Below are 43,222 nucleotides of genomic sequence, written 5' to 3' on the forward strand. Positions count from 1 at the left end.
TGCTACATTGTTGATTGTTTCAGCGCAACTTGCTGCTACATTATCTGTAGGAACATATAATACATCGCTTTCTCCGCATGCTGTCTGAACTACTGTTGCAACGTCTGCTGAGTCAGAGAATGTGTATGCTGTAACATTGTATCCATAGTCCTCAAGATATGTTGTAATCTGATTTGCCTGATATAATGAATTATCCTCGCCAGAGCAGTAGATGATTCCTACTTCTTTTGCATCTGGGAAAAGTTCATTTAACATTTCTGCCTGTCCATCAAGTGGAGCCAAATCAGATGTACCTGTTACGTTGATTCCTGTTGTACCTTCCCAATCTTTAATTCCAAGTGCTGTACCATAATCTGTAATAGATGTAGCTACGATTGGAATAGAATTTGTTGCTGTTGAACTAGCCTGCATTGCAGGTGTTGCATTAGCCATAATCAAATCAACATTATCTGATACAAATGAATTTGCAATTGTGGCACATGTAGCTGTATCACCAGAAGCATTCTGTACGTTGATTTCTACCTGATCCCCAAGCTTCTCTTTTAAAGCATCTGAAAATCCCTCTGTTGCTGTGTCAAGGGCTGGATGCTGCACTAACTGAATTACTCCTACATTGTATGTCTGATTAGCATCTGTAGTAGTTTCTTCTGTTGTTTCGGTTGTTGTGGCTGTTTCTGCTTCCTTTTGAGCAGCTGCATCTGTACCGCAACCAACCATGCTAAGAACCATTACTGACGCCAAAACTGATGCAAGTATTTTCTTCTTCATGTTTTCCCCTCCTGATTATTCTTCTTTGAAGTACTTTAGCACTTTTAATCACTAAAGTCAACAAGAACAAAAATATGGGCCCACCAGGCCCATATTGATTACATACATGTATATCCGCCATCAACTGGAAGAATTACACCGTTAACATATGTACTTGCTGGAGATGCAAGGAAAATTGCTGCTGTGTCTAGCTCGCCCTCTTTACCATATCTGTTAAGAGGAATCATTGTCTTTGCATATTGCTGGAAAAACTCACTATCCAATGTTTCTTTTGTAAGTGGTGTTTCAAAATATCCTGGGCAAATAGCATTGACCGTAATACCCTTATTTCCCCACTCTGATGCAAGCGCTCTTGTGAGATTTACAACACCGCCCTTTGCAGCGTGGTATGCTGCTGCCGGAGCAATATTATTACCTACTAATCCATACATAGAAGCAATATTTATAATACGGCCATATCCGGCAGGAATCATAGCCTTTTTAGCAATGGCTCTGGCCATCTTAAAACTACCTGTCAAATCAATGGCTACTTCTCCTTCAAATTGAGCATCTTCAACATCTTCTGCTGGTGTAGCACCTGAACCTGTACCAGCATTGTTAATTAAAATATCAATTCTGCTAAACTCTTTAAGGACTGTATCTACTGCAGCATTTACTTTCTCAGTATCTGTAATGTCGCAAGGAACTCCAATGGCCTTTACGCCATATGTGTCAGAAATCTCTTTTGCCACCTCTTCGATAAGATTCTGGCGGCGGGCAACTGCTACTATATTACATCCCTGCGCTGCCAACGCCTTGGCCATCTGTACGCCAAGGCCTGATGAGCAACCTGTTATAAGTGCTACTCGTCCCGATAAATCAAAATACTTTTTCTCCATAAAAACTTCCTCCTTTAATTTTATGCCATTGTATCAAAATCTCAGGAAAAATGTAAAAGTATTTTTGCATAATTTTGTATTTATTTTGTATTTTTCAGACAATTCGTTTGTTAATTATCAAACATTAAATGTGGATTACTTTATCTCCTTCATATTTATCAGTTAATTTTTTACAACAATAATAGAATCCAGGCACTAAGAACAGGTCTGCAAAAAGCCATGCTACAGGACTGGCCCATATAGCTCCTCTAAAGCCTATCATAGGTACCAAAGTAAATGCTACTAATATACGAGCTATCATCTCCATTACACCTGCAAATACCGCAAATGTGGAGAATCCCATTCCCTGGATTGCAAATCTAAATATATTAACTCCTGCAAGCAAAGTATAGGTAATACTATTTGCCAATAAGAACATTCTAGCCTGTTTAATAACAATGTCCGTAGATGTAAATAACCTTAAGATTGTACTTCCACTAAAGAACAATACTATAAAGATGAGTATTGCATATATCGTTCCTAACATCTGCGCTGTCCATACACCTTTTCGAACTCTTTGGATATCTTTTGCGCCAACATTTTGACCTGCAAATGTGGCCATAGTGCCTCCAAGTGCATCAAAAGGACATACTACAAACATAGATACTTTAGAGCCTGCTGTCATAGAAGCTACAGCGACAGTACCTAAGCCATTAACAGCGGTCTGTAGAACAACCGAGCCAATTGCTGTTATAGAGTATTGCAAGCCAAATGGAAGACCCATTGATATTAAGACAGCAGTATGGTGTGGACCTAGCTTTAAATCATTTTTTGCCAGCTTAAGAATAGGGAATTTCTTTTTCATATAAATCAGGCAGCTTATACCTGCAATAAACTGAGATATTACAGTTGCAAGTGCTGGTCCATCTACGCTCATGCCCAAAACTATAATAAAAACAATATCTAATACAATATTGATTCCTGCTGCCATAATTAAGAAGTAGGTTGGCGTTTTGCTATCTCCTAGCGAACGCATTATACCAGCGGTAAGATTATACAGAAAAGTAACCGGTATTCCGAAAAATATAATTGAAATATAGGAATACGCTAGCTTGATAATATCATTTGGGGTTTGCATAATCTCCAATATTTGATAACAAAAGATACTTACTACTAATGTTATAGCAAGAGCAAATATGCCAGATATTATTATTGAATTTCCTACAAACTTACGCATCGAATCATAGGATTCTGCTCCAAATCGTTGAGCAACAGGAATTGCAAAACCCGAACAGACTCCTATACAAAAACCATTGATTAAAAAATTAATAGATCCAGTTGAACCTACTGCAGCTAATGCATTATCTCCTAATGTTTGACCAACTATAATAGTATCAACAAGGTTGTACATTTGTTGGAATAAAAGTCCCGCAAGCATAGGAATGGAAAACCCTAATATAAGCTTCATTGGGCTTCCTTCTGTCATTTTCTTTGTGCTATCGGCTGCCATATTTAAGACCTCCCATTAATCTCTTTCTTGCTTTTAGAATACACCACATTTTATTTTTATTATAGTATTTATTTTAGCATTTTATATAATATTATAGATTTTTCACCATAGGCAATATGCATATTGAATCTATTATTTCAATAAAAAAAACCAGGACTAATGTCCTGGTTTAAAAAGCAAATATATATTATACAAGCTCAAGAACTACTTCCATAGCTGCATCGCCCTTACGTGGTCCGATCTTAACGATACGTGTATAACCACCCTTGCGGTCAACATACTTTGGAGCAATCTCATCAAATACAAAGTTAGCCATATCAACCTTGTGTGTCTCGCTCTTCTTAGCACCCTTAGCTGTAGGTGTGTAAAGAACCTGCATCATCTGACGACGAGCGTGAAGTCTTGAAGGAGAATCCTTCTTAATCTTCTTATCAACTGTATCGTATACAGTTACCTTCTTGCCATCAACAACTTCCTTTACTCTCTTACCATCTTTGTCCTTGCGTGCTACCTTAGCCTGAACTGTAACTTCTTCGAAGTTATCCTTTTCCTTAACACCAAGAGTAATGATGTGCTCAGCAATCTTCTTTACTTCCTTAGCCTTAGCTTCAGTTGTAACGATCTTGCCGTGATAAAGAAGCTCTGTTACCTGGTTTCTTAAAAGAGCTTTTCTCTGTGATGATGTTCTGCTTAATTTTCTGTACTTTGCCATTTCTTTTCTCCTTATAACTGGCGTTACAGGTGCTCATCGGTCTTACCCCGTAACTTGATTAATGGAAAGGCATGCGCGACAGTGCTCATCGGTCTTATCCGTCACGTATTATTTCCTGTTACTATATGCTCTCGAACTAGTCCTCTACCATTCTAAGTGAAAGGCCAAGCTCGCTAAGCTTCTGCTCTACTTCTTCCATTGACTTGCGACCAAGGTTACGAACCTTCATCATGTCATCTGGTGACTTGTCGCAAAGCTCTGCTACTGTGTTGATACCAGCTCTCTTTAAGCAGTTGTATGAACGAACTGAAAGCTCAAGCTCATCAATGCTCATTTCAAGAGTCTTACCTGTTGTATCATCAGGCTTATCAGCGATAACGCTAAGATCCTGAGCAGCATCTGAAAGGTTAACAAAAAGATTTAAATGCTCGCTGAGTACCTTTGCAGCCATAGAAACGGCTTCATCTGGACCCATTGTGCCATTTGTATATACATCAAGTGTAAGCTTGTCATAATCTGTAACCTGGCCTACACGAGTGTCCTCAACTGTCATATTTACACGCTCTACTGGTGTGTAAATTGAGTCAACTGCAATCTTACCGATTGGAGTATCTGGAGTTTTGTTCTTATCTGCAGAGATATATCCACGATTCTTTGTAATTGTAAGCTCCATGTAAAGCTTGCAATCATTACCACCATTAAGATGTGCAATAACAAGATCAGGATTGATAATCTCGATATCAGAGTCAACCTGGATATCAGCAGCTGTAACAACTCCCTCTCCCTCGAACTCAATATATGCTGTCTTTGGCTCATCTGAAGAGCTATTATTTCTAATAGCAAGCTCCTTGATGTTCATTACGATTTCAGTAACATCCTCTTTTACACCTGGAATGGCACTGAACTCATGAAGAACGCCTTCAATCTTTATCTGGCTAACTGCAGCTCCTGGCAGAGACGAAAGCATAATTCTGCGAAGTGAATTACCAAGTGTTATACCATAACCTCTCTCAAGGGGTTCAACAACGAATCTGCCGTATTTTTTGTCCTCAGAAATCTCTACGATTTCAATATTTGGGTTTTCAAAATTTAACACTACATTGCCTCCTTATTTCATAAATTATGAAACTTAATGTACTAGACTCTAAAAAAGGAATATTTAATAAATATTCCATCAGATTACTTATTGCCACATAGTAAAATTGTAACAAATCGCACTTATACAAGCAAGCTTGTATAAGTGCTTTTTGTAAACATTTACTAATAATTATTATTTTGAATATAACTCGACGATAAGCATCTCGTCTACTGGTACATCAATCTGCTCTCTATTAGGAAGCTCTTTAACTGTACCCTTAAGGTTCTCAGCATCAACATCAACCCACTCTGGAGTTGTTCTACCAGCTGTAACCTCTGCGATATCCTTAAATCTCTGAAGGCTCTTTGACTTCTCGCGAACTTCGATAACATCGCCTGCCTTTACAAGATATGAAGGAACATTTACTGGCTTGCCGTTTACAAGGAACATCTTGTGATCAACAACCTGACGAGCTTCTTTTCTTGTACGAGCAAATCCCATACGGAATACTACGTTATCAAGACGGCTCTCAAGCATTGTCATAAGGTTTTCACCTGTCATACCCTTCTGACGGTCAGCCTTCTCATAATAATTACGGAAAGGCTTCTCAAGTACGCCATAAATGAACTTAGCCTTCTGCTTCTCCTGAAGCTGAAGAGCGTACTCAGACTTCTTGCCTCTTCCTCTATTCTTCTGTCTACGTGACTTTTTATCATATCCTAAAAATGTAGGATCTAAATCAAGAGATCTACATCTTTTAAGAACTGGTGTCTTATTAACTGCCATTAGATTTCCCTCCTAATTAGACTCTTCTACGCTTTGGTGGACGACATCCGTTATGTGGAACTGGAGTAACATCCTTGATTGTAAGAACCTGAACGCCGTTTGCATCGATTGCTCTGATTGCAGCTTCACGTCCTGAACCTGGTCCCTTTACGAATACATCTACACTCTTTAAACCGTGAACTAAAGCAGCCTTAACTGCTGTCTCTGCTGCCATCTGTGCAGCATAAGGAGTAGATTTCCTTGAACCTCTAAATCCTAGACCACCAGCACTTGCCCATGAAAGAGCGTTACCCTGAGCATCTGTAATAGTAACGATAGTATTATTGAAAGATGCCTGAACATGTACCTGTCCGTGTTCAACGTTTTTCTTTACACGCTTTTTTGTTGTCTTCTTTGCAACTTTAGCCATAATTAAACTAACCTACTTTCTTTCTATGAATATAATTACTTCTTCTTATTTGCTACTGTACGCTTTGGACCCTTACGAGTACGAGCGTTTGTCTTAGTCTTCTGTCCACGAACAGGAAGACCCTTTCTATGACGGATACCTCTGTAGCATCCGATTTCCTGAAGTCTCTTAATATCAAGAGCTACTTCTCTTCTAAGATCACCTTCTACAGTCATAGTTTCGTCAATAACTGTGCTAATCTTCTTAACTTCTTCGTCAGTTAAATCCTTAACACGTGTGCTAGGATCTACACCAGCTGCTTCAAGAATCTTGTTTGAGCTTACTCTACCGATTCCGTAAATGTAAGTTAAACCAATTTCAATTCTCTTGTCTCTTGGTAAATCTACACCTGCAATACGAGCCATGTGTGTTTACACCTCCATAAATTTCTACTATTAATAAGCGATATAAGTAATACAGCTCCGATCACTCGGCCTGAAATGTGTGTACACCCATATCTGGAACAAATTGGCCTCGGTATGATAGGCCTATTTATTATGAACAGCCTAAATTAGATACTCTTTAGACTGCAGCCGCACATAATAAAATGCTACATAAACAAACAGGAATTAACCCTGACGCTGCTTATGCTTTGGGTTCTCGCAGATAATACGAATGCTACCCTTTCTTTTGATGACCTTGCACTTCTCGCACATAGGCTTTACAGAAGATCTTACTTTCACGATTTTCCTCCTTTCCATGCCCTTTTATTCAAAGGTTGTGGTCAATCTATATTTGAACATCTTAAAAACGTCCGTTTAATAGTATACCGGGCGTTTTAATGTATGTCAACAAATTTTTAATTATTTTTACTTATCTCTCCAAATAATTCTTCCCTTAGAAAGATCATATGGACTCATTTCGATTGTAACCTTATCACCTGGTAAGATACGAATGTAATTCTGTCTTAACTTACCACTGATATGAGCAAGAATCTGATGACCGTTTTCAAGCTCTACCTTAAACATAGCGTTAGGAAGTTTTTCAACTACCACTCCCTCAACTTCAATAACATCTGCCTTAGACATCTTTGTTCCTCCTATTATAAACTTTAAGAATTCTTTTTATTGATACATCATCTAATGTTTCAATGTCTTTTACTTCTTCTAAAACATCAGACGGAATATTTTTTATTAGCTGTAAATGAATTTTCTTTTTCTTTTTAGGCTTGGCAACAAGTTTAGTTGTTCCATTTACAAGATAACAATACTCATCATCTTCTTTAAGAACTAAGTATATTTGTTTCTTATCATGACCAGCCTTAGATGTTGCAAGCATTAAATCCATTTATTTCCCTCCGGATTTGCAAGTTCTGTAGGTGTCAGTGTAAGAATTTCAGGAGCGCCGTCTGTAATTACAATTGTATTTTCATAATGAGCAGATAATGACTCATCCATTGTAACTACTGTCCATTCATCATCCATCCAAGCCACATCACAGCTACCAGCGTTTATCATTGGCTCTACAGCAAGTGTCATGCCTTTGATTAGTTTTGGACCTCTTCTAAATCTTCGTCTGAAGTTTGGAATTTCAGGTGCTTCATGAAGCGAAGTACCAATACCATGTCCAACCAAGTCTCTAACTACTCCGTACCCAAAGCTCTCTGCATAATCGCCAATCGCGCCTGATATATCATATAAATGATTACCAGCTGTAGCAAATTTCATACCTTGGAAGAAAGATTGACGTGTTCTTTCAATAAGAAGTCTTGCTTCTTCACTGATTTCTCCAACACCAACTGTACGAGCAGCGTCGCTATGGTATCCTTTGTAAAGAACGCCTGTATCCAAGCTAACAATATCTCCATTAACAAGGATATGGTCGTCAGTAGGAATACCGTGAACAACTTCATCATTTACGGATACACACACACTTGCTGGATATCCATAAAGACCTTTGAAATTTGGCTCACAGCCATAGCTTCTAATTACTTCTTCACCCAATCGATCCACGTCTAATGTAGACATTCCTTCGTGAATTTCTTTAGCTAACGTTTCATGAACCTGTGCTAAAATCTTTCCAGCTTCACGCATCAATTGAATTTCTTCATCAGTTTTAATAGTTATAACTTCTGACATCTTAAGCTCCTAAAATAGCAGTGATATCCTCAAAAACCTTTTCCATAGGCTGAGTTCCATCAACAGACTTCAAAATGTCCTTACCCTTATAGTATTCAATAAGAGGCTGTGTCTGATCATGATAAACATCAAGTCTCTTCTTTACTGTCTCTGGTTTATCATCATCTCTTAATACTAACTGGCTGCCACATGTATCGCATACGCCTTCCTTCTTAGGTGGAATAGAAACGATATGATATGTAGCACCACAATTTAAACAAGCTCTACGACCTGACATTCTATTGATAATATTCTCATCTGGAACATCTACGTCGATAGCATAATCCATTGACTGTCCAATTTTAGTAAGTGCAGCATCAAGTGCTTCTGCCTGAGGAATAGTTCTTGGGAATCCGTCTAATACAAATCCGTTCTTAGCATCATCCTGTGCAATGCGGTCCATTACAAGATCACAAGTAAGTTCATCTGGAACAAGCAAACCCTGATCCATGTATTCCTTCGCCTTTTTTCCAAGTTCAGTACCATTTTTAATGTTGGCACGGAATATATCACCTGTAGAAATGTGAGGAATTGAATACTTAGCAGCAATCTGCTTTGCCTGTGTTCCTTTGCCTGCACCAGGTGCACCTAACATAATAATCTTCATTCAACAAACCCTCCTGCTTAGATGTTTTGTAAAAAATTCTGTAAAAAACACCTTAAGAGATACGCGAAAATCACGTATCTCCCTCAGTGTCAAAATGACAATTAGTCATTTAAAAATCCTTTATAATTACGAACCATCATCTGAGATTCAACCTGCTTTAATGTTTCTACGATAACACCAACAATAATGATGATTGATGTACCACCAAATGAAACACTAGCGCCAACCAAACCGTTAAAGACGATAGGAAGTAATGCTACGATTGAAAGACCAATTGCTCCAATGAAAATAACATGCTTTAAGATTGCTGTTAAATAATCTGAAGTAGGTTTTCCTGGTCGTATACCTGGAATAAATCCACCTGAACGCTTAAGGTTCTCTGCAATTTCCAAAGGATTGAAAGTAATCTCTGTATAGAAATATGCAAAACCAATAATAAGCAATACATAAACAAGTGCTCCAATTGTGTAAATCCAATTTGAAGGATTAAACCAATTAGACTGACTCATTCCACTTAAAATCTTGCCCCAAACACCGCTTGGCTGTTTGTTCAATAACTGAACAATCATAACAGGTGTCTGAAGTAATGACTGAGCGAAGATGACAGGGATAACACCTGCGGTGTTAACTCTCATAGGGATGATTGATGAATTGCCACCAACCTGTCTTCTTCCCTGAATCTTATTTGAATATTGTACTGGAATACGTCTCTCTGCGCTCTGGAGTATAACAACGAATACAACAAGAGCAATAATTATTGCAGCAATAATAACTGCAGCTAACACTGCCTTTGGAATCGTTTTTCCAGCCATAAACTGCTCATAGAGCTTTGTTAAATCAGAAGGAATACGACTAATGATATTAATAGTAAGAACTATTGAAATACCATTACCAATACCCTTTTCTGTAATTCTCTCACCAATCCACATAAGTACTGCAGATCCAGCTGTAAGTGCTACAACAACAAGTACATAGTTGAGGAATGGAACTGAGTATGTTACAAGATAACCACTTCTTCCAAAACCAACTGCCATTGCGATAGACTCACCAAGTGCCAAGGCGATTGTAAGATAACGAGTAATCTGTGTCATCTTCTTTCTACCTTGTTCACCATCACGCTGCATTTCTTCTAACTTAGGAAATGCAATTGTAAGCAACTGCATAATGATAGAAGATGTAATGTATGGAGTGATGTTCAATGCGAAAACTGACATTGATGAGAATGAACCACCAGTGATTGAATCAAAAAAGTTCAATGCACTATCACTATCCGCGAAGAGACTGCTAAAGGCATTGCCATTGATGCCAGGCACTGGAAGCAAGCTTCCAAGCCTAACAACAATAAGCATTAAAAATGTAAAACCAATTCGTCTTCTTAAATCTTTAATTTTAAAAGCATCGCGTAGTGTCTGAAACATTAGATCACCTCTGCAGTTCCGCCCAAGGCTTCAATCTTCTCCTTTGCGCTAGCACTAAATGCGTTTGCCTGAACGTTGAGCTTCTTTGTAAGCTCACCACCGCCAAGAATCTTAACGCCATCGCGAGGGTTCTTGATGATACCGCTCTCAACGAGTGTATCAACTGTTACAGTAGCACCATTATCAAATCTCTCTAAATAAGAAACATTGATACCAACGATTTCCTTTGTATTTCTATTCTTGAAACCACGCTTAGGAAGACGTCTGTATAAAGGCATCTGTCCACCTTCGAATCCAAGTCTAATGCTTCCGCCTGAACGAGCCTTCTGTCCCTTATGACCCTTACCAGCAGTCTTGCCATTACCTGAACCGTGACCACGGCCTCTTCTGAAATTATCACTATGCTTTGAGCCTTCTGCTGGCTGTAAGTTAGATAAATCCATTATGGCACCTCCTTCTATTAAATTTCTTCAACTTTTACTAAGTGATTGACCATTCTAAGCATTCCTCGAACGCTGTCGTTGTCAGGAAGCTCAACAGTCTTGTTGACCTTTCTAAGGCCAAGTGCTTCTACAGTCTTCTTGTTCTTTGGAACAGCACCGATTGTAGACTTTACGAGTGTTACTCTTAACTTCTTCTCTGCCATTTACCTTTCCTCCTTAAGCAAGAATGTCTTCAACTTTCTTGCCACGAGCCTTTGCTACTTCCTCAGGTGACTTAAGAGACTTAAGTCCTTCGATTGTAGCAAGAACAACGTTCTGCTTATTTGATGATCCAAGTGACTTTGTACGGATATTTCCGATACCTGCAAGCTCACATACGGCACGAGCTGGACCACCAGCGATGATACCAGTACCTTCTGGTGCCTTCTTAAGAAGTACAGAAGCGCCTGTGTGCTTACCCTGAATGTCGTGTGTAATACTATGGTTGTCATCAAGCTTAACTGTGATAAGCTTCTTCATAGCATCTTCCTTACCCTTGCGGATAGCTTCTGGAATTTCAGCTGCCTTGCCAAGTCCAGCGCCAACGTGTCCGTTCTTATCGCCTACTACAACAAGAGCTGTGAAACGCATGTTACGTCCACCCTTAACAACCTTTGTTACACGCTTAATTTCTACAACCTGCTCAGTTAACTCTAACTGGCTAGCGTCAATGATTTCACGTTTCATGTGTTCTCCTCCTAGAATTCTAATCCAGCTTCTCTAGCTGCATCTGCTAAAGCTGCAACCTTGCCGGCATAAATGTAACCACCTCTGTCGAATACGACTTCCTTGATTCCCTTTTCCTGTGCCTTCTTAGCAATAACTGTACCAAGCTTTGTAGCTGCTTCTACGTTATTTGTCTTTGCAAGATCTGCCTTAACGTCTGCGTCAAGAGTAGATGCTGAAACAAGTGTATTTCCGCATGTATCATCAATAACCTGAACATACATGTGATTGTTGCTTCTGAACACTGCTAAACGTGGTCTTTCTGCAGTACCGGCTAGAGTGTTACGAAGTCTTCTATGCTTTGTCTGGCGAATTACTGATTTAGATTTCTTACTTACCATTTTACATTCACTCCTTTACTATTTCTTACCGGTCTTACCGACTTTACGTCTAATAACTTCATCAGCGTACTTAATACCCTTACCCTTATATGGCTCAGGTCTTCTCTTATCTCTGATGTTGGCAGCGTACTGACCAACCTTTTCCTTGTCGATACCCTTGATGATAATTTTATTTCCGTCAACTGTTGACTCGATACCCTCTGGATCTTCCATCTCTACTGGGTGTGAGTAACCAAGGTTAAGAGTAAGCTTCTTACCAGCCTTAGATGCTCTGTAACCTACACCGTTAACTTCAAGAGTCTTCTCATAGCCTGTTGTAACACCAACAACCATGTTGTTGATAAGTGTTCTTGTAAGACCATGTAAAGACTTCATCTTCTTTAAATCATTAGGTCTAGTAACAACAACTTCTGCACCCTCAAGCTTAATATCCATCTCAGATGGAAGTGTTCTCTCAAGAGTACCCTTAGGACCTTTTACAGTCACATGATTATTTTCTGCAATCTCAACTGTAACACCAGCTGGAACTGCGATTGGCATTCTTCCTATACGTGACATGCCCGTACCTCCTTAAATTTACTGTATGTCCGGCTTCTGTAACCGGGTTATACTTTAGGTAATTAGTTACTTGTTTGGATATGATTACCAAACATATGCAAGAACTTCGCCACCAACCTGAAGCTTACGAGCTTCCTTATCTGTGATGATGCCCTTGTTTGTTGAAAGGATAGCGATACCAAGTCCACCTAAAACGTATGGGATATCGTCCTTACCAGCATAAATACGAAGACCTGGCTTAGAAATTCTCTTAATACCAGAAATAATCTTCTCGTTCTTGTTTGCACCGTACTTTAATGTAACACGGATATCCTTGAAGTTACCATTATCAACGATGTCGTACTTTGTGATAAATCCTTCATCTACAAGAATGTCTGCAATTGCAACCTTCATCTTTGATGCAGGAACATCTACTGTATCATGTTTTGCAGTATTTGCATTACGGATTCTTGTAAGCATATCTGCTATTGGATCACTCATTGTCATGATGCAATTTCCTCCTAATTATCAATCTGTGCTCGTTATCTTACCATGAAGCTTTCTTTACGCCAGGGATCTGTCCCTTGTAAGCTAACTCACGGAAACATACTCTACAAATACCATACTTTCTAAGGTATGCATGTGGACGACCGCAGATTTTGCAACGACTGTACTCTTGTGTAGAGAACTTTGCTGTGCGCTGCTGCTTTACTTTCATTGACTTCTTTGCCATAACTTTCCTCCTATGCTTCCTTAGCGAAAGGCATATTGAATAAACGAAGTAATTCTCTAGCCTCTTCATCTGTCTTAGCTGTAGTTACGAAGATAATGTCCATACCACGAGTCTTGTCAATCTTATCGTACTCAATCTCAGGGAAGATGATCTGCTCCTTGATACCAAGTGCATAGTTTCCTCTACCATCGAATGAATTAGGATTAACACCTCTGAAGTCACGAACACGTGGGAGTGCAAGATTGATAAGACGATCTGCGAACTCATACATCTTCTCTCCACGAAGTGTAGTCTTACAGCCAATTGCCATACCTTCACGAATCTTGAAGTTAGCAACTGAATTCTTTGCCTTTGTTGTAACAGCTTTCTGGCCTGTAATCATTTCCATATCCTTAACTGCAGACTCAAGAAGCTTAGCATTGTCCTTTGCTTCGCCAACACCCATGTTGACAACGATCTTTTCGATCTTAGGAACTTCCATAATATTCTTGTATCCAAACTTCTCAACCATTGCTGGTACGATTTCATTAAGATACTGATCTTTTAATCTACTCAACGAACTGTTCTCCTTTCTTCAATTAGTCAATAACCTCGCCGGTCTTCTTTGCGAAACGGACTTTTTTATCTCCGTCCATCTTGAAACCAACACGTGTAGGCTGACCGTTATGAAGTAACATAACATTTGAAGCATCGATAGGAGCTTCCTGCTCGATGATACCACCTGCCTGGTTGGCCATGCTAGGCTTAACATGACGCTTTACCATGTTAACACCCTCAACTGTAACGGTGTTATTCTTCTTATCTACTGCGATAACCTTACCTTCGTTGTTTACATCGCCACCTGCGATTACACGAACAGTATCGCCTTTTTTAATTTTCATAGTTGCCATTCTACTCTTCCTCCTACAATACTTCTGGAGCGAGAGAAACAATCTTCATGAACTGCTTCTCACGAAGCTCTCTAGCTACAGGTCCAAAAATACGAGTTCCTCTTGGAGTCTTGTCATCTTTAATGATGACTGCAGCATTTTCATCAAACTTGATATAAGAACCATCTTTACGACGGGCACCTTTAACTGAACGAACAACTACTGCCTTAACAACGTCACCCTTCTTTACAACGCCACCTGGTGTTGCATCTTTAACGGTAGCAGTAATTACGTCGCCGATATTGGCATATCTTCTTGTAGATCCACCCATAACACGGATAACAAGGATTTCCTTTGCTCCTGTATTATCGGCTACCTTTAATCTACTTTCCTGTTGTACCATTATAGTAGCCTCCTTTAATTATTTTGCTCTCTCGATAACTTCAACAAGTCTCCATCTCTTATCTTTAGAAAGTGGTCTTGTCTCCATTACCTTTACTGTATCTCCGATGTGAGCGTCGCCGTTCTCATCGTGAGCCTTAAGCTTATATGTCTTCTTAACGATCTTGTTGTAAAGTGGATGCTTTACATTGTCACGGATTGCAACAACGATTGTCTTATCCATCTTGTCGCTTACAACAACACCTGTACGTGTTTTTCTTAAGTTTCTTTCCACGTTTTTGATCTCCTTTCAAATAATTAAGATTCATGAATTAATTAAGCATTCTTCTCAGCTTCTGTGATAACAGTCTGAATACGAGCGATGTTACGACGAACCTCACGGATTCTTGCTGTATTGTCTAACTGATTTGTAGCATTCTGGAATCTTAAGTTGAAAAGTTCTTTCTTAGCTTCTACGAGCTGAGCATTAAGCTCTGCTACTGAAGTGTTCTTTAAATCTTCTACGTACTTTGTATTCTTCATTATGCTTCACCGCCTTCTAAATCCTCACGGGAAACTATCTTGCACTTGCAAGGAAGTTTATGTGTAGCGAGACGAAGTGCTTCTCTAGCAACTTCCTCAGATACTCCTGAGATCTCGAATAATACACGGCCCGGCTTAACAACAGCTACCCAATATTCAAGTGTTCCCTTACCTGAACCCATTCGAGTTTCAGCAGGTTTTGCAGTAACTGGCTTGTCTGGGAAAATCTTAATCCAAACCTTACCACCACGCTTAATGTAACGTGTCATAGCGATACGAGCTGCTTCGATCTGGTTTGACTTAATCCAAGCTGGCTCTGTTGCAACGATACCATACTCACCGTAAGATATCTTATTTCCTCTTGAAGCTTTTCCAGCCATGTTCCCACGGAACTGCTTTCTATGCTTCGCTCTCTTTGGCATTAACATATTATTGAGCTCCTCCTTCCACATTCTTTCTCTTTGGAAGTACTTCACCCTTATAGATCCAAACCTTTACACCAACCTTACCATAAGTAGTGTCAGCCTCAGCGAATCCATAATCGATATCAGCACGAAGTGTCTGAAGTGGAATAGTACCTTCATTGTAAGACTCTGAACGAGCCATATCAGCACCACCAAGACGTCCTGAACAGCTTGTCTTGATACCCTTGATACCAGTCTTCATAGCGCGACCCATGCAAGACTTCATTGCTCTACGGAATGATACACGGTTCTCAAGCTGGCCAGCGATGTTCTCAGCAACGAGCTGTGCATCACGATCTGGTCTCTTGATTTCCTTGATATCAACAACAAGCTTATCGCTTGTCTGCTTCTGGAGCTCAGTCTTAATCTTGTCGATTTCAGCGCCGCCCTTACCGATAACAACGCCTGGCTTTGCTGTATAAACAGTAACCTTTACTCTACCAGCAGCGCGCTCGATTTCAATCTTAGAAACGCCTGCAGCGTAAAGCTTCTTCTTAAGAAATTTTCTGATATTATAGTCTTCAACTAAGTAGTCTGAGAAGTTCTCGCCCTCAGCGTACCACTTAGAATCCCAGTCCTTAATAACACCGACTCTTAAGCCATGAGGATTAACTTTCTGTCCCATGTTTTGCCTCCTTAATTTTTCTGATCAAGCACGATTGTGATGTGGCTCATTCTCTTTTCGATTCTGTAAGCTCTACCCTGTGCTCTTGGTCTAATTCTCTTCATTGTAGGTCCCTTGTTTGCATAGCACTCAGCTACTACAAGGTCCTTGCGATCTAAGCCGTTATTGTTCTCAGCGTTTGCAATAGCAGACTTAAGTAATTTCTCTATAACACTTGAAGCGTATCTTGGATTGTACATTACGATAGCAAGAGCTGTATCAACATCCTTACCACGAATGGCATCAAGTACGAAACAAGCCTTCTGAACTGACATTCTAGCATAAGATAACTTTGCTGAAGGTCTTGTATCCTTTACATCGTTTCTCTCACGTTTAATTTGAGATCTATGTCCCTTAGCCATGATAAAAACTCCTTTCTGTTAATTAGCGTACCTTTGACTTCTTTTCGTCTTTGCCATGACCTCTGTAGGTTCTAGTAGCAACGAATTCACCAAGCTTGTGTCCAACCATGTCTTCTGTAACATATACTGGAACATGCTTTCTACCGTCATGTACTGCAATTGTATGTCCAACCATCTGTGGGAAGATTGTAGAACGACGTGACCATGTCTTGATAACTGACTTGTCGCCGCTTGCGTTCATAGCATCAACCTTCTTTAATAAGCTTGCATCAGCAAATGGTCCTTTTTTTAATGAACGTGCCATGTGTATCCTCCTTACTTGATTGCTCTACCATCGCGTCTTCTTACGATGAGCTTGTTAGACTGCTTGTGCTTCTTTCTTGTCTTGAGACCAAGAGCTGGCTTGCCCCAAGGTGTGCATGGACCTGGACGTCCGATAGGAGCGCGGCCCTCACCACCACCATGTGGATGGTCATTAGGGTTCATAACAGAACCACGAACTGTAGGTCTGATACCCATGTGTCTCTTACGACCAGCTTTACCGATCTTAACAAGGTTGTGATCACCGTTACCGATTACACCGATTGATGCACGGCAGTTAAGAGGTACCATTCTCATTTCGCCTGAAGGAAGACGAAGTGTAGCGTACTTACCTTCTTTAGCCATGAGCTGAGCTGAGTTACCAGCTGAACGAACAAGCTGTCCGCCACGTCCTGGATAAAGCTCGATATTGTGAATAAGTGTACCAACTGGAATCTTCTCGAGTGGTAAGCAGTTACCAACTCTAACTTCAGCGTCAGCACCGTTCATAACTGTCATGCCGTCTGTAAGACCAGCTGGAGCAAGGATGTAAGCCTTCTCGCCGTCTGCGTAGCAGATAAGAGCGATGTTAGCTGTTCTGTTTGGATCGTACTCGATACCAATAACCTTTGCAGGAATTCCATCCTTATTTCTCTTGAAATCAATAAGTCTATATTTCTGTCTGTTACCGCCACCGTGATGTCTAACGGTAATCTTACCCTGATTGTTACGACCAGCGTGCTTCTTTAATGAAACAACAAGTGACTTCTCTGGAGATGTCTTTGTGATCTCAGCGAAATCTGAACCAGTCATATTTCTTCTAGAAGGTGTATATGGGTTATATGTCTTAATTCCCATTTTGTTTCTCCTTTCGTTTACTCGTTTATTATCGCGCTCGACTGCGCATAAAATTAATTAACTCTCGCTTTAAGCTATATCTTAAAGACCTGAGAAAATCTCGATATCTTTGCTATCAGCTGTAAGCTGAACGATAGCTTTCTTTGTCTTTGCTGTCTTACCGAATGTCATTCCACGTCTCTTTGTCTTGCCATCAGCGTTCATTGTGTTAACTGAAGCAACCTTTACTCCGTCGAACATCTTCTCAACAGCTTCCTTAATCATTGTCTTGTTTGCTTCTGGATGAACTAAGAATGTGTACTTCTTCTCAGCCATAGCGTTCATTGACTTTTCTGTGATTACAGGTTTAAGGATTACGTCATAATACTGTACATTTGCCATTATGCATATACCTCCTGAATCTGATCTACAGCAGCCTTTGTTACAACTACTGTGTTGTACTTAAGGATGTCATAAACGTTGATTGTGTTTGTAAGAGCTGTCTTAACTGTAGGAATGTTCTTTGCAGACATAACTACGTTCTTGTCATTTGTATCAAGAACAACAAGTGCCTTCTCAACGTTAAGGTTTGTTAATACCTTTGCAAAATCCTTTGTCTTAATAGCGTCAAACTTAAGCTCGTCAACAACGATGAACTTGTTCTCGTTAACTGCAGAAGTGAGTACAGACTTAAGAGCTGCTCTCTTCTCCTTCTTGTTGAGCTTAAATGAATAATCTCTTGGTGTTGGAGCGAATACTACGCCACCACCTGTCCACTGTGGAGATCTTGTAGAACCCTGTCTTGCATGACCTGTTCCCTTCTGTCTCCAAGGTTTTCTACCACCACCAGAAACCTCAGAACGAGTCTTAGCCTTCTGTGTTCCCTGACGGTTATTTGCAAGCTGCTGGACAACTGCCATGTGAACTAAGTGCTCATTAATCTCAACTGCGAAGATGCTGTCGTTAAGATCCATGGTGCCAACTTCTTTGCCTTCCATATTATATACGGATACTTTAGCCATCGCTAAGTTCCTCCTTTCCTATCGTAAGATTACTTTCCTGCTTTAACTGACTCTTTAATTGTTACAAGAGACTTCTTAGGTCCTGGAACAGCACCCTTTACTAAAAGCAGATTATTTTCAACATCAACACGTACAATCTCAAGGTTCTGGATTGTTACTTTGTTTCCGCCCATCTGACCTGGCATACCCTTGCCCTTGAATACACGGCTAGGTGAAGAACAAGCACCATTTGAACCCTGGTGTCTGTGGAACTTAGAACCGTGAGCCATAGGACCTCTGTGCTGGCCTAATCTCTTGATAGCGCCCTGGAATCCCTTACCCTTTGAAGTAGCTGTTGCATCAACCTTGTCGCCAGCTTCAAAGATATCAGCCTTGATTTCCTGAGCAAGTGCATAATCTGCACAATTATCAAATCTGAACTCTCTAACAAATCTCTTTGGCTCAACACCAGCCTTATCGAAGTGACCCTTCTCTGGCTTGTTTACGCCATTGCGATGAATAATTTCTTTGCGTCCGTTTGCATCCTTATTAACAAGCTTTACTTTCTTGTCAACAAAGCCAACCTGAACAGCATCGTAACCATCATTTTCTACTGTCTTAATCTGTGTAACAACACATGGACCTGCAGAAAGTACAGTTACAGGAATAAGCTCGCCGCCTTCATTGAAGACCTGAGTCATTCCGACCTTTGTAGCTAAAATAGCTTTCTTCATGTTTTCTTACCTCCATTTTCTACAGCGGAACGCTTCTTGCCCAAAACTATGGGGTAGCGGAACCGTTCATCCTAGAACAGTGTCATATAAGTGGAATAAGATAAGAACTTATTGCTTCTATATAAAACCATCTTGGATGTTTTCTTAATTAAATGAACTCAATTACTTGTTCTTGATGCTGATCTCAACACCTGCAGGCATCTCTAACTTTGAAAGAGCCTCAACAGTCTTCTGTGTTGGGTCGATGACATCAATCAATCTCTTATGAGTTCTCTGCTCGAACTGCTCACGAGAGTCTTTGTACTTATGTACAGCTCTAAGAATTGTAACAACTTCCTTCTTTGTTGGAAGAGGTACTGGACCACTAACCTGTGCTCCGTTCTTCTTAACAGTCTCGATGATTTTCTTGGCAGATGAATCTACTAACTCATGATCATAAGCCTTGAGTGTGATTCTCATAACTTGATTTGCCATAAAAAAAGTCTCCTCCTTTTTCGTTTTTCTTTTTGTGAAAAAGCGATCAAGTGGCGACTGTACACTTACCCGTGTGTTTCATGCTTCAAAACTCAAAGTTCGAACCAAGTTCTCACACGTCGTCTCCGCAGATGCGGACGGTTTTCTGTTGTACAGTGACTTGTCGTCAGTTTCCTAACTTGACATTCGCTCCACGGAAAACCAACCTCAGCAAGCTGGGTTGCAACCTCACGCTTCATAGCTATCATGTCACAGCAAGTAATAATATACACGAGAAATGGGAAGTCTGCAATAAAAAGAAGAAAAATATTGTATTTTATTTAGTACAATCCTGTTTTCTACTAAATATTGTGTTTTTTATACAGTGTTTGCACTATTAGACATTGAACATTGACAATCTTCAAGTATAATATTCAAGGCATAAGAAATTACTACCTATAATATAGGAAGTAATTATTATTGTAAACAATATACTTAATATAGAAAGGATTGTTACTTCCATAAGTAACTTGGTGAAATATGAATACAGCATCAAATTGGAAAGATTACGAAATAATCGATTGCTCCTCAGGAGAGAAGCTTGAACGTTGGGGCGACTATGTTCTTCTTAGGCCTGACCCTCAGGTTATTTGGAACACTCCAAAGAAATCTTCCTATTATAAGAAACTAAATGCGCACTACCATCGTTCAAATAAAGGTGGTGGCGAATGGGAATTCTTTGACTTACCAGAACAATGGACTATCAGCTATCCTATCTGTGGTCACGACTTAAAGTTCAACTTAAAGCCTTTCGCTTTCAAGCATACAGGTCTTTTCCCTGAGCAGGCTGTTAACTGGGATTGGTTTTCTTCTATTATTAATAAGGAAGTAACTGAAAAGAAACGCCCTGTAAAGGTTCTTAATCTTTTTGCATACACAGGAGGTGCAACTCTTGCCGCAGCAGCTGCTGGAGCTCAGGTTACTCATGTTGATGCCTCAAAGGGCATGGTTCAGTGGGCAAAGGAAAACGCTGCTTCATCTGGTCTTTCTGAAGCACCAATCAGATGGCTTGTAGATGACTGCCGCAAGTTTGTAGAACGCGAAATTCGTCGTGGCAACAAATACGATGGAATCATCATGGATCCACCTTCATACGGAAGAGGATCAAAGAACGAGATTTGGAAAATTGAAGATGATATTTTCCCATTCATACAGCTTTGCGAGCAAATCCTTTCAGATGACGCTCTTTTCTTCTTAGTAAACTCTTACACAACAGGTTTACAGCCAGCTGTATTAAATTATATGATAAGCACAGCTTTATTGGATAAACATCCAGGGGAGGTTAACGCTGACGAAATTGGTCTTCCAGTTACAGAATCAGGATTAGTATTACCATGTGGAGCCAGCGGACGTTGGGTTAGAAAATAACGCACTATAATATAGAAGGAACTCAATTTTATGACTGAAACAAACACAATAAACCCTCTCGGTATAGAGCCAGTAGGAAAGCTACTAAAGAAATTTGCTATTCCTAGTATAATAGCCATGCTTGTAGGTTCTCTCTACAACATGGTGGATCAATTATTCATTGGAAACTTTGTTGGACCCCTTGGTAATGGCGCAACAAATATCCAGTTTCCTCTTTCAATTTTGAATGTATCAATTGCACTGTTGTGCGGCATAGGTGCCGCTTCGACTTTCAACTTGGCGATGGGCCGTGGCGAAACAGAAAAGGCCGGCAATTACATTGGTAACGCTGTAACTGTAATGCTAATAGGTGGTTTAATCCTGACAGTTATAACCGAGCTTTTCCTTGAGCCAATTTTGTTGGCATGTGGAGCAACAGAAAACATTCTCCCATACGCAATGGAATATTCAAGAATATGCGCGCTTGGATTTCCATTCTTTATCTTATCAGGTGGCGGAAGTCATCTAGTACGAGCCGATGGCAGCCCAAATATGACTATGGCAATCAACCTCGTAGGTGCTATCGTAAATACGATACTTGATTATTTATTCGTAGCAGTTTTCGGATGGGGAATGTCTGGTGCCGCCATCGCGACAATCATTGGTCAATATATCGCTGGATTTATGGTTCTAATCTATTTAACCAGATTTAAAACCGTAAAACTTTCCAAGGAACATTTCATCCCACAGCTTTCTATTATTGTAGCAATTGCATCCTTAGGTACAGCTCCATTTATAAATCAAATTGCTATGATGCTTGTGCAGATTGTAATGAATCATGTAATGGGACACTATGGCGCTCAATCTATTTACGGTTCAGATATTCCTATTACCTGCGCCGGAATTATTTCAAAGGTTAACGGCATATGCTTCTCTTTTGTAATCGGTATTTCTCAAGGTTTACAGCCAATCATCAGTTTCAACTATGGGGCTAAAAACTACCAGCGAGTAAAAGATGCTTATCATCTTGCCATTAAATTAGCCGCAATCATTACCACTATAAGTTGGTTATGTTTCCAGCTTTTCCCTCGTCAAATAGTTTCGATTTTCGGATCAGGTTCAGAGCTGTATTTTGATTTTTGTACTAAGTATTTCAGAATATTCTTATTTGGAATTTGTACTGCTTTCTTGCAGCCACTTACTTCCAATTTCTTTACAGCAATTGGAAAACCATACAAAGGAATTTTCATGTCTCTCACTAGACAAGTTTTATTCCTTACCCCACTTATTATTCTATTGCCATTTTTCTTTGGATTTAATGGCGTATTATATGCAGGACCAGTTGCAGATGTTCTTTCGTTTACAATCTGCTTCATACTTATTCGAAGAGAATTCTCTCGTCCAGAATTCCGAAACCTATAATAAAAAGAGCCAACCAGTTACGTGCTGGTTGGCTCTTTATTATTTCAATTATTCTGTTTTCACGTCAACATTGGCGCCTGTAATATTAACATTTTTGTTAACCTTAGCATCATATGTGTTAGCTTTCATGATTTCAGCAAGATCCACTCCTGTAGCCTCGCTCATTGTATCAAAGACTTGCTTTAAAACTACAGGCATGTTACCTGATATTTTAGCAGCTCCGCCTTCACTTCCATCGCCTGTTTCGTAGATGTTAATCTTATCAATTGCAGCAAGTGGCTTTGCAATCTCAGCAGCAATTTCTGGCATAACCTTAATCATCATCTCTGCCATAGCTGCACCATTGTACTTGCGATATGCTTCAGCTTTCTTTTCCATTGCTTCAGCTTCTGCAAGACCTTTTGCCTTTATTGCCTCAGCTTCCGCCTTACCTTTTGCAGCAATACCAGCTGCTTCTGCATCATACTTTGCCTTAATACCAGCTGCTTCCTGCTCTGCAGCAAACTTCTGAGCTTCTGCCTGTGCTTTCTTTGCATCAGCTTCACGCTCCTGCTCATACTTGGCAGCCTCAGCTTTCTTCTGTCTCTGAACTAATTCAGCTTCTGCTTTCTTTTCTGCCTGATACTTTTCAGCATCTGCCTGCTTCTCGATTTGAGCTGCAAGTTCCTGCTGCTTAACAAGAACTTCCTTCTGCTTGAGTTCTGCTTCACGCTCGGCCTTTGCAATCTGTGCATTTACTGTAGCAGTTTCAATTGTCTTTTGCTGTTCCTGTTCCTGAATTGAATAAGCTGCATCAGCTGCAGCATTTGCTGTATCCGCCTGCTGTTTTAACTCTGCCTGCCTAATAGCAAGGGCATTATTCTTTTCTGCAATTTCTGTCTGTGCAGTAACTCTTGCATCATTAGCAGCTTTATCAGCCTCAGCCTGTGCAATAGCAACATCTCTATCAGCCTGTGCTTTTGCAATAGCGGCATCTTTCTTAATCTTAGCAGTGTTATCCATACCAAGATCATTGATAAGTCCATTCTCATCAGTTACATTCTGAATGTTGCATGAAAGAATTTCGATACCAAGTTTGTTCATATCCTTAGATGCTTTTTCCATAACCTGATCAGAAAAGCTATCTCTATCAGTATTGATTGTCTTCAATGACAATGTGCCGATGATTTCACGCATGTTACCTTGTAAAGAATCCTGTAAATCCATAGTGATTTGGTCTGGATTCTTATTTAAGAAGTTCTTTGCTGCAAGCTGAATTGATGAAGCATCTGTGCCAATTCTTACTTTTGCTACAGCATCAACATTTACATTAATAAAATCGTTAGTAGGCACTGACTGTTCAGTTTTGATATCAACTGTCATCTGTCCCAAATAAAGCTTATCAACTCTTTCAAAGAATGGAATCTTGATTCCAGCTCTTCCCACAAGAATACGAGGAGTCTTGCGAAGACCAGAAATGATGTAGGCTCTGTCTGGTGGTGCCTTTACATAGCCTGCCACAATTACTAACAGAACTACAATAATAAGTGCGATAATAGGTATTAGTTCCATAACATTTTCCCTCTCTTTCAAAAAAATAACTGCCCAAAACTATTTTTTTGGACAGTTATATTAAAACACATCTTAAGTAGTATGTAAATACTTTTTTGGAATTTATTACATCTTTAAATATTCCATTCCCTGCTTCACCTCATCAGGAACTACACCATCATTTTTCTCCACCTTATCAATGATAGTTTTCAAATGATGCAATGCTTGAGACTGCTTAATCTCATGACGAGATATACCTTGCTCAAACATTGGATGAGAGCTAACCTTTGCTCTATAGGCCTTTGAGAATGTACAGTGTTTATTAAGGATATTTCTCTCTGCCTTATTAAGACGAATACTTCCCTGGGCCTCAAAATTAATCCAGATTGTGTACTGCTTTGTAAAGGCCTCACGCATATTGTTTCGAGATGATTTAAGAAGCGTCTTAACCTTTTCTTTGTTTTCCGCAGAGAGATCTTTATTCTTTCGATAGAATGTAAAGTAATCATAAAAGTCTGATGTCAGACACTCAGAGCCAATATCGTTCCATCTTGAACCCTGCTCTTTTCTGCAGATTTCCCATCTGAACGCTCCGCAGCAATAAATCATCATCTTGTCGATATCATCAAGAGTAAACATAGGGAATACGAAACGTCCCGGTGAATCCACCTTTATTCCGCCGCATTCCTGCCACATCATAGCACGCATTCCTACATTTGGAAGAAGGATAATATCAGGCTCGACTCGCTTTAAATAAGCCTCACTCTTAACGCCTGTATCCATATCTGTAAAATAACCCTCGCGCAAGAAAATGCCATAATCCACTTCTTCGATTCGATTCATAGCTTCCATAAGCTTCGTCTGGGTCAGTAAAAGTCTCATAGGTTCTGCGCCAAAATCTTCTTTTGTAAGAACCGGGCAGAATGCTGTCATCTTTCCCGATGTGGTTCTATTTGCCGACTTGAAGAAATTATCAATTTCAAAAATGACTTTCTGCTCCTGGTCGTTCATCCATGTCTGCATTTCAGACTCAGGAATATTTCCAGACTTTCTTTCTTCAAGGATAAAACCTCTATAGTCTAAATCAAGCTCGTTCTTGCTTGGTTCCCTGTCTGCCTGATATACCATGCGAAGCCACTTGTATATAGTAAAGAGATGGTCGCTTTCGCATAAAGTTTCTAGTCGCTCTACTAAATCAGCCAGCTGATAAGTAAGCTCCTCGCCAACCGCCTCGTAGTCGATATAACCAAAATTCAAAAACATAAGGATAATGGTATCTAGCTCACCACCCATAGCTTCGAATTCCAAAGCTCTAAAGAATGTTTTACGATAAATATCATAAAACAAATCTACTGCTTTCTTTCTTATACGACGCTCATTGTCCTCTTTACCTTCTCTATCGGAAAGAGCCAAATAATCATCAAGCTGTTGTCTGTACTCATCCTGCTTAGCTTCATCCACCTCTGCGAATTCACAGATATGTTCAAAGGTCTGAGTAAATTCAGCTTGCTTTTGCACCTTTGCTTCATCAAACGCCGCTGCAGAAGCTGCAAAATCGTGTGAATCGTATTCAGCCCATCTTTCTTTGATAAGCTGTTTATCGTAGATTCCGCAGGTTGAAAGATACTTATAAAGCATCTTCATTAGCTTAATAATGCCGTCCTGCTCAATGCCACGTTCTGCCATATATATTCGAAGATTAAAGAGTGACTCAAACATATCTCCTCTATCTTGAGAAAGGAGAATAGGTGAAAACTCTTCAATGTAAAAGCCCATTGTCTCTGCGCACTCAATAGCTCTAGCCATATAGCCACAGCTAATACCAATAACACCATTTACAATTTCAGTACGCTTACCATAAATATTTTCAATTTCTTTATTGTCAACAGAATTTAAGCTATCAATATAATCATGCTCCCACTTGAGGATTTCATTTTTAAGCTCAAGAGGCTCCATTTCCTCCAACAAAGGAATCTCTACAGGTGTCATAGAAGCTGCGCGGCATAATTTGCGATACTCAGCGTTTATTCCTCTGCAGTAATCAGTAAAATCATCTACCTTCTTTTTGTATGAATCATATATTTTAAATACATCCCTACACTGTCTGAATGCACCCTTTGCAAAACCAAAAATATATACTGGTTGTTCATTGAAGATAACATCAAAATCAGCCATCGTCTTATAATTGCATTTAATGACGGTGGCTGTTTCTTTTACAGTATAATCTGCTTCATACTGATGATTGAGAGCATCAGAAAGCCCAACAACAGTACCAGGGCCTAGACTTAACATCTGGCCCCTCCATTGTTGTACTATCTCTCCGGCTATAACAACATACATGCTATCAACCGGATCATTCTCATTTATTAACTTTTTACCTGCCTCAATAGTGATAGGTTCCAAAGTCGACTCCTTTACTTAGTTCCGAAGATTCTATCTCCAGCATCTCCTAAACCAGGGCAAATATAAGCATCAGAATTGAGTTCACGATCAATATGACCAATGTAAATCTGAACATCAGGATGAGCCTCATGAAGAGCTCTAACTCCTTCTGGAGCTGCAATAATTGCCATAAACTTAATTCTCTTTCCACCATGCTGCTTAATAAGTGTGATAGCATCGATTGCTGAACCACCTGTAGCAAGCATAGGATCTGTTACAACGATAAGACGCTCCTCGATTGGGCTTGGAAGCTTGCAGTAATACTCGTGTGGAATATGTGTTTCCTCATCACGGTACATACCAATGTGACCAATCTTTGCTGTTGGTACAAGCTTCTGAATACCGTTAACCATACCAAGACCTGCACGAAGGATTGGTACGATTGCCATCTTACGACCAGCAATAACTGGTGCCATACACTTTTCGATTGGTGTCTCACACTCGATATCTACTGTCTGTAAATCGTTGAGTGCTTCAAAAGCCTCAAGCATAGCTATTTCTTCTACAAGAGCACGGAACTCTGCTGTTCCTGTGTTCTTATCTCTAAGCATTGTAATTTTGTGCTGAAGTAGAGGATGTGTAAGCTCTACTACGTTATCTAATTTCTCCATTAAATTAGCCTCCAAAAAATTTATCTATTTATCCCTCTTATAATATGAAAGGGTTGATATCTATATTTCTATTTTATCAGCTGCAGTAACTTTTTTAAATAGAATTAAATACCTTCTTTATCAAATCTGTATCTTTCAGGATCACCGTATTCGTAATCTCTACCAGGAATGATAGCATTGAGAACTACACCTGCGATTGCTGCAATTGCAAGACTTGTAAGTGTAATGTCTGTGCTTCCTACTGTGAATGTAAGACCATCTGAAAAACCAAGACCGCATACAAGAATAACTGCTGCAATGATAAGGTTTCTTGAGTGTGTAAAATCAACATGATTCTCTACAACGTTTCTTATTCCTATTGCACTTATCATACCATAAAGCATGAAGCTTATTCCACCTACGATTGCACTTGGCATTGTACCAATGATATCTGCCATCTTAGGGATGAATGAAAGTACGATTGCATAGCAAGCTGCAATTCTGATTACCTTAGGATCGTGAACCTTTGAAAGCTCAAGTACGCCAGTGTTCTCTCCATATGTTGTATTAGCTGGACCACCGAACATTGCTGAAATACTTGTTGCAAGACCATCACCTACAAGTGTTCTATGTAAACCTGGATCAGTAACAAAATCCTCTCCTACTGTTGCTGAAATAGCAGACATATCTCCGATATGCTCCATCATTGTAGCAATGGCGATTGGAGCCATAACAAGGATTGCTGAAATATTGAATTTGCAAATGAAGAAATCTGGTAAGCCGACCCAAGACGCCTCATGAACTGCTGCAAAATCAAGGATTGCACTTCCATCTGCATTTGTCATTCCAAGTGCGTTGAAAATAAGTGCGCAAGCATATGAGATTACTACACCCATAAGGATCGGAAGGATTCTAAAGATTCCCTTTCCCCAAATGTTGAAAATAATAACAACAGCAAGTGCAATGATTGCAAGCAACCAGTTCCGAGATGCATTGCTTATAGCTGAAGGCGCTAATGACAATCCGATGCAAATGATGATTGGACCAGTAACAACTGGTGGAAGGTATTTCATAACCTTTTTAATTCCAACAAGTTTTATTACAAGTGCAAGTACCAAATATAATAAACCAGCCACAACAATACCGCCGCATGCGTATGGAAGCTTTTCGCCCATTGTCATGTTTTTGAAAATACCTGTATTTAAATTAGCAACTGTGTGAAATCCGCCTAAAAAAGCAAATGATGAACCAAGAAATGCGGGAACTTTGAATTTAGAACATAAATGGAAAAATAAGGTACCGAGACCTGCGAAAAATAAAGTAACTTGAATTGAAAGACCTTCGCCTTCGAAATAGTTGTTGACGAGAATTGGAACTAAAATAGTCGCTCCAAACATTGCGAATAAATGCTGAAGTCCCAAAACTAACATCTTCGGAATACCAAGCTGAGTGGCATCTTTAATTGGTGCATGAGTGTTCATACATATCCTCCTTTTTTTGTTTAACCTAAACTGAAAGTTTAAATTAACTTAAACTTTCAGTATTCTATCATTTTGATATAGGTTTGACAATAGTTTTTATTACTATTTATAACTACTATATTTTTAGCACATATGCGACCAACCCTAGTAGAATTATGTGGGCAGGATAAAAGAGGTAGAAAAATCTACGTAAAGCCACACTATCAGCTCCACGTTTTCCGTAATAGCATGAAACAGGAATAAGCATCAAGAATGCAAATACCTCTAAAACACTAGACATAAGTGTCAGCATAAGCACGCCCATTCCAAAGGACAATAATCTTTGTTTTTTAGTTGGACCATTCAAATAATACATTACTGATATGCAGGTTACGCCTGCCATCTTATAATCAAGATGAGTAAAGTATGCCACGCCCATACCTGCAAACATTACAAGAATTCTACATGCATATATCGCATATACGTTAAAATCCAGCTTGTCTATAAGTGAATAAGCATAGAGGACACCTAGTCCCAATAATAATGTCCAAAGGACATTATTGTAATTTAAATCAAAGAAACTTCTTCTGAAAAGATAATCAAATGGAACTTCTGAAATCACCGCTATAGTCAGCAGGCGAAGAGCATATTTTTTAAGGTTTCTAGTGTGTATAAAGCCTTCCACAAGCATATAGCAATATATAGGAAATGCCATACGACCTATGCTTCGCAAAACAGCATCAACAAGAAATACTTTGCCATAAAGTTCTTGTGATATAACACCGGCATTATTAGTAAGCCATACTTCCAGCAGACCTGCTCCAATATGGTCTATAAACATAGTAATAACCGCAATCAGTTTAAGACCTGTTCCTGTGATTTCAAAAGATTTTTTCTCCATTATTCAACCAACCATTCTATAAATTCTCTAACTGCACCTCTTCCGCCGTCTTTACTTGCAACATAATCAGCAAGTTCAATAACTCCCTTTGCCGCATCTGCTGGGCAGCCAACAAGACCACCAGCATCTTTGATGTGTTTCATGCAATCATAATCATTTAAATCATCACCACAATATGCACATTGTTCCAAAGTATCGCCGTTTTTTTCAAGAATCTCCATAAGCTTTGGCAGCTTGTCTGCAACTCCCTGATGTATCTCTGTGATGCTAAGCTCCTTTGCGCGATTCTCTACTATCTTACTAACACGACCTGTAATAATAACAGGTGTGATTCCATTTGGTTTTGCTATATGACAAATACCATATCCATCTTTGGCTGAAAAGGCTTTCATTATTTCCCCATCCTGCCCCATATAAATATGGCCATCCGTAAGAGTGCCATCAACATCTAATACTAAATACTTTATATTCTTCATTAAAAAATCTCCTTAGAAAATCTAAGGAGATTATACAATATTCTTATGCAGTTTTCTTTACAAAAATTGTTTTGATAGCAAATAATGTACCAATCATAAGGGCTATACCTATTATCAAGCATATTGCCCAGTTTCTAACAAAGCCCGAAATAATATATGAAACAAACGAAACCGCAGCAACTGTCATTGCATATGGAAGCTGTGTACTTACATGGCTAATGTGATTACATTCTGCACCTGCTGATGCCATGATTGTAGTATCTGAAATAGGTGAGCAATGATCGCCACAAACTGCTCCAGCCATACAAGCTGAAATTGCAATAATCATAAGCTCATTATTAACATCTCCGCCAAATACATTTACAACGATAGGAATAAGAATACCAAATGTACCCCAAGATGTACCAGTTGCAAATGCAAGGAAGATACCTACTACAAATACAAGGGCTGGCAAGAGGCTCATAAGTGCTCTGTTATCTGCAATTACAGCAACAAGGCCACCAACGTATTCTGCTGCACCAAGAGAATCTGTCATTGACTTTAATGTCCATGCAAATGTAAGTACTAAGATTGCAGGAACCATACTCTTAAATCCTTCTGGGATAGCATTCATACATTCATTGAAGCTAAGAACCTTTGTTGCAAGATAAAAGATGATTGTAATAATAAGTGCTACAACTGAACCGTATACAAGTCCAACTGATGCATCAGAATTTGAAAATGCATCAATGAAATTCTCGCCTGAGAAAAATCCTCCTGTATAAATCATTCCGATTACACAGCAGATGATAAGAGATACAATTGGGAGCACAAGGTGAATAACCTTACCCTTTTGAGAAACAGGTGGATGAGGCTGATCCTCCGCTCCTGTTAATGCTGCTCCATCTTTTTTAACTTTGATTTTATTCTGTGCCATGTGATTAAGCTCAGCCAAATTCATTGAGCCATAATCAAAGTTCATATATGTGATTGTAAACATCATTACAAGTGTCAATAATGCGTAGAAGTTGTATGGGATAGCCTTAATAAATAATGAAAGGCCATTAGCACCATCTACAAATCCTGTTACAGCTGCTGCCCATGATGAAATAGGAGCAATAATACAAACTGGAGCGGCAGTTGCATCTATCAAATATGCAAGCTTTTCTCTTGAAATGCCGTGCTTATCTGTAACCGGTCTCATAACTGAACCTACTGTTAAACAGTTGAAATAATCATCGATGAATATCAACATACCAAGAACGATAGTAGCAACCTGTGCACCAGCTTTTGTTTTAACATGGGTAACAGCCCATTTACCGAAAGCTGCTGAGCCACCAGCTCTGTTCATAAGCATAACCATGCTTCCAAGTACAACCAAGAAAATCAGAATACCGACATTCCAGCTATCTGAAAGCTGACCTATCATTCCATCTACAAAGATATGTTCCATTGCAGCTGTAAGATTAAATCCAGCATACAATAATCCGCCTGCGAATATTCCTATGAATAGTGAAGAGTAAACTTCCTTTGTGATTAACGCAAGGGCAATAGCAATAATTGGTGGCAAGAGCGACCATATTGTATTAGTAAATTCCATATGTCTTCATGTTCTCCTTTAAAATATTTGTATGTCCATCTTCCATTTCTGTAAGAGGTTTTCTAAGAGGTCCTACTTCAAATCCCATAAGATTAAGAGCTTTCTTTACTGGGATTGGGTTAACCTCAGAGAATAACGAATCAATAAGAGGTAATGCTTCTAACTGCATTTTTGATGCCTTTTTATAATCTCCATCCAAACATGCCTGGCACAAATCATGAGTCTGCTGAGGCGCAACATTTGAAAGAACGGATATTACTCCAATACCTCCAAGTGACATGATTGGAACTATTTGATCATCATTGCCAGAATACACATCAATGCATCCATCTGCCAGCTGAAGAAGCTTTGCAATTTGACTTATGTTTCCTGATGCTTCTTTTATTGCAACAATATTCTTTACATCCTTTGCCAAACGTACTGCTGTCTCAGGAAGGATGTTGCAACCTGTACGACTTGGTACATTGTAAAGGATACATGGGATATTAATGGCATCGGCTGTATCTTTGAAATGAACATAGAGTCCATTTTGGGTTGCCTTATTGTAATAAGGAGTGACCAAAAGTACAGCGTCAGCACCTGCAGCCTCTGCTTCCTTGGACAAATAAATAGCTGTCTCTGTGGAATTTGAACCAGTACCTGCAATAACTGGCACACGATGATTAACCGTCTTTATACAATGACGAACCACATCTAAGTGTTCCTCATGTGAAAGAGTTGAAGCTTCACCTGTTGTACCACAAATAACAATAGCGTCTGTATTGTTTTCAATTTGATACTCAATCAACTTATCGAGCTTTTCATAATTAACTGAACAATCCTCATTAAATGGTGTGACAATCGCTACTGCTGCACCTGTAAAAATACTCATTACAAATCCTCCTTTTAGCTAATAAATCCCAATTGATGCAATAAAAAAGCCGACCAATAAATGGTCGGCAACATAAATCAAATACATCTTATGATAGCTCCCCATCTATTACTGCAAACATTGCATTAGATGACAGTCATGTGGCTATTAACCATATGCCCAGGATAAGCAGCATCAGGTGCTACTCTCCTTCGGCGAAATCCCCTTTCATCCTGTGTCACATGGGCCTGTCCCATCAACAAGATTACTTTTGTCTTTCGCAACCTCTATCTCTTATTAAATTTGTGTATATACTACATCGCTATGTTTTACATGTCAACTATAAATTGCTAACAAACGTAAATCTATGTTAAAATTGAATCAAATTTATGGAGGAAAATAAGATGAAATCGTTTTTTAAAAAAGGGATAAGTCTTGTTCTTGGACTTGCTCTTGTATCTTTGCTTTTTACAAGCAACTCATTCTATTCTGAGGCAAAATCAAAATCTTCAGCTAAGAAAAATATAGTTGTAGTCCTGGACCCAGGACATGACACTACTCATACAGGATGTCATTATGAAAACTTTGAAGAAGGCATTGCCAATCTCTACATTGCATACTATTGCAAAGCTGAATTAGAGAAATATTCTGGCGTTACAGTATATATGACTCGTTATGGTTTCGAATGTCCTTACGGTGCTGACCCTGATTCAAAATCTTCTTGCTTGTCAGCTCGTGTCAACTACGCAAAATCAGTTAAAGCAGATGTAATCGTTAGCTTGCACAATGACTATGACCCTGATTTAGATACATCTCAGAATGGTTCTAAGGTTATCGTTCCAAACGCAAACTACAAGCCAGACATCTGTGTTGCTGGTACTACACTTGGCCAGTCAATTCTGACTCAGCTTACAGCTACTGGTCTTAATGTTAACAACTGGAAGCTTTGCCCAAACGGCACTGGTATTGTTACAAGAGATTCTGAGTCTAGCAAATATCCAGATGGTTCTGCAAAAGACTTCTACGCTCTTATAAATCAGTCCAAGTCAGCAGGATTCCCATGTGTCATTGTTGAGCATGCTTTCTGCACAAACTATTCTGATAGAGTTAATCATCTTTCAACACCTGAGCAGTATCAACAGCTTGGTATCGCAGATGCTACTGGCATCGCAAACTACTACGGACTTACATTAAAGTAATTAGAATGTATTGGGGAGAATTTTGTTTTGAGCAAACAAAGAATATTTAATATTATTCAAATTGGAAATAAGGATGATATTCCAAGTAGGCTTTTCGATATCTTTATCACTATCATCATCAGTATTAATATACTGGTGATGGTGCTTGAAACCTACAGTGAATTATCGCCTTATTTTTGTTTTATGGACAAAATAGCCTATATCACAATCTTTATTTTCTGCTTGGAATATGCTCTAAGAATTTGGACAGCAGATTTACTATATCCTAACCTTTCAAAAGCTAAAGCCATTCTTAAATTTTTAATATCATTTGACGGGATCGTCGATTTATTTACCATTTTGCCATTTTTCTATTTATCAGGGTTTGTAGCATTTAGAATTCTTAGAATCGTACGAATCTTTCACCTGTTTAGAATTAACGGACAATATGATTCTTTTGCCGTAATCATATCCGTATTACAAGAAAAAAAGAATCAGATTCTATCATCTGTAATGATAGTTCTAATCCTTATGCTGGCTAGCTCAATTGGAATATATTATGCAGAACACGATGCTCAACCTGAGGTTTTTAGAAATGCATTCTCCGGAATTTGGTGGTCTGTATCTACTTTATTGACAGTAGGGTATGGTGATATATATCCAATCACTGTTGCCGGCAGAATAATGGCTATTGTAACAGCTTTTTTGGGCGTTGGAGTGGTTGCTATTCCAACCGGTATTATCAGTGCAGGCTTCGTTGAGCACTATTCTAGGGTTAAGCTTCTTGCAAACTTTGCAAAGGACGAACATATCGATTTAATCACAGTTAACATCAACGATGTTCATTGCTGGAACGGATTGCGAATATCTGAAATAAGTGCTCCTGATCATTTTTTACCAGCCGTGGTTATGCGAGATGATGAAGCTCTCATTCCTATACAAGAGCTCAAATTAAAAACCGGCGACAAAGTAATCCTTGCCGCCGATGTATATTTCTTACATACGTATTAATTTATTAACTGTTTCTTTATATAACTCGTCCTCTGAATCAATCATGATGACTTCATCAGAACCTAATTCTTTTGCTTGGAAGTTCTCCTCTGGGGAGCTTGCCACAGCTAGAATTGGCACATGCATAAAGCTTTCTCGTTTCTTTAAATATTTAATAATTATTCCACTTTCATCTACCAACGACATATTAACCGCCACCAATTCCAAATGTTCATGATATTGGCTTATATATCTTAGGGCCTCGTCTTCATTGTGAGTCTTTACTATCTCAAATTCATCAGACAATATTCCACACAAGCCTATCGCTTTGTCATTATTCTCGTCAGTCAGCGCAATTATAACAGGCTTCGAAGGATTCTCTATACACTCAATATTCCATGCTGTACATCTACTTTTTCCAGTTAGTTTTGATTTGTATAAAGCATCATCTGCCATTCTAAAAATTTCGTTGCATGTGTGATTTCCACCATCTATTATTGCGCCAATACTTGCTGTAAATGGTTGACCATTTCCAAGATTAATATCTGTCATAAACATCTGCAAAGTTCGACATCTCATCTCTAGGATGGTCATATCATTCATCTTTGGCATCAGTACAACAAATTCATCTCCGCCATAACGACCAATTATATCGTAGGCTCTAAAATTATCAATTAAAAGCTGGCCTACTCGCTCCAAAAGCCTATCGCCTGAATCGTGTCCCAGATTATCATTAACATCCTTAAAATTATCCAAATCAATCATAAGCATTGCACATGATTCCTCTGGCTTTTTATGTTCATAATGACTTTCCATTCTTTGCATCAACGCATCTTTATTTAAAACATGCGTCAATTTGTCTAAAGAACTAAGTTCCTTTAGTTCTATCATTGCCAAGCCTTCTCGGCTGCGCATTACAAGAATAATATGTGCTGACAACATAGACAAAACATATGCTGCCACTAGCATATACAATTCTCTGGTATATAGCTCTGGCTCCTTATTAAAAAACGCAATTATGGCATAAATTATTATAGCTATAAGTTCTTCCATGCCGTATTTGTACATTTTATCAATGTAAACCATTGGAAACAGTGCTATAACTAACGGCGTCCATACTGCAGGACGATCTGGAACTGCAACTGCATCAAATAACATGATTATTGTTACTAATGAAAAATAAAAGATACCACAAACCACACCAGTCATGTGAGTACTTAGAGTGACTGAAGGTTTTCTTATATGTGTATTTATTACATAGTAAATGACCAAAAGTGGAACAATAAGAAAATGCACCTTATTAATACTAAAACTAGGCACAACAAAATAAGCCAAGATCAGCAATAATAAGTAAATTATTGCAGTATACATGCAGACCTTGCGCATCATGTAAAGATTGCTCTTATTGATGTTTTCAATGCATTCCGCAAAGTAAGTTCTAATCTGAGCATTCTCGTTATGTTGAGTTCTTTTGTATAAATCAACAAACTTAAACATAGTATAACATTAGCATATTTATCTAATAATAATTTGCCCACATTGTGAAATAACTGTGAAACTATTGCCTATAACCCCTTAATATTCCCGAATTCATCAATTATATGTCTAGCCAGCACGCCTCTAACCCCATATTTTTTTGATGCCTCAGTACCGGCCTTTCCATGAAGATGAGTTGCCGCACAAACTGCCACGTCTATCTGTGGATTAACCTTTTGAGATATTAATGATGCTATTGCTCCTGCCAACACATCTCCGGAACCTGGGGTTGCCAAGCCTTCATTACCGCTATTTACATAAGAGACCTGTGTGCCATCTGTGATAATCGTAGTAAAGTTTTTAAGCACAACTATGCAGCCATATTCTTTTGCAAAGTCCATAGCTACCTGCTCCATATTATAGTTAATATCAGACACTTTAACGCCCGTCAAACGCTCCATCTCTTTTAAATGTGGAGTAATAACAACAGGTACTCTTGCTGAAGTTTCCTTGAATAGTTCTTTCATCTCTTCTTCTGCTAACAGATTTATTCCGTCTGCATCAATTATTAGGGGATAATTTGCTTCCCTCAATATCTGCTTAAAAATTCTTTTTGACATGCCAGATGTTCCTAAACCAGGCCCAATTAAAACAGTAGATGCCCATTTTATTTCCTCTGACAAATCCTTTTCATTGTATTCATCATATCCTGCATACATTGCCTCAGGTAAGTTTTGCTGAATACTTGCAATATTATTCTTGTGAGTATAAATTTTCACCAGCCCTGTACCTGTAGTAAGAGCCGATTTAGCAGAAAGATAACATGCCCCATATATGCTTTCACTCCCTGCAATAACAAGAAGCTTTCCACAGCTACCTTTATTAGCATCTACAGCTCGTGACTTTACAAATTTGAAAATATCATCATCAATTAAATTTTCATATTGGTCTGTTCCTCTTTCCAGGTAGATTCCAACATCTGCTACAACCATTTTTCCAACAGCTGCTTTGCAATCCCCAAGCAGCATACCTTTTTTCATATAAGCAAAGGTAACAGTAATGTCCGCCCTTACGCCAGTTTCTCCTAAAAGTTTTCCACTATCTGCATTGTAGCCCGAAGGAATATCCACTGCTAAAACTCTATTTGCACATTGATTGATCATTGCTGCTGCATAATCATACTCTCCTGACAATCCTCGTGACAGACCTATACCAAACATAGCATCTATGGTTAAATCAGCTTCTTCTATAGATTCTTCAATTAGCTTATTGTGAATTGTCATCCCATAGCTTTCTGCTATTTTTATCTCCTGCTTTATCTGCTCAGAAAACTTTTCAGAGTCTCCCAGCACCATGCAGTCTACTGTTTTACCTTTTAGACGCAACAGTCTTGCAATAGCAACACCATCACCACCGTTATTCCCAGGACCACAAACTACTGAAAAACTATTGGCATTCTCACATTCTTTTTCTATAATTTCAACTACTTTAAGAGCCGCTCTTTCCATTAAAACCAAAGATGGTATTTCATGTTTTTCAATGGTTCTCTTATCACAAGCCTGCATCTGTTTAGCTGATAATAATTCTGTCATTGTTGTCCCCCGTTTGAATGTTCATTTGGATAGTAAACTCAAAAATCTAACAACAGTATACTACATTACCCAAAATCTATGTATTTTACAAAATATTTCTATGTTCGATTGACACGAATGCTTGTTCGGTTATAACATATAAGTTGCATTATTATGAAAGGAGGTCAGTCATATGGAAAAGGAACGAGCTTTTATAGCTATCGATTTAAAGTCCTTTTATGCTTCTTGCGAGCTCACGGATAGAGGTTTGGATCCACTTACTACTAATCTGGTTGTGGCTGATTCCTCCCGTACCGAAAAAACAATCTGTCTAGCTGTCAGCCCTTCACTGAAGGCCTATGGAATTTCAGGTCGAGCCCGTTTATTTGAAGTCATCCAAAGAGTAAAAGAGGTAAATGCAGAGCGTTTTAGTCGTGCCCTTGCTTTAGGCTTACTTCCAAAGGATCCAGAAACTGGAGAATACCACTTTACAGGTTCATCTTCTGATGCAGTAGAGTTGGAAAAAGATCCTTCGCTAGAGCTTGCATATATTGCGGCTCCACCTAGAATGAAACGATATGAAGAAATATCCACTTATATTTTTTCTATTTATCTTCGTTATGTTTCAGATGATGATATTCATGTTTATTCCATTGATGAGTGCTTCATCGATGTTACAGGCTATTTAAATACCTATTCTTGTACCGCTCACGAGCTTGCAATGCGTATGATTCGTGATGTTCTTAAGGAAACGGGCATCACAGCAACAGCAGGCATTGGGACCAATATGTACCTTGCCAAAATAGCAATGGATATTGTTGCCAAACACGTTCCTGCGGATGAACAGGGTGTTAGAATCGCTGAACTAAACGAAAGAACCTATCGTGAGCTTCTCTGGTGTCATCAGCCTATCACAGACTTTTGGCGCGTAGGTGGTGGTATTGCACGTCGCCTTGCAAAACTGGGCATATTCACTATGGGAGATATTGCACGCACCAGCGTATACAACGAAGATGTCCTATATAAAGCATTAGGTATTAATGCCGAGCTACTTATCGACCACGCTTGGGGTTGGGAGCCTACCGAAATTGCCACTATCAAAAGCTATAGACCTCAAACAAACAGCCTTTCCAGTGGTCAAGTTCTTATGGAACCTTACACTACAGACAAGGCTAGGCTCATAGTCAAAGAAATGACAGAGCTTTTGGTTCTAGATTTAGTAAGAAAGGATTTGGTTACCAAAAAGATTGAATTAACCATCGGATACGATAGAACAAGCCTGGAATTTGAAAAAGAAGGTTCAAGTATAGGACGATCTACTTTTAAAATAGCCGGAACAAACAAATACTATACTGGAAAAGTTTCTGTTGATCACTTTGGTCGCCCCATCCCTTATCATGCACATGGGACAGGCAACTTAGACCGTTGGACCAGCTCCACCCAAAGAATTATGGAGACAATGGTTGAGCTATACGATCGTATCATCGATTCTGACCTATTAGTTCGCAGAATAAATGTTGTAGCATGTGATCTGATTCCTATTAATAAAATACCGGATGATGCGCCTTACCAAATGGATCTTTTCACTGACTATAATGCATTGGAAAAGGAAAAAGAAGCAGCTGATAAAGCTGATGAAAAAGAACGTAAGCTTCAAAAAGCCACCCTGGCAATGCATGATAAATTTGGAAAAAATTCGGTACTAAAAGGTATGAATCTCCAAGATGGTGCCATGACCATGAAACGCAATAAACAAGTTGGTGGCCATTCTTCTGGTGAATAAAAGGAGTAAAACTATGGCAAAAGGATATAGAAACAACGAACCCGACCCACGAATCGTATACAAAGATATAATCGATATGCCTCACCATCAATCTCTCACTCATCCACATATGAGCTTGTATGATCGTGCTGCTCAGTTTGCCCCCTTTGCAGCTCTTACCGGTTACGAAGATATGATTAACGAAGAGGCCCAAAAATCTCACGAATAAAAAAGCTGGAGCTTATTTGCTCCAGCTTTTATTATTTATTAATAATTCTCTGCTCTTACTTCAAAATATGCCTTTGGATGATTGCATACTGGACAAACATCAGGTGCTTCTACTCCAACAACTATATGTCCACAATTGCGGCATTCCCACATTGTTACACCACTCTTTTTGAAGACCTCCATAGCTTCCACATTGTTCAAAAGCTTACGATATCTTTCCTCGTGTTCCTTTTCAATAGCACCTACGCCTCTAAACTGTGCTGCAAGCTCTGGGAAACCTTCTTCCTCAGCTTCCCTAGCCATTCTATCATACATATCTGTCCATTCAGCATTTTCGCCTTCTGCAGCATGTAAAAGATTGGCAGGTGTATCTCCTATTTCACCAAGAGCTTTAAACCAAAGTTTTGCATGCTCTTTCTCGTTATCAGCAGTCTTTAAAAATAACGCTGCGATCTGCTCATAACCAGCCTTTTTTGCAACTGATGCAAAATATGTATATTTGTTTCTTGCCATTGATTCGCCAGCAAAAGCTTCCCAAAGGTTCTTCTCTGTCTTAGTACCTGCATATTTGTTTTCTGCCATCACAAATCCTCCTTATACATTAATAGTATCTTTAGGAAGATTGTAACACATCTAAAGTTTATATTGTGTAAAATTAATTAGTGCAATTTAGTGCATTATTAATAAGCATACTCAACATGTGTTGTAACATCAACAAATGGAACTACTGTCTCTTTCATTGCTGCACTCCACATTTCATTATTCTCTCTTTGCTTTAATGATGCTTCATCTTCAAATTCTGCTACCATAATAACATCACCATTAGATGAACTCATGCACTCACTGTGTACCTCAATTCTATTGAGTCCTGGAACCTGTCCATTTAACTCTTCGAATCTCGTTTTAATATTGCCTTTAATAGCACTAAGGTTTGGGCCAAAACATTTATCCTGTAATGTCCAAATAACTACCTGTTTTAACATTCTCTTTCTCTCTCTAACATTATATCTTTTGAGTAAAAAACAAACTCGAAGCCTATTATAGCGCTTTTACTCCAAAATTCAAAATAAAATACGGATTGTATTTGACTGTAAGCATCTTTTATTTAATCATTAATATGACAGATATTCCTCATTGGAATAACAGCTATATTTTTTTGAATACACGAATTGACGCAATTCCCTATAATACTTGGTTTTACGCTGCTATAATTATTTGAGATTCATTACAAAATTGAATCAACCAATACATTTAAGGAGGGGAATTATGGCTTGCTTTACTGTTCCAGCTGGAGAAGCTGTCGTAACAACAATCATTAAGAAAAGAATGGAAAAACAGGGTACAGAAAAACATGAAGATAACATGGCAGTACCTATGACAAGAAAGCTAAAATGGCTTTCAAATCTTTTATGGGGAGGTTCTGCTTTACTTGCATTCGAGCATGTATGGCACGGAGAAGTACAACCTTTCTTCCCATTTTTAACAGCAATGTCTAATCCAGAAGATACTCAGGAAATGCTTCATGAAATTGCAACTGTAGGTGTATCAATGGCAGTTCTAGTAACAGTTATTTGGATTGGCATGTGCGTTACAGCTGATATGATTGTAAAAAGACCTATTTCTACAATGAAAACAACTAATTAAGGGGGATAATATGACATTACTGATTACAGTTATCGCTGCGGTTATTAGTACAGTATTATGGTATAATCGCAAAAATAATGATATGCAACTTCATGTGTTAATGTTTATGTTTTGGGGTGCATCAATAATGTGGTTCGTAGATGCAATCTTTGAATATGCTGAATTACGTGCCGAGTACTTTACTCCAGCCTTGGAAGATATGATCAATGATACATTCCTTGGTTTTTCTGTTATTGCATTAGCACTTGTTATTTGGATTATCTTTATCTTAATTAAAGATCCAAAAGGCGTAATTAGACATTCATTATCAAACTAAAAGATTAAAAGCCTCGTGCTGAGCACGAGGCTTTTCTTATACTAAATTTATAATCGTATACTCTATAAGCATGATTATTAAAAAAACGATATTAAATATAGAAAATACTTTAATGTATTTTTTGCTATCAGCTCCATCAATATAGCTATATTGTTTAAATGAAATAAGGCTTGCCATTGAAGCAATAAGAGTCCCTAATCCACCTAGATTAGTTCCTATAATTAGTTTTGGTATATCATTTGTAAATCCTGAACAAAGTATAGCTGCAGGCACATTGCTTATAAACTGACTCAGAAAAACTGAAACTATCACTTCATTGTTCTTAATCAACGCTTCTAAAAATGTACTAATAATTGATATATTCTTAATGTTACCAATGAATACAAATAGAAAAACAAAAGTAAACAGTAAAGAATAATCAGGCTTTCTAAGCACTCTTCTATCAAATATCACAACCAATAGAATTACTACTATCAAAGAAACATAATAAGGCATTATCCTTGCCACTACTAATAATGATGCTAAAAATGCAAATATATATAATCCAATCAATTTCTTTTCATACGGTGTTCTGTTATATACCTTTTTTGAATCCCCTGAAACAGATACAGGAGCATCTTTCACAAATAAATATGTGCTTAAAACTAAAAGGATGAATGCACATATACTATAAGGTAGCATTATAGAAATAAAGCTTAACAAATTCATATTTGATAATGAATATAAATAGAGATTTTGTGGATTTCCCAAAGGAATTAGCATGCTTCCAAGATTTGCCGCAATCGTTTCAAGTACGATAACAATAATAAACAAATCTTTTCTATTTGAGATTGAAAGTGTAATTATAGAAAATGGTACAAATGTTAGCAGTGCTACATCATTTGTTATAAACATGCTTGAAAAGAAGCACAATCCTAATAAGATTAGGACTATCCCTCTTATCGAATTCATCTTACCAACCAGTATTTCACCTATCTGTCTAAATACTGATAATCTCTGAAATCCAGCCATTGTTATCATCAGAGATAAAAGAATACTAAGAGTACGATAATCAATATAGTTAAAATAATCCCTACTTGGATGAACAAAAAAACAAGAAACAATAGCTAAAACCAAGGCTACACACAGTACAATTTCATTTTTAATAAAATGTTTTATAGCTTCCACAATACAATCCCCACATAAAATAAAAAATTATAAAAAAAAATCGCAAGCTATTAAGCATGCGATTTAAAGTCAAAGCCGATGATCGGACTCGAACCGATAACCTGCTGATTACAAATCAGCTGCTCTGCCAATTGAGCCACATCGGCTTGTTATAAATAACAACCTCAAAACTTCACACAGTATTCCGATACTACATATCTTCTTTTTAGAATAAACCTTCGATCTATTAGTATTCATCAGCTGAATGCGTTACCGCACTTACACCTTGAACCTATCTACCTTATCGTCTATAAGGGATCTTATTTCCTTGAAGGAATGGGATATCTCATCTTGAGGGGGGCTTCACGCTTAGATGCCTTCAGCGTTTATCCCGTCCAGACTTGGCTACTCAGCTATGCCGTTGGTCGACAGCTGATACACCAGTGGTCCGTCCACCCCGGTCCTCTCGTACTAGGGGCAGCTCCTCTCAAATATCCTACGCCCGCGCCGGATAGGGACCGAACTG

Annotated in this window: 55 protein-coding genes, 1 tRNA gene, 1 rRNA gene, 1 pseudogene and 1 riboswitch (1 of these 59 running past the window's edge); of the genes and pseudogenes, 8 read left to right on the forward strand and 50 right to left on the reverse strand. The window is 38.7% G+C overall.

The window, feature by feature from the left end:
- The 35 genes from BMY66_RS12415 to rpsJ all read right to left on the reverse strand — a co-directional run.
- Positions 1–768: the 5' portion of an ABC transporter substrate-binding protein gene (locus tag BMY66_RS12415; RefSeq protein WP_044938655.1), read on the reverse strand. Its footprint begins 270 nt before the window's first position; 768 of the gene's 1,038 nt are visible here — the first part of the coding sequence; the start codon lies at positions 766–768; the stop codon falls past the left edge of the window.
- Between the two features lie 98 nt (positions 769–866).
- Positions 867–1,646, reverse strand: a complete 780-nt coding sequence (locus tag BMY66_RS12420; protein WP_090395385.1) for an SDR family oxidoreductase — start codon at positions 1,644–1,646, stop codon at positions 867–869.
- A 124-nt stretch (positions 1,647–1,770) separates the two neighbouring features.
- Complete coding sequence (locus BMY66_RS12425; protein WP_090395386.1) at positions 1,771–3,135, reverse strand: MATE family efflux transporter; 1,365 nt, start codon at positions 3,133–3,135, stop codon at positions 1,771–1,773.
- Positions 3,136–3,322: 187 nt separating this feature from the next.
- Entirely contained in the window at positions 3,323–3,847 is a 525-nt protein-coding gene (locus tag BMY66_RS12430; protein WP_033153100.1) for a bL17 family ribosomal protein, read from the reverse strand.
- A gap of 136 nt (positions 3,848–3,983) precedes the next feature.
- On the reverse strand, positions 3,984–4,943 hold the full coding sequence (locus tag BMY66_RS12435) for a DNA-directed RNA polymerase subunit alpha (protein WP_033153098.1): 960 nt from the start codon (positions 4,941–4,943) through the stop codon (positions 3,984–3,986).
- A 174-nt stretch (positions 4,944–5,117) separates the two neighbouring features.
- Entirely contained in the window at positions 5,118–5,711 is a 594-nt protein-coding gene (gene rpsD, locus BMY66_RS12440) for a 30S ribosomal protein S4 (protein WP_033153092.1), read from the reverse strand.
- Positions 5,712–5,727: 16 nt separating this feature from the next.
- On the reverse strand, positions 5,728–6,120 hold the full coding sequence (gene rpsK, locus BMY66_RS12445) for a 30S ribosomal protein S11 (RefSeq protein ID WP_015548335.1): 393 nt from the start codon (positions 6,118–6,120) through the stop codon (positions 5,728–5,730).
- Positions 6,121–6,155: 35 nt separating this feature from the next.
- Positions 6,156–6,524, reverse strand: a complete 369-nt coding sequence (rpsM, locus tag BMY66_RS12450; protein WP_044938667.1) for a 30S ribosomal protein S13 — start codon at positions 6,522–6,524, stop codon at positions 6,156–6,158.
- A 204-nt stretch (positions 6,525–6,728) separates the two neighbouring features.
- On the reverse strand, positions 6,729–6,842 hold the full coding sequence (gene rpmJ, locus BMY66_RS12455) for a 50S ribosomal protein L36 (RefSeq protein WP_004604068.1): 114 nt from the start codon (positions 6,840–6,842) through the stop codon (positions 6,729–6,731).
- 126 nt (positions 6,843–6,968) lie between these two features.
- Positions 6,969–7,187: a translation initiation factor IF-1 gene (gene infA / locus BMY66_RS12460; RefSeq protein WP_015548337.1), complete on the reverse strand. Its 219-nt coding sequence runs from the start codon at positions 7,185–7,187 to the stop codon at positions 6,969–6,971.
- Positions 7,180–7,446: a KOW domain-containing RNA-binding protein gene (locus BMY66_RS12465; RefSeq protein WP_044938672.1), complete on the reverse strand. Its 267-nt coding sequence runs from the start codon at positions 7,444–7,446 to the stop codon at positions 7,180–7,182. The genes infA and BMY66_RS12465 overlap by 8 nt, the downstream gene beginning before the upstream one ends.
- On the reverse strand, positions 7,437–8,237 hold the full coding sequence (gene map / locus BMY66_RS12470) for a type I methionyl aminopeptidase (protein WP_033153088.1): 801 nt from the start codon (positions 8,235–8,237) through the stop codon (positions 7,437–7,439). The genes BMY66_RS12465 and map overlap by 10 nt, the downstream gene beginning before the upstream one ends.
- 1 nt (position 8,238) lies before the next feature.
- Positions 8,239–8,883 carry an adenylate kinase gene (locus BMY66_RS12475; RefSeq protein WP_033153087.1) on the reverse strand — a complete coding sequence of 215 codons (645 nt, stop codon included), beginning with the start codon at positions 8,881–8,883 and terminating at the stop codon, positions 8,239–8,241.
- A gap of 101 nt (positions 8,884–8,984) precedes the next feature.
- Positions 8,985–10,301 carry a preprotein translocase subunit SecY gene (secY, locus tag BMY66_RS12480; RefSeq protein WP_033153086.1) on the reverse strand — a complete coding sequence of 439 codons (1,317 nt, stop codon included), beginning with the start codon at positions 10,299–10,301 and terminating at the stop codon, positions 8,985–8,987.
- Positions 10,301–10,744 (reverse strand): 50S ribosomal protein L15, encoded by a 444-nt coding sequence (gene rplO / locus BMY66_RS12485; RefSeq protein ID WP_033153085.1) that lies wholly within the window; start codon positions 10,742–10,744, stop codon positions 10,301–10,303. Before rplO ends, secY begins: the two co-directional genes overlap by 1 nt.
- Positions 10,745–10,761: 17 nt before the next feature.
- A complete protein-coding gene (rpmD, locus tag BMY66_RS12490; RefSeq protein ID WP_015548343.1) occupies positions 10,762–10,947 on the reverse strand; it encodes a 50S ribosomal protein L30 in 186 nt (61 codons plus the stop codon).
- A 13-nt stretch (positions 10,948–10,960) separates the two neighbouring features.
- Positions 10,961–11,470, reverse strand: coding sequence for a 30S ribosomal protein S5 (gene rpsE / locus BMY66_RS12495; protein ID WP_033153084.1), 510 nt, complete (start codon positions 11,468–11,470; stop codon positions 10,961–10,963).
- A gap of 11 nt (positions 11,471–11,481) precedes the next feature.
- On the reverse strand, positions 11,482–11,850 hold the full coding sequence (rplR, locus tag BMY66_RS12500; RefSeq protein WP_044938681.1) for a 50S ribosomal protein L18: 369 nt from the start codon (positions 11,848–11,850) through the stop codon (positions 11,482–11,484).
- 18 nt (positions 11,851–11,868) lie between these two features.
- Entirely contained in the window at positions 11,869–12,408 is a 540-nt protein-coding gene (gene rplF, locus BMY66_RS12505) for a 50S ribosomal protein L6 (RefSeq protein ID WP_033153082.1), read from the reverse strand.
- A gap of 84 nt (positions 12,409–12,492) precedes the next feature.
- Positions 12,493–12,894, reverse strand: a complete 402-nt coding sequence (rpsH, locus tag BMY66_RS12510) for a 30S ribosomal protein S8 (RefSeq protein ID WP_028234420.1) — start codon at positions 12,892–12,894, stop codon at positions 12,493–12,495.
- A 40-nt stretch (positions 12,895–12,934) separates the two neighbouring features.
- A complete protein-coding gene (locus tag BMY66_RS12515) occupies positions 12,935–13,120 on the reverse strand; it encodes a type Z 30S ribosomal protein S14 (RefSeq protein WP_028234421.1) in 186 nt (61 codons plus the stop codon).
- A 10-nt stretch (positions 13,121–13,130) separates the two neighbouring features.
- Complete coding sequence (gene rplE, locus BMY66_RS12520; RefSeq protein WP_033153076.1) at positions 13,131–13,676, reverse strand: 50S ribosomal protein L5; 546 nt, start codon at positions 13,674–13,676, stop codon at positions 13,131–13,133.
- Between the two features lie 22 nt (positions 13,677–13,698).
- Complete coding sequence (rplX, locus tag BMY66_RS12525; RefSeq protein WP_015548349.1) at positions 13,699–14,010, reverse strand: 50S ribosomal protein L24; 312 nt, start codon at positions 14,008–14,010, stop codon at positions 13,699–13,701.
- A gap of 13 nt (positions 14,011–14,023) precedes the next feature.
- Complete coding sequence (gene rplN / locus BMY66_RS12530) at positions 14,024–14,392, reverse strand: 50S ribosomal protein L14 (protein ID WP_015548350.1); 369 nt, start codon at positions 14,390–14,392, stop codon at positions 14,024–14,026.
- An 18-nt stretch (positions 14,393–14,410) separates the two neighbouring features.
- Positions 14,411–14,665, reverse strand: a complete 255-nt coding sequence (gene rpsQ / locus BMY66_RS12535) for a 30S ribosomal protein S17 (protein ID WP_028234423.1) — start codon at positions 14,663–14,665, stop codon at positions 14,411–14,413.
- Between the two features lie 41 nt (positions 14,666–14,706).
- Positions 14,707–14,913, reverse strand: a complete 207-nt coding sequence (rpmC, locus tag BMY66_RS12540; protein WP_015548351.1) for a 50S ribosomal protein L29 — start codon at positions 14,911–14,913, stop codon at positions 14,707–14,709.
- Positions 14,913–15,341 (reverse strand): 50S ribosomal protein L16, encoded by a 429-nt coding sequence (gene rplP / locus BMY66_RS12545; protein ID WP_033153074.1) that lies wholly within the window; start codon positions 15,339–15,341, stop codon positions 14,913–14,915. Before rplP ends, rpmC begins: the two co-directional genes overlap by 1 nt.
- A gap of 1 nt (position 15,342) precedes the next feature.
- Positions 15,343–16,002: a 30S ribosomal protein S3 gene (gene rpsC / locus BMY66_RS12550; RefSeq protein WP_044938686.1), complete on the reverse strand. Its 660-nt coding sequence runs from the start codon at positions 16,000–16,002 to the stop codon at positions 15,343–15,345.
- Positions 16,003–16,013: 11 nt separating this feature from the next.
- Positions 16,014–16,403 (reverse strand): 50S ribosomal protein L22, encoded by a 390-nt coding sequence (rplV, locus tag BMY66_RS12555; RefSeq protein ID WP_033153070.1) that lies wholly within the window; start codon positions 16,401–16,403, stop codon positions 16,014–16,016.
- 22 nt (positions 16,404–16,425) lie between these two features.
- Complete coding sequence (rpsS, locus tag BMY66_RS12560; protein WP_028234427.1) at positions 16,426–16,707, reverse strand: 30S ribosomal protein S19; 282 nt, start codon at positions 16,705–16,707, stop codon at positions 16,426–16,428.
- A gap of 11 nt (positions 16,708–16,718) precedes the next feature.
- Positions 16,719–17,561, reverse strand: a complete 843-nt coding sequence (gene rplB, locus BMY66_RS12565; protein WP_044938688.1) for a 50S ribosomal protein L2 — start codon at positions 17,559–17,561, stop codon at positions 16,719–16,721.
- Positions 17,562–17,642: 81 nt separating this feature from the next.
- Complete coding sequence (gene rplW / locus BMY66_RS12570; RefSeq protein ID WP_015548357.1) at positions 17,643–17,942, reverse strand: 50S ribosomal protein L23; 300 nt, start codon at positions 17,940–17,942, stop codon at positions 17,643–17,645.
- Entirely contained in the window at positions 17,942–18,562 is a 621-nt protein-coding gene (rplD, locus tag BMY66_RS12575; RefSeq protein WP_033153066.1) for a 50S ribosomal protein L4, read from the reverse strand. The genes rplW and rplD overlap by 1 nt, the downstream gene beginning before the upstream one ends.
- 29 nt (positions 18,563–18,591) lie before the next feature.
- Positions 18,592–19,275 (reverse strand): 50S ribosomal protein L3, encoded by a 684-nt coding sequence (gene rplC, locus BMY66_RS12580; protein WP_033153065.1) that lies wholly within the window; start codon positions 19,273–19,275, stop codon positions 18,592–18,594.
- 162 nt (positions 19,276–19,437) lie between these two features.
- Positions 19,438–19,749, reverse strand: a complete 312-nt coding sequence (gene rpsJ / locus BMY66_RS12585) for a 30S ribosomal protein S10 (protein WP_015548360.1) — start codon at positions 19,747–19,749, stop codon at positions 19,438–19,440.
- A 519-nt stretch (positions 19,750–20,268) separates the two neighbouring features.
- Between rpsJ and BMY66_RS12590 the strand changes: the two genes are divergently transcribed.
- Together BMY66_RS12590 and BMY66_RS12595 are read left to right on the forward strand one after the other, a co-directional pair.
- Positions 20,269–21,156 carry a class I SAM-dependent methyltransferase gene (locus BMY66_RS12590; protein WP_074791625.1) on the forward strand — a complete coding sequence of 296 codons (888 nt, stop codon included), beginning with the start codon at positions 20,269–20,271 and terminating at the stop codon, positions 21,154–21,156.
- A 30-nt stretch (positions 21,157–21,186) separates the two neighbouring features.
- Positions 21,187–22,557 carry an MATE family efflux transporter gene (locus BMY66_RS12595; RefSeq protein WP_090395387.1) on the forward strand — a complete coding sequence of 457 codons (1,371 nt, stop codon included), beginning with the start codon at positions 21,187–21,189 and terminating at the stop codon, positions 22,555–22,557.
- Between the two features lie 48 nt (positions 22,558–22,605).
- Here BMY66_RS12595 and BMY66_RS12600 read toward each other — a convergent pair whose 3' ends face one another.
- The 8 genes from BMY66_RS12600 to dapA all read right to left on the reverse strand — a co-directional run bounded on the left by BMY66_RS12600 (position 22,606) and on the right by dapA (position 32,406).
- A complete protein-coding gene (locus tag BMY66_RS12600) occupies positions 22,606–24,108 on the reverse strand; it encodes a flotillin family protein (protein WP_090395388.1) in 1,503 nt (500 codons plus the stop codon).
- A 105-nt stretch (positions 24,109–24,213) separates the two neighbouring features.
- Entirely contained in the window at positions 24,214–26,490 is a 2,277-nt protein-coding gene (locus BMY66_RS12605; protein WP_090395389.1) for a cyclic nucleotide-binding domain-containing protein, read from the reverse strand.
- 11 nt (positions 26,491–26,501) lie between these two features.
- Positions 26,502–27,140: a uracil phosphoribosyltransferase gene (upp, locus tag BMY66_RS12610; RefSeq protein WP_033153058.1), complete on the reverse strand. Its 639-nt coding sequence runs from the start codon at positions 27,138–27,140 to the stop codon at positions 26,502–26,504.
- Positions 27,141–27,244: 104 nt separating this feature from the next.
- A complete protein-coding gene (locus BMY66_RS12615) occupies positions 27,245–28,600 on the reverse strand; it encodes a uracil-xanthine permease family protein (protein WP_090395390.1) in 1,356 nt (451 codons plus the stop codon).
- Positions 28,601–28,715: 115 nt separating this feature from the next.
- The gene (locus tag BMY66_RS12620) at positions 28,716–29,480 is read right to left on the reverse strand and encodes a TraX family protein (protein WP_090395391.1); all 765 of its coding nucleotides are present in this window, start codon (positions 29,478–29,480) and stop codon (positions 28,716–28,718) included.
- Positions 29,480–29,956, reverse strand: coding sequence for a KdsC family phosphatase (locus BMY66_RS12625; RefSeq protein ID WP_090395392.1), 477 nt, complete (start codon positions 29,954–29,956; stop codon positions 29,480–29,482). Before BMY66_RS12625 ends, BMY66_RS12620 begins: the two co-directional genes overlap by 1 nt.
- 43 nt (positions 29,957–29,999) lie before the next feature.
- Positions 30,000–31,535 (reverse strand): Na+/H+ antiporter NhaC family protein, encoded by a 1,536-nt coding sequence (locus BMY66_RS12630; protein WP_044938713.1) that lies wholly within the window; start codon positions 31,533–31,535, stop codon positions 30,000–30,002.
- Complete coding sequence (gene dapA / locus BMY66_RS12635) at positions 31,522–32,406, reverse strand: 4-hydroxy-tetrahydrodipicolinate synthase (RefSeq protein WP_074791639.1); 885 nt, start codon at positions 32,404–32,406, stop codon at positions 31,522–31,524. Before dapA ends, BMY66_RS12630 begins: the two co-directional genes overlap by 14 nt.
- An 86-nt stretch (positions 32,407–32,492) precedes the next feature.
- Positions 32,493–32,683, reverse strand: a riboswitch (Lysine riboswitch).
- A 106-nt stretch (positions 32,684–32,789) separates the two neighbouring features.
- Between dapA and BMY66_RS12640 the strand changes: the two genes are divergently transcribed.
- Together BMY66_RS12640 and BMY66_RS12645 are read left to right on the forward strand one after the other, a co-directional pair.
- A complete protein-coding gene (locus BMY66_RS12640) occupies positions 32,790–33,584 on the forward strand; it encodes an N-acetylmuramoyl-L-alanine amidase (protein WP_177175667.1) in 795 nt (264 codons plus the stop codon).
- A 27-nt stretch (positions 33,585–33,611) separates the two neighbouring features.
- Positions 33,612–34,574: an ion transporter gene (locus BMY66_RS12645; RefSeq protein ID WP_177175668.1), complete on the forward strand. Its 963-nt coding sequence runs from the start codon at positions 33,612–33,614 to the stop codon at positions 34,572–34,574.
- On the opposite strand, the gene BMY66_RS12650 is transcribed toward BMY66_RS12645, so the two are convergent.
- Positions 34,560–36,050 carry a GGDEF domain-containing protein gene (locus tag BMY66_RS12650; RefSeq protein ID WP_090395395.1) on the reverse strand — a complete coding sequence of 497 codons (1,491 nt, stop codon included), beginning with the start codon at positions 36,048–36,050 and terminating at the stop codon, positions 34,560–34,562. The two genes, BMY66_RS12645 and BMY66_RS12650, sit on opposite strands and share 15 nt — an antisense overlap.
- Positions 36,051–36,118: 68 nt before the next feature.
- Positions 36,119–37,621 (reverse strand): NAD(P)H-hydrate dehydratase, encoded by a 1,503-nt coding sequence (locus BMY66_RS12655; protein WP_090395396.1) that lies wholly within the window; start codon positions 37,619–37,621, stop codon positions 36,119–36,121.
- Positions 37,622–37,793: 172 nt separating this feature from the next.
- Between BMY66_RS12655 and BMY66_RS12660 the strand changes: the two genes are divergently transcribed.
- Together BMY66_RS12660 and BMY66_RS12665 are read left to right on the forward strand one after the other, a co-directional pair.
- A complete protein-coding gene (locus BMY66_RS12660) occupies positions 37,794–39,383 on the forward strand; it encodes a Y-family DNA polymerase (RefSeq protein WP_090395397.1) in 1,590 nt (529 codons plus the stop codon).
- A gap of 13 nt (positions 39,384–39,396) precedes the next feature.
- Positions 39,397–39,588 (forward strand): annotated as a pseudogene (locus BMY66_RS12665) (hypothetical protein); the annotation flags it as partial.
- 41 nt (positions 39,589–39,629) lie between these two features.
- Here the strand turns inward: BMY66_RS12665 and rbr are convergent.
- Together rbr and BMY66_RS12675 are read right to left on the reverse strand one after the other, a co-directional pair.
- A complete protein-coding gene (gene rbr, locus BMY66_RS12670) occupies positions 39,630–40,172 on the reverse strand; it encodes a rubrerythrin (protein ID WP_044938739.1) in 543 nt (180 codons plus the stop codon).
- Positions 40,173–40,270: 98 nt separating this feature from the next.
- Positions 40,271–40,573: an antibiotic biosynthesis monooxygenase family protein gene (locus tag BMY66_RS12675; RefSeq protein WP_049960421.1), complete on the reverse strand. Its 303-nt coding sequence runs from the start codon at positions 40,571–40,573 to the stop codon at positions 40,271–40,273.
- Between the two features lie 283 nt (positions 40,574–40,856).
- On the opposite strand from BMY66_RS12675, the gene BMY66_RS12680 reads away from it, so the two are divergent.
- Both BMY66_RS12680 and BMY66_RS12685 read left to right on the forward strand, forming a co-directional pair.
- Positions 40,857–41,234, forward strand: coding sequence for a hypothetical protein (locus BMY66_RS12680; protein ID WP_044938741.1), 378 nt, complete (start codon positions 40,857–40,859; stop codon positions 41,232–41,234).
- Positions 41,235–41,244: 10 nt separating this feature from the next.
- Entirely contained in the window at positions 41,245–41,550 is a 306-nt protein-coding gene (locus BMY66_RS12685) for a hypothetical protein (protein ID WP_044938744.1), read from the forward strand.
- 36 nt (positions 41,551–41,586) lie between these two features.
- Here the strand turns inward: BMY66_RS12685 and BMY66_RS12690 are convergent, their stop codons facing one another.
- The 3 genes from BMY66_RS12690 to BMY66_RS12700 all read right to left on the reverse strand — a co-directional run.
- Positions 41,587–42,717 carry an SLC13 family permease gene (locus BMY66_RS12690; RefSeq protein WP_242942720.1) on the reverse strand — a complete coding sequence of 377 codons (1,131 nt, stop codon included), beginning with the start codon at positions 42,715–42,717 and terminating at the stop codon, positions 41,587–41,589.
- Positions 42,718–42,790: 73 nt separating this feature from the next.
- A tRNA-Thr gene (locus tag BMY66_RS12695) sits at positions 42,791–42,863 on the reverse strand.
- Between the two features lie 60 nt (positions 42,864–42,923).
- A 23S ribosomal RNA gene (locus tag BMY66_RS12700) occupies positions 42,924–43,222 on the reverse strand; the annotation flags it as partial.

It is taken from the genome of Pseudobutyrivibrio sp. C4, from assembly GCF_900111635.1.
Lineage (GTDB): Bacteria > Bacillota > Clostridia > Lachnospirales > Lachnospiraceae > Pseudobutyrivibrio > Pseudobutyrivibrio ruminis.

Excerpts from the sequence above, each read along its gene's own strand:
- rpsH (WP_028234420.1), bottom strand. The coding sequence starts at position 12,894 with ATGACAATGAGTGATCCAATAGCAGATATGCTTACAAGAATCCGTAAT.
- rpmC (WP_015548351.1), bottom strand. The coding sequence starts at position 14,913 with ATGAAGAATACAAAGTACGTAGAAGATTTAAAGAACACTTCAGTAGCA.
- BMY66_RS12685 (WP_044938744.1), top strand. The coding sequence starts at position 41,245 with ATGACATTACTGATTACAGTTATCGCTGCGGTTATTAGTACAGTATTA.
- BMY66_RS12620 (WP_090395391.1), bottom strand. The coding sequence starts at position 29,480 with ATGGAGAAAAAATCTTTTGAAATCACAGGAACAGGTCTTAAACTGATT.
- rplF (WP_033153082.1), bottom strand. The coding sequence starts at position 12,408 with ATGTCACGTATAGGAAGAATGCCAATCGCAGTTCCAGCTGGTGTTACA.
- BMY66_RS12590 (WP_074791625.1), top strand. The coding sequence starts at position 20,269 with ATGAATACAGCATCAAATTGGAAAGATTACGAAATAATCGATTGCTCC.
- rplP (WP_033153074.1), bottom strand. The coding sequence starts at position 15,341 with ATGTTAATGCCAAAGAGAGCGAAGCATAGAAAGCAGTTCCGTGGGAAC.
- BMY66_RS12650 (WP_090395395.1), bottom strand. The coding sequence starts at position 36,050 with ATGTTTAAGTTTGTTGATTTATACAAAAGAACTCAACATAACGAGAAT.
- rpsE (WP_033153084.1), bottom strand. The coding sequence starts at position 11,470 with ATGAAACGTGAAATCATTGACGCTAGCCAGTTAGAGTTAACTGAGCAG.
- infA (WP_015548337.1), bottom strand. The coding sequence starts at position 7,187 with ATGTCTAAGGCAGATGTTATTGAAGTTGAGGGAGTGGTAGTTGAAAAA.
- BMY66_RS12475 (WP_033153087.1), bottom strand. The coding sequence starts at position 8,883 with ATGAAGATTATTATGTTAGGTGCACCTGGTGCAGGCAAAGGAACACAG.
- BMY66_RS12625 (WP_090395392.1), bottom strand. The coding sequence starts at position 29,956 with ATGAAGAATATAAAGTATTTAGTATTAGATGTTGATGGCACTCTTACG.
- rpsK (WP_015548335.1), bottom strand. The coding sequence starts at position 6,120 with ATGGCTAAAGTTGCAAAGAAGACAACAAAAAAGCGTGTAAAGAAAAAC.
- rplV (WP_033153070.1), bottom strand. The coding sequence starts at position 16,403 with ATGGCTAAGGGACATAGATCTCAAATTAAACGTGAGAGAAACGATGTA.
- BMY66_RS12660 (WP_090395397.1), top strand. The coding sequence starts at position 37,794 with ATGGAAAAGGAACGAGCTTTTATAGCTATCGATTTAAAGTCCTTTTAT.
- dapA (WP_074791639.1), bottom strand. The coding sequence starts at position 32,406 with ATGAGTATTTTTACAGGTGCAGCAGTAGCGATTGTCACACCATTTAAT.
- rpmD (WP_015548343.1), bottom strand. The coding sequence starts at position 10,947 with ATGGCAGAGAAGAAGTTAAGAGTAACACTCGTAAAGTCTACAATCGGT.
- BMY66_RS12515 (WP_028234421.1), bottom strand. The coding sequence starts at position 13,120 with ATGGCAAAGAAGTCAATGAAAGTAAAGCAGCAGCGCACAGCAAAGTTC.
- BMY66_RS12465 (WP_044938672.1), bottom strand. The coding sequence starts at position 7,446 with ATGGATTTAATGCTTGCAACATCTAAGGCTGGTCATGATAAGAAACAA.
- BMY66_RS12595 (WP_090395387.1), top strand. The coding sequence starts at position 21,187 with ATGACTGAAACAAACACAATAAACCCTCTCGGTATAGAGCCAGTAGGA.
- BMY66_RS12420 (WP_090395385.1), bottom strand. The coding sequence starts at position 1,646 with ATGGAGAAAAAGTATTTTGATTTATCGGGACGAGTAGCACTTATAACA.
- rplC (WP_033153065.1), bottom strand. The coding sequence starts at position 19,275 with ATGAAGAAAGCTATTTTAGCTACAAAGGTCGGAATGACTCAGGTCTTC.
- rpsS (WP_028234427.1), bottom strand. The coding sequence starts at position 16,707 with ATGGCACGTTCATTAAAAAAAGGACCATTTGCTGATGCAAGCTTATTA.
- BMY66_RS12630 (WP_044938713.1), bottom strand. The coding sequence starts at position 31,535 with ATGGAATTTACTAATACAATATGGTCGCTCTTGCCACCAATTATTGCT.
- secY (WP_033153086.1), bottom strand. The coding sequence starts at position 10,301 with ATGTTTCAGACACTACGCGATGCTTTTAAAATTAAAGATTTAAGAAGA.
- rpsJ (WP_015548360.1), bottom strand. The coding sequence starts at position 19,749 with ATGGCAAATCAAGTTATGAGAATCACACTCAAGGCTTATGATCATGAG.
- BMY66_RS12680 (WP_044938741.1), top strand. The coding sequence starts at position 40,857 with ATGGCTTGCTTTACTGTTCCAGCTGGAGAAGCTGTCGTAACAACAATC.
- BMY66_RS12425 (WP_090395386.1), bottom strand. The coding sequence starts at position 3,135 with ATGGCAGCCGATAGCACAAAGAAAATGACAGAAGGAAGCCCAATGAAG.
- BMY66_RS12675 (WP_049960421.1), bottom strand. The coding sequence starts at position 40,573 with ATGTTAAAACAGGTAGTTATTTGGACATTACAGGATAAATGTTTTGGC.
- rplD (WP_033153066.1), bottom strand. The coding sequence starts at position 18,562 with ATGGCTAAAGTATCCGTATATAATATGGAAGGCAAAGAAGTTGGCACC.
- rplB (WP_044938688.1), bottom strand. The coding sequence starts at position 17,561 with ATGGGAATTAAGACATATAACCCATATACACCTTCTAGAAGAAATATG.
- BMY66_RS12600 (WP_090395388.1), bottom strand. The coding sequence starts at position 24,108 with ATGGAACTAATACCTATTATCGCACTTATTATTGTAGTTCTGTTAGTA.
- BMY66_RS12655 (WP_090395396.1), bottom strand. The coding sequence starts at position 37,621 with ATGACAGAATTATTATCAGCTAAACAGATGCAGGCTTGTGATAAGAGA.
- BMY66_RS12615 (WP_090395390.1), bottom strand. The coding sequence starts at position 28,600 with ATGAACACTCATGCACCAATTAAAGATGCCACTCAGCTTGGTATTCCG.
- rplW (WP_015548357.1), bottom strand. The coding sequence starts at position 17,942 with ATGGCAAATGTACAGTATTATGACGTAATCCTTAAACCTGTAATCACA.
- rplR (WP_044938681.1), bottom strand. The coding sequence starts at position 11,850 with ATGGTAAGTAAGAAATCTAAATCAGTAATTCGCCAGACAAAGCATAGA.
- rplX (WP_015548349.1), bottom strand. The coding sequence starts at position 14,010 with ATGGCAACTATGAAAATTAAAAAAGGCGATACTGTTCGTGTAATCGCA.
- BMY66_RS12430 (WP_033153100.1), bottom strand. The coding sequence starts at position 3,847 with ATGGCAAAGTACAGAAAATTAAGCAGAACATCATCACAGAGAAAAGCT.
- upp (WP_033153058.1), bottom strand. The coding sequence starts at position 27,140 with ATGGAGAAATTAGATAACGTAGTAGAGCTTACACATCCTCTACTTCAG.
- rplN (WP_015548350.1), bottom strand. The coding sequence starts at position 14,392 with ATGGTACAACAGGAAAGTAGATTAAAGGTAGCCGATAATACAGGAGCA.
- rbr (WP_044938739.1), bottom strand. The coding sequence starts at position 40,172 with ATGGCAGAAAACAAATATGCAGGTACTAAGACAGAGAAGAACCTTTGG.
- rplO (WP_033153085.1), bottom strand. The coding sequence starts at position 10,744 with ATGGATTTATCTAACTTACAGCCAGCAGAAGGCTCAAAGCATAGTGAT.
- BMY66_RS12640 (WP_177175667.1), top strand. The coding sequence starts at position 32,790 with ATGAAATCGTTTTTTAAAAAAGGGATAAGTCTTGTTCTTGGACTTGCT.
- rpsD (WP_033153092.1), bottom strand. The coding sequence starts at position 5,711 with ATGGCAGTTAATAAGACACCAGTTCTTAAAAGATGTAGATCTCTTGAT.
- rpsM (WP_044938667.1), bottom strand. The coding sequence starts at position 6,524 with ATGGCTCGTATTGCAGGTGTAGATTTACCAAGAGACAAGAGAATTGAA.
- rpsC (WP_044938686.1), bottom strand. The coding sequence starts at position 16,002 with ATGGGACAGAAAGTTAATCCTCATGGCTTAAGAGTCGGTGTTATTAAG.
- map (WP_033153088.1), bottom strand. The coding sequence starts at position 8,237 with ATGTCAGAAGTTATAACTATTAAAACTGATGAAGAAATTCAATTGATG.